This window comes from Streptomyces sp. NPDC030893 (assembly GCF_055571535.1).
This window is the reverse complement of record NZ_JBVIFC010000008.1, coordinates 171,145-228,364: the sequence shown is the minus strand read 5'-3', so window position 1 is coordinate 228,364 and position 57,220 is coordinate 171,145. Positions and strand designations below refer to the sequence as shown.

Below are 57,220 nucleotides of genomic sequence, written 5' to 3'. Positions count from 1 at the left end.
GCCGTGACGGCCTCCCGCACCGTCCTCAGATGCGGGTAGCCGTGCTCCACCGGTCCGCCGTTCGCCACGTCGCACCCCCGCGCGCCCTGAACCCGGTTCCACTCTACGGTCCCGTCCCGGACACCGCCCCGGACACCGCCGGCCCGGCCCCCGCCCGCGACGTAGGCTGACGCCCCATGACCACCAGCAACACCGCCACGGGTGACGTCGACCCCGCCGTCCGCGAGGAACTCACCCGGCTGCGCGACAGCATCGACAACATCGACGCCGCCGTCGTCCACATGCTCGCCGAACGCTTCAAGTGCACCCAGCAGGTGGGCCGCCTCAAGGCCGAGCACCGGCTGCCGCCCGCCGACCCCGGCCGCGAGGCCCGGCAGATCGCCCGGCTGCGCGCCCTCGCCGAGAACGCCAAACTCGACCCGGCCTTCGCGGAGAAGTTCCTGAACTTCATCATCGCCGAGGTGATCCGGCACCACGAGAGCATCGCCGACGACACCGCGGGCGCCACGCCCCCGGCGAACCCGGCCACAACCTGCCCCGCCGGGGAGTGACAGGGCGCCCCGCGCGGGGCATGCTGCGCTGTGCACCCCTTGTCGGCTGACGAGCACCGCCCGTCAGCGTCCGGACAGCCATCCGGTCCCTTACGAGGAGGGACGTGCGCCATGCCGCCCAACGCCCGGATCCTCATCGTCGACGACCACGAGGACACCCTGTACGCCCTGGAGAGCGCCCTGGCCCCGCTGGGTCACCTGCTGGGCCGGGCCACCAGCGGCGACGAGGCCCTCAAACAGCTCCTGCGCGGAAACGTCGGTCTGCTGCTCCTCGACGTCCAGATGCCGGGCACCGGCGGCCTGGACGTCGTGCGCTACATGCGGCGCCTGGAGCAGACCCAGCACATCCCCGTCGTCCTGCTCACCGGCTTCGCCCGCGACCGGCAGCTCGGGGCCGCCGCGTACGGCCTCGGCGTCGCCGACCTCGTCACCAAACCCGTCGACCCCTGGGCCCTGCGCACCAAGATCCGCCATCTCTACGACGCCCACCAGCGCCGGCTCGCCCTGGAGGCCGAGGTGCGCGCCCTGCGCGCCCGGCTGGAGGAACGCACCCCCACCCCCGCACAGCCCGCCCTGCCCCACCCGCACGCGCACATGGCGCCCGGCCGGTCCACGGGGGCGCAGACCGGGGAGCTCGAACGAGACCGGACATAGGCCGCGTACCCGATCCGCCTCTGTGCCCGGGCCACGGCATCGGGCAGCATGGCCTGCATGTCCGTACTGACGCGCGACGAAGCGCAGAACCGAGCACAACTCCTCGACGTCCACCGCTACACGATCGAACTCGATCTGACCGGCGGCGACGAGACGTTCGCATCCCGCACCCTGATCAGGTTCGGCGCCCGCGCGGACGCGGACACCTTCGTCGAGATCAAGCCCGCCGAGCTGCGCTCCGTCACCCTCGACGGACAGCCCCTCGACCCCGCCGCCCTCGACGGCAACCGGCTGCCGCTGAAGAACCTCACCGCCGGCGAGCACGAACTGCGCGTCGAGGCGAGCATGCGCTACTCCCGCACCGGTGAGGGCATGCACCGCTTCACCGACCCCACCGACGGGGAGAGCTACGTCTACACCCAGCTGTTCCTCGACGACGTCCAGCGGGTCTTCGCCGCCTTCGACCAGCCCGACCTCAAGGCCGTCTTCGACCTCACCGTCACCGCGCCCGAGGGCTGGAGCGTCCTCGCCAACGGCGTCACCGAGCACACCGGCGGCGGCGTCTGGCGGGCCGCCCCCACCCCGCCGGTCTCCACCTACCTCGTCGCCGTCGCCGCCGGGCCCTGGCACTCCGTGCGCACCGAGCACCGCGGACTGCCCTTCGGCATCCACTGCCGCCGCTCGCTCGCCCCGTACCTCGACACCGACGCGGACGAACTCCTCGACATCACCCGCGCCTGCTTCGACCGCTACCACGAGAAGTTCGAGGAGCCCTACCCCTTCGACTCCTACGACCAGGCGTTCGTCCCCGAGTTCAACGCGGGCGCCATGGAGAACCCCGGACTGGTCACCTTCCGCGACGAGTTCGTCTTCCGCTCCGCCGTCACCGACACCGAACGCCAGACCCGCGCCATGGTCATCGCCCACGAGATGGCCCACATGTGGTTCGGCGACCTCGTCACCCTGCGCTGGTGGGACGACATCTGGCTGAACGAGTCCTTCGCCGAGTACATGGGCTACCAGACCCTCACCGAAGCGACCCGCTTCCGTGACACCTGGACCGACTTCGGCGTCTCCCGCAAGGCCTGGGGCTACGACGCCGACCAGCGCCCCTCCACCCACCCCGTGGCCCCCGAGAACGTCGGGGACACCGCCTCCGCCCTGCTCAACTTCGACGGCATCTCCTACGCCAAGGGCGCCTCCGCCCTGCGCCAACTGGTCGCCTGGCTCGGCGAGAAGGACTTCCTCGCCGGCATCAACATCCACTTCCAGCGGCACCGGTTCGCCAACGCCACCCTCGCCGACTTCATCGACTCCCTCGCCGCCGCCACCGAACGCGACGTCCACGCCTGGGCCGACGCCTGGCTGCGCACCACCGGCGTCGACACCCTCACCGCCTCGGTCGACTCCCGCCCCGGCCAGTGGACCCTCGCCCTCGCCCGCGACGGCGACCGCCCCCACCGCGTCACCGTCGGCGTGTACGACCGCGACCTCCACGACGGCCGCAGCCTCCTCCTGCGGGAGCGCTACGAGACGGACGTGCCCGACACGGAGCCCGGGCCGCGCCCCGGCACCCGCCCCGCCCTCGTCGTCCCCAACGACCTGGACCTCACCTACGCCAAGATCCGCCTCGACGCCACCTCCCTGGAGACCGTCCTGCGCGGCCTGTCCGGCATCCCCGACGCACTCACCCGTGCCGTCGTCTGGAACACGCTGCGCGACATGGTCCGCGACGGCGAACTCGCCCCCGCCGACTACCTGGCGGCCGCCGCCGCCCATCTGCCCGAGGAGACCGACCTCGCCCTCGTGCAGGGCGTCCTCGCCTTCGCCTGTGCCCACGTCGCCGACCGCTACGTCACCCCCGACGAGCGGCCCGCCGCCCTCTCCACCCTCACCGCCCTGTGCCGCGACCTGATCCGCCGCACCGAGGACGGCGACAACCCCGGACTGCGCCTGATCGCCGTACGCCACCGCATCGACACCGCCGCCCACCCCGACACCATCGCCGCCTGGCTCGCCGACGGCACCGTCCCCGGCGGCCCCGAACTCGACCCCGAGCTGCGCTGGCGGGTCCTGGCCCGGCTCGCCGTGCTCGGCGCCGTCGACGAGGCCGCCATCGCCGCCGAACTCGACCGCGACCCCAGCGCCACCGGCCAGGAGGGCGCCGCCCGCTGCCGGGCCGCCCTGCCCGACGCGGACGCCAAGGCCCGCGCCTGGGACGCCCTGTTCGGCTCCGACGACCTGTCCAACTACCTGTTCACCGCCACCGCCCGGGGCTTCTGGCAGCCCGAACAGGCCGACCTGGTCCGCCCCTACGTGGCCCGCTACTACAAGGAGGCCGTCGCCCTCGCCGCCCGCCGCGGACCCGCCATCGCCGAGGCCGCCGGACGCTGGGCCTTCCCCGCCCACGCCGTCGACGCCGAGAACATCGAGCTCGGCGGGAAGTGCCTGCGCGAGGCCGACCCGACGCCCGCCCTGCGCCGCAGGCTCGCCGACCAGCTCGACGACCTGGCCCGCGCCCTGCGCGTACGGCAGGCGTAACGCCACGCCCGTTGGGGGTGCCCCCGGACCGCCCGGGGACACCCCCACCCGTACCTCACCAACCGGGACGTACGCCCTTTCGGGTCTGATCCCCGGGCTTTCCGGACGCGGCACCCCCTCCCCGTACAAGCTGGAGCCCTCCCGCGCACCGCCCCGGAGGACAGCCATGAGCACGCCGCCGCCCCTCGCCTCGGGCCCCCGGGGACCCGGTCACCTACGGCCCTTGCTCGACACCGTCCTCGACGCCCTGCACAGCGGCGGACAGGCACGCGGAGGGCCGCTGCCCGCCGGGGGGCCGGACGCCGTCGCCGCCCTGGTCCGCGACGCCGTGGGGGAGGTCCTGCCCGACCGGGGCGACCCCGGCGCCCTGCACACCGTCGTCCACGCGCTCGCCGAGGGCGCCGCCGACCCCGCGCACCCCTGGTGCGCCGCCCATCTGCACTGCCCGCCGCTCGCCGTCGCGGCCGCCGCCGACCTCGCCGCGAGCGTCCTCAACCCCTCCCTGGACTCCTGGGACCAGGCCCCGGCCGCCTCCGCCCTGGAAACCCTCGTCACCCGCGCCCTCGCCCGTGAGGCCGGCCACGCCGACGGTCTCGTCACCACCGGCGGCACCGAGGCCAACCAGCTCGCCCTCCTCCTCGCCCGCGAGACGCACGGCGCCGGCGTACGGCTGGTGCACGCCGCCGGCGCCCACCACTCCCTGCCCCGCGCCGCCTGGCTGCTCGGCCTGCCCGACCCCGTCGAGATCCCCGCCCCCGCCGGCACCCTCGACCCCGCCGCCCTCGACGACGCCCTCACCCACCTGCCGGGCCCCCACCTCGTCGCCGCCACCGCCGGCACCACCGACGCCGGCCTCATCGACCCCCTGCCCGAGATCGCCGCCCGCTGCGCCGCCCACGGCGCCCGCCTCCACATCGACGCCGCCTACGGCGGGCCCCTCCTCTTCAGCGACCTCCACCGGCCCCGGCTCGCCGGCCTCGACGCCGCCCACACCATCGCCCTCGACCTGCACAAACTCGGCTGGCAGCCGGTCCCCGCCGGACTCCTCACCGTCCGCGACCCGCAGGACCTCACGGCCCTGCACCACCACACCGACTACCTCAACGCCGACGACGACACCGACGCCGGACTCCCCGACCTCCTCGGCCGCTCCCTGCGCACCACCAGGCGCCCCGACGTCCTCAAGATCGCCGTCACCCTCAAGACCCTCGGCCGCACCGGCCTCGGCGCCCTCGTCGACCAGGTCTGCGCCCTGGCCGGGGAGTTCGCCCGGCTCCTCGACGACGACCCCCGCTTCGACCTCCACGACCGGCCCGTCATCAGCACCGTCCTCTTCCGGCCCGCCCACGCCGACGACACCGGCGTCGCGGCACTGCGCCGGCACCTCCTCACCACCGGCCGCGCCGTCCTCGGACGCGCCCGCGCCGACGGCCGGCTCTGGCTCAAGGCCACCCTCCTCAACCCCGCCACCCGCCCCGACGACCTGGCGGGCCTCCTCACCCTCGTCCACCAGGCACACGCGGAAGGACCCCGATGACGCCCCCCACCCCGCTCGACCTCCTCGGCATCGGCATCGGCCCGTTCAACCTCTCCCTCGCCGCCCTCGCCGACCCCCTCCCCACCCTGCGCACCGCCTTCTACGACCGCAGCCCCCGGTTCAGCTGGCACCCGGGGCTGCTCCTCGACGACGTCACCGTCCAGGTCCCCTTCCTCGCCGACCTGGTCACCCTCGCCGACCCCACCAGCCGCTGGACCTTCCTCAACCACCTCAGAGCCCGCGAACGCCTCTACCCCTTCTACTTCGCCGAGCACTTCCACATCCGCCGCACCGAGTACGACGCCTACTGCCGCTGGGTCGCGGACCACCTCCCCGCACTCCGCTTCGGCCACCACGTCGACACCGTCCGCTGGAACGCCCGACGCGCCCTGTTCGAGGCCGAGTTCACCCGGCTCGACCCCGACGGACGCACCGCCGCCACCGGCCGCGTCCAGGCCCGCAACATCGTCCTCGGCATCGGCACCGAACCCTGGACGCCCGAACCCCTGCGCCCCCTCGCCGGCACCCCCGGCCTTCCCGTCGTGCACGCCGACGACTACCTCACCCACCGCGACACGCTCCTCGCCGCGGACCACATCACCGTCATCGGCACCGGACAGTCCGGCGCCGAGATCTACCTCGACCTGCTGCGCCGCCGGCCCGCCGGCCGCGAGCGGCTGCACTGGATCGGCCGAACCGAGGCGTTCGCCCCCATGGAGTACTCCAAACTCGGCCTCGAACACTTCACCCCCGACCACACCCGCTACTTCCACGCCCTCCCCGAACCCGTCCGCGACCGGCTCGTCCCCGCACAGTGGCAACTCCACAAGGGCGTCGACGCCGCCACCCTCGCCGCCATCCACGACGAGCTCTACCGGCGCACCCTGCACGGCGGCTGGCCCGACACCGTCCTCACCCCCGCCGTCCACGTCCGCGCCGCCCGCCGCACCGCCCGCGCGAGGATCGAACTCCACCTCGAACACACCCACCAGCAGACCCGCGCCCGCCTCACCACCGACGCCGTCGTCCTCGCCACCGGCCACCGCGCCCGCCCCCTGGAGCGGCTCCTCGGCCCCCTGGAACCCCACCTGCGCCGCGACCGCTCCGGCCGGCCCCGCGTCGACGCGCACTTCCGCCTCGGTCTCGACCGCTGCGTCACCGGCAGCGTCTACGTCCAGAACGCCGAACTCCACACCCACGGCGTCGGCACCCCCGACCTCGGGCTCGCCGCCTGGCGCGGCGCCACGATCCTCAACCACCTCACCGGCCGGCCCGTCTACCCCCTCCCCGCCCGCACCGCCTTCACCACCTTCGGCCTCCACCCCCGGACACGGCAGATCCCGCCCGCCCGGCAAGCCGCACGGCTCACCCCACTGGCGGACGGGACCTGAGTCACCCGCGACGACGCGACGGCGGTCAGAACACCGGCGTACCGTCCCGGGTCAGCCGCCAGCCCACCGAGGCGAAGTCCGCCGGGTCCAGCACCCCCTTCTCCGTCACCCACTCCGCGATCCGGGTCCGGATCTCCGTCGACTCCGCCCACAGCTCCTTCGCCGACGCCACGTGCGGGAACGCGCCGCCGCCGTTCGCCCGGTAGTTGTTCACGGCGAGCACGAACTGCCCGTCGTCGTCGAGCGGGGCACCCTGGTACGTGACGTTCCGGATCCGCGAACCGGCCGGCCGCGCGATGTCGATCTCGTACCGGATCCCCGAGACGTAGTCGTAGTTGTAGTCCGGACGGCCGCCCGCGTTCGTCAGCCGGCCGACGTCCACCGGCGCACCGGCGGCCGTCTGCGCGAAGTACTCCGCCGAGTACTCCAGGTACGCCCGGACCTGCGCCCCCGTCATCAGCTTCGCCACCAGCGTGTTGTCGTACACGTACAGGCTCGACAGGTCCCGGATCGTCACCTCGCCCGCCGGGATCTCGGAGGTCCGGGAGAACGGCGACGCCTGCGACAGCACGGGCAGCGAGGCGTACTCGGTGCCCGCGAGGGCCGCCCGGACCACGTCCTCCTGCACCTTGCCGATCAGGTCGATGATCGGGGCGTCCTTGTACCGCGCCTCCACCGTCGTCAGTGTCTCGGTCGCCGACCCCACCACCTGGTTGACGTACTTCACCACCTGCGCGTGCTCGTCGCCCAGCAGCCGGGTGATCTCCGGGTCGTCCTCCACCGTCGCCGCGTCCCGCAGCGACGCCCTCACCGACTCCACCCGCCAGCGGCCCCGCTCGAAAACCAGCTCGAAGTCGAACAGCGACAGCCGCTCCGCGTAGCACAGCGGCTCCGACAGCACGACGTCCCTGCCGGTCTCCTCGTTGGTGACCCGCAGCTCCGGGATCTCCACATGGGCGTGCCCGACCAGGATCGCGTCGATCCCCGGCACCTGCCGCGCCACGTTCGCCGCCGCGTTCTCCACGTACGGCACCTGGTCACCGTACGACGACGTGCCCGAGGAGCCCGAGTGCGCCGACACCACGACCACGTCCGCGCCCATCGACCGCAGCTTCGGCACCCACCGCGCCGCCTGCTCCTCCAGGCCCGGGAACGTCAGCTTCCCCTGCACGTACGCCTTGTCCCAGATCGCGATACCGGGGTTCGTCAGCCCGAGAACCGCCACCTTCACCGGGGGAGCGCCCTTCACCCGGAACGTCTTGATGAAGTACGGGGGAAAGGCCGGCTTCAGCGTCTTCGCGTCCAGCGCGTTCGCACCCAGCAGCGGGAAATCGCACTGCTCCTCGAATTTTCGCAGCGTCTCGATGCCGTAGTTGAACTCGTGGTTGCCGAGCGCCACCGCGTCGTACCCGATCGCGTTCATCGCCTGCGCCATCGGATGCACCGGACCGCCCTCGGCGGTGATCGGGTCCACCTTCGCGTAGTAGTACGTCAGCGGGGTGCCCTGGATCGTGTCGCCCGCGTCCAGCAGCAGGGTGTTGCTCCGGCCCTTCTCCGCACGGACCTGGTTCACCAGCGTCGACACCCGGGCCAGCCCCTGCGCGTTGCCGGCCGCGTCCGTGTACGCGGCGTCCTTGAAGTAGTCCCAGTTGAAGACGTGCCCGTGCAGATCGGTCGTCCCCAGCACGGTCAGCGCGTACCGCTTCACCCGCTTCCTCCCCCGTCCCGTCCCGGCCGCTCCGGCGGCGGGAGCGGCCGCCGCACCCGCCAGTGTCACCCCCGCTCCCGTCACGGCGGACCTCTTGAGGAACTTCCGGCGGTTCAGCGGCATGTCAGGTTCTCCTCGCACCAGGACGAACAACGCGCGTAGATGAGCCCGATGATTCTGACCTGAACACGTCGACCGGAACAGACCCCGCGGGTTGCGATCCGGTGACCGCCCGTCCGTCGAGCCCCCATTCCACGGCCGGCGCGCGCCGCGCACGCTCATCGGAGCGGCCCGGCGCACAATTCAACACCTGTCAAGAGCCTTTCATCGACCGGCCGTTGAGTCGTCACATGCAACCAATTCGCTACCCATCGGTAAGCCCTAGGGTCGAAACATGCGCCGAGCGAAAATCGTCTGCACACTGGGCCCCGCCACCGACTCGTACGACCAGATCAAAGCACTGGTCGACGCCGGAATGGACGTGGCCCGCCTCAACCTCAGCCACGGCGGGCACGCCGAGCACGAGGAGCGCTACCGCCGGGTGCGGAAGGCCGCCGACGAAACGGGCCGCAGTGTCGGCCTCCTCGCCGATCTTCAAGGCCCGAAGATCCGGCTCGGCCGCTTCACCGAAGGTCCCGTACTCCTCGAACGCGGCGACACCTTCACCATCACCGTCGAGGAGGGCGCCGAAGGCGACCGCCACGGCTGCGGCACCACCTACGCGGGGCTCGCCGCCGACGTCACCCCCGGCGAGCGCGTCCTCGTCGACGACGGCAAGGTCACCCTCGAGGTCACCGCCGTCGACGGCCCCCGCGTCCGCACCACCGTCGTCGAGGGAGGCGTGGTCTCCGACCACAAGGGCCTCAACCTCCCCGGTGTCGCCGTCTCCGTCCCCGCCCTCTCCAAGAAGGACGAGGACGACCTGCGCTGGGCCGTGCGCACCGGCTTCGACGTCGTCGCCCTCTCCTTCGTCCGCAGCGGACGCGACATCAGGGACGTGCACCGCATCATGGACGAGGAGGGCCGCCGCCTCCCCGTCATCGCCAAGGTCGAGAAGCCCCAGGCCGTCGAGAACATCGACGACATCGTGGCGGCCTTCGACGGCATCATGGTCGCCCGCGGGGACCTGGGCGTGGAGATGCCCCTGGAGCAGGTGCCCATCGTGCAGAAGCGCGCCATCAAGCTCGCCAAGCGCAACGCCAAGCCGGTCATCGTCGCCACCCAGATGCTCGACTCGATGATCGACAACGCCCGCCCCACCCGCGCCGAGGCCTCCGACGTGGCCAACGCCGTCATCGACGGCACCGACGCCGTCATGCTCTCCGGCGAGACCAGCGTCGGCAAGCACGCCGTCGACACCGTCCGCACCATGGCGCGCATCGTGGAAGCCGCCGAGGAGGACATCCTCGCCAAGGGACTGCCGCCGCTCACCGAACGCAACAAGCCCCGCACCCAGGGCGGAGCGGTCGCCCGCGCGGCGGCCGAGATGGGCGACTTCCTCGGCGCCAGGTTCCTGGTCGCCTTCACCCAGTCCGGCGACACCGCCCGCCGCCTGTCCCGCTACCGCTCCCCGATCCCGGTCCTCGCCTTCACCCCGGATCCGGCCACCCGCTCGCAACTCAGCCTCACCTGGGGCGTGGAGACCTTCCTCGGCCCCCATGTGAACACCACGGACGCGATGGTCGACCAGGTCGACGACCTGCTCATCGGCTACGCCCGCTGCGCGAAGGGCGACACCGTCGTCATCACGGCCGGCTCCCCGCCGGGGGTCCCGGGCTCCACGAACCTGGTCCGCGTCCACCACATCGGCGAGGACGACAGCCCCCCACAGGGGGCGCCGAACAGCTCTCACGTGTGACACACGACAAAAGCGGATGTTCACCCGAAAGGTGAACATCCGCTCTCAAATGGTGACCTTGAATTCAGAGGAAAAGTACCCCGGGTCGGATTCGAACCGACGCTGGATGGTGTTTGAGACCATTGCCTCTACCGCTGGGCTACCGGGGCGCCCTACAAAACGAAGGTCGACGGTTACCCGCCGTGTCCCCACCTTATCGCAGCTGGGTACGCTCTTGTCAGCAGTACCGGCCTGCCCCGCACCAAGGAGCCCACGTGAGCGCCCCCGAGTCGCCCCAGCCCGTAGACGTGCCCGACGACGACAAGTCGCACGTACCTCCGATGACGACGCGCGTCGTCATCGCCGAGGACGAGGCCCTGATCCGGCTCGATCTCAAAGAGATGCTGGAGGAGGAGGGGTACACCGTCGTCGGGGAGGCCGGTGACGGTGAGCAGGCCGTGGAGCTGGCGCGCGAGCACCGGCCCGACCTGGTGATCCTCGATGTGAAGATGCCGAAGCTGGACGGCATCTCGGCGGCCGAGAAGATCGCCGAGGAGAGCATCGCCCCGGTGCTGATGCTGACCGCGTTCTCGCAGCGCGACCTCGTGGAGCGGGCACGGGACGCCGGCGCGATGGCGTACCTGGTGAAGCCGTTCAGCAAGAGCGACGTGGTGCCGGCCATCGAGATGGCGGTGTCCCGGTTCACGGAGCTGAAGGAGCTGGAGCGCGAGGTCGCGGACCTGAGTCTGCGGCTGGAGACGCGCAAGCTGGTGGACCGCGCGAAGTCGGTGCTGCAGACGCAGTACGGGCTGTCGGAGCCGGCCGCGTTCCGGTGGATCCAGAAGACCTCCATGGACCGGCGGATGTCGATGCAGCAGGTGGCGCAGGCGGTCATCGACGACGCCGAGGAGAAGAAGGCGTCGAAGGGCTAGGACCCGTACGGCAGAGGCCCGCGCTCCCCGTCGACAAGGGGGCGCGGGCCTCTGCCGTGGAGTGCCTCAGTCCTCGCCGAGGTACGCCTTGCGGACCGACTCGTCGTGCAGGAGGTCCCGTCCGGTGCCGGAGAGGACGATGTTGCCGACCTCCATGACGTGACCGTGGTCGGCCAGGGACAGGGCCGCCTGGGCGTTCTGCTCGACGAGCAGGATGGTGGTGCCCTGGGACTTCAGTTCGGCGATGGTCGCCATGATCTTCTGCATCATGATCGGCGAGAGCCCCATGGAGGGTTCGTCGAGCATGAGCAGCTTCGGCTGGGACATCAGCGCCCTGCCCATGGCGAGCATCTGCTGCTCACCGCCGGAGAGGGTGCCGGCGGCCTGCTTGCGGCGTTCCCCGAGGATGGGGAAGAGGTCGTAGGCGCGCCGGATGTCCTTCTCGATGCCCGCCCTGTCGGTGCGGAGGAAGGCGCCGAGCCGGAGGTTGTCCTCGATCGTCATGCGGGGGAAGATGTGCCGCCCCTCGGGGGAGTGGGCGAGCCCGAGCGAGACGATCTTGTGGGCGGGGATCTTCTTGAGCGACCTGCCCTCGAACTTGATCTGGCCGCCGACGGGCTTGAGCAGCCCCGAGAGCGTGCGCAGGGTGGTGGTCTTGCCGGCGCCGTTGGTGCCGATGAGGGTGACCACCTCGCCGGCGTCCACGCTGAACGAGATGCCCTTGACGGCCTGGATCTTGCCGTAGGCGACTTTGAGGTCCTCGACTTCGAGGAGTGCGGTCATCGGTCGTTCTCCTTGCCGGGCGCGGCGTCCGTGGTGGCCTCCGCCTCTGCTTCCGCCTCTGCGTCTGCCTCTGCTTCCGCTTCCGTCTCGGCAGCGGCCGCGGCCTCGGCGGCTTCGACCTCGGCGGCCTCCGCGGCGCCCGGGTCGTTCTCCATGGGCTCACCGATGTAGGCGGCGATGACGCGCTCGTCGCCCTGGACGGTGGCCGGGTCGCCCTCGACGAGCTTCTGGCCCTGGACGAGGACGGCGACGCGGTCGCAGAGGTTGAAGATGAACCGCATGTCGTGCTCGATCACGAGGACGGCGATGCCCTGGTCGCGGATGGCGAAGATGAGTTCCTCCGCCGCCCGGGTCTCCTGGGGGTTCATGCCGGCGGTGGGCTCGTCGAGGAGCAGCAGGCCGGGCTCGCTCGCGAGGGCGCGGGCGATCTCGAGCTTGCGCTGCTCACCGTAGGGGAGGTTGCGCGCCAGATGGTCGGCCTTGGCGTCGAGGCCGACGAACTCCAGGAGTTCCATGGCGCGTTCCCGGGAGGCGGCCTCGGCCCGGTGGAAGCCGGGCCCGCGCAGGACGGCCGACCAGAAGCCCTCCTTGGTGCGGGTGTGGCGGCCGACGAGGACGTTCTCCAGGACGGTCATGTTGGCGAAGAGCCGGATGTTCTGGAACGTCCGGGCGATGCCGGCGGCGGTGACCTTGAAGGACTTGGGCGGCAGGACCTTGTCCTTGTAGCGGACCTCGCCCTCGGTGGGGGTGTAGAGGCCCGTGAGGCAGTTGAAGAACGTGGTCTTGCCGGCGCCGTTGGGGCCGATGAGACCGACGATCTCGCCGCTGTGGACGGTGAGGTCGACGTCGCGGACGGCGGTGAGGCCGCCGAAGCGCATGGTGACGCCGCGCGCGTCGAGGACGGTGGCGCCGGGGGCGGGTGCGCCCGGGGTGGTGTCCTTGGTGGTGGTGTCGGTGGTCATGGTGGTCAGGCCCCTGTCTTGCTCAGGACGGTGGGCGCTTCGGCCTCTTCGTGGAACTCCAGCTGGCGGCGCCGGTTGGGGATCAGGCCCTCGGGACGGAAACGCATCAGCAGGACGAGTGCGAGACCGAAGGCGAGGAGCTGGAAGTCGCCCAGGAACTGGAGCTTGTTGGGGATCAGGAAGAGCAGCGCGGCTCCGATGAGGGGACCGGCGATGGTGCCCATGCCGCCGAGGACGACCGCGGCGAGCAGGAAGGCCGAGTTGGGCGGGGTGGTGCCGGCGAACAGGTACTGCTCGGGGGTCACGGTGTAGGTGACGTGTGCCTGGACGGTTCCGGCGAGGCCGGCGAGGGTGGCGCCGACCGCGAAGGCGATGAGCTTGACCCGGAAGCCGTGGATGCCCATGGCCTCGGCCGCCGTCTCGTCCTCGCGGATGGCGACCCAGGCACGGCCGATACGGGAGTCGCCGCTGCGCCGGAAGACGAGCACGACGACGGCCGTGATGAGCAGCATCAGGAAGAAGTAGTTGGCGAACCGGCCGATGGTGAAGCCGGCGATGTCGTGCGAGACGCCGAGGTCGAAGCCGAGGATCTTCAGGTCCGGGATGGACGCGATGCCGTTGGAGCCGTTGGTCAGGTCGGGACCGGAGGTGCCGTCGGTGTTGTTGGCCGCGATCCGGAAGATCTCACCGAAGCCGAGGGTGACGATGGCGAGGTAGTCGCCGCGCAGCCGCAGCGTCGGGGCGCCGATGAGGACGCCGAAGACGAGGGAGGCCACGGCCCCGACGAGCACGGCGGCCCAGAAGGGGAAGTGGACGCCGAAGGGCGAGCTGGGCGAGCCGGAGACGAGCGCGGCCGCGTAGGCGCCGACACCGAGGAAGGCGACGTATCCGAGGTCGAGCAGGCCGGCCAGGCCGACGACGATGTTCAGACCCAGAGCGACGGTGGCGAAGATGAGGATGTAGACGCCGAGGGTGGCGTACTGGTCGTCGGTCTGGGTGAAGGGGAAGCAGGCCGCCGCGATGAAGGCGCCGCAGACGGTGATGTTCGTGTGCCGTGCGGTGATCTGCGAGGCGTGGTTGATCAGGCCGGAGCGGTTGAGCGCGCTGAAGCCGAAGCCGGCGGTGATCAGGAAGCCGACGAAGAGTTCGTCGTACTCGGTGCCGATGCCGTAGGTGAAGACGACCAGGGCAAGGGCCAGGACGCCGACGATGATCAGGATCTCGACGTAGGACGGCAGGGCGCGCACGGGGCGCGGGCTGCCGGAGGCGAACGCCGCCCGCAGGGTGGCCCAGGCGTGGCCGGCACCGTGCTTGAACCGCTCCCAGCCGGTGTCGTCCGGGTCGAAGGGGTCGGGTTCGGGCCGCTCGAAGGGGAGCGCGAGGGCGCCGAGGACGGCTATGAGCGTGGCCGCCGCTGCGACGTAGCCGCCGGGTTCCAGGTTGACCAGGCCGCCGAGCTGGAAGCTGATCGCGAGGATGGTGTACCAGGCGGTGGCGAAGGTGCCGAGTGCGGCGTACTTCACGGCCGCGTCGGCGCCGGCCGGAGTGAGCCAGCGCAGTCCCTTGACGCCGTAGGAGGCGAGGGCGAACAGCGTGGCGAGCAGGCCGCCCACGAGGACGAGCACCTGGAGTCCGCCGGGGTAGCCGTAGACGGTGAGGTCGCCCGGGAACTCGGCGGTCCAGGTCCATGCCAGGAAGGTGGAGACGACGGCGAGGGCGCTGCCGCCGGTGGCGAGGGCGCGGCCGATGTGCGGGGGGATGCCGATGAGGCCGGTGGAGGTGCTCGCGGCGGGGGTGGCCGCGGTGGACGAAGCGGTGGTCTGTGTGGTCATCGGTGTCACGCCCTGTCCGCAACGCGCTCGCCGAGCAGGCCCTGCGGCCGGAACAGGAGCACGAGGATGAGGAGGATGAAGGCCCAGACGTCGGCCCAGGACTGGCTGCCGAACTTGTCCAGGCCGGGAATGTCGGCGATGTAGGCGGTGGCCAGGGTCTCGGCGACGCCGAGGACCACACCGCCGATCATGGCGCCGTAGATGTTGCCGATGCCGCCGAGGACCGCCGCGGTGAAGGCCTTGAGGCCGAGGATGAAGCCCATCTTGAAGTCGATCTGGCCGTACTTCAGGCCGTTGGCGACGCCTCCGATGGCGGCGAAGACGGCGCCGAGGGCGAAGGCGACCACGATGATGCGGTCGGTGTTGACGCCCATGAGCTTGGCGGTGTCCGGGTCCTGGGCGGTGGCCTGCATGCCGCGTCCGGTGCGGGTGCGCATCACGAAGTAGGCGAGGAAGGCCATGCTGATGGGGGCCGCGACGAGCAGGAAGATGTCACCGGTCTGCAGGGTGGCGCCGCCGATGGTGAACGGGCCGCCCTCGATCTGGGGGAAGGGCAGCTTGGACTTCGCGCTGGGGTAGAAGGCCCAGATCGCCTGCTGGAGCGCGAGGGAGAGTCCGATGGCGGTGATGAGCGGGGCGAGGCGGGGGGCGCCGCGCAGCGGGCGGTAGGCGAACCGTTCCGCCCCGATGGCGACCGCGACGGAGACGATCATGGCGCCGAGCAGCATCAGTGGCAGGGCCACCCAGATGGAGGTGCCGTCGGGCAGGAGGTACATGTGTACCGTGAGCGCGCCGAAGGCACCGACCATGAAGATCTCGCCGTGCGCGAAGTTGATGAGCTGGACAATGCCGTAGACCATCGTGTAGCCGATGGCGATCAGCCCGTACATGGATCCCAGTAGCAGGCCGTTGACCAGCTGCTGCGGCAGTTCGTTCACCGCATGTCCTCCGAGACTTTCGGAATATTCGACGGATGGGGCCGGATGCGAGTCCGCGCGGGACGCCAGTGGAACAGCGCCCCGCGCGGCTCGTGAAAGTGGTGCCGGCGGAGGTCAGCCGGTGAAGGTGCCGGACTTCACGGTGGTCCAGTCGCCGTCCTTGACGGAGTACACGGTGAGCTGCTTGTTGGTGGCGTCACCGAACTCGTCGAAGGAGACCTTGCCGGTCACTCCGTCGAAGGAGACGTTCTGCATGGCGTCGACGACCTTGGAGCGGGCGTCGTCGGGCAGCTTTCCGTCGTTGTCCTCGACGACCTTCTTGACGGCCTCGATGATCGCCCAGGCCGAGTCGTAGGAGTAGCCGCCGTACGCCTCGTAGTCCTCGTTGTATCCGGCGGCCTCGTAGTTGGCGACGAATTCCTTGGCGGAGGGGAGCTCCTCGACGGGCGCGCCGACGGAGGTGGCCAGGTCACCGGTGCCGGCGGCGCCGGACAGCTTGATGAAGTCGGCGCTGTAGATGCCGTCACCGCCGACCAGCGGGATCTTGGCCCCGGCTTCCTTGATCTGCTTGCTCAGCGGGCCGGCCTGCGGGTATTCACCGCCGTAGTAGACGACGTCGGCGCCGGAGTTCTTGACCTTGGTGGCGACGGCGTTGAAGTCCTTGCTGTCGGGGTTGATGTGCTCGGTCCCGACCACCTCGCCGCCGAGCTTCTTGAACTCCTCGGTGAAGGTGGCGGCCAGACCGGCGCCGTAGGTCTTCTTGTCGTCGATGACGAAGACCTTCTTCTTCTTGGCGTCGTTGAAGACGTACTGCGCGGCGAACGGGCCCTGGATGGCGTCCGTGGTCGCGGTACGGAAGTACGACTTGTACGGCCGGACCTTGTTGGTCTGCCAGTCCACGCCCTGGGTGAGGGCGGGGTTGGTGTTGGCCGGGGAGACCTCGACCAGCTTGGCCTGGTCGAAGACCTTCTGCATCGACTCGCCGACGGAGGAGTTCAGCGGGCCGACGACGCCGAGGACGTCGTCGTTGGCGACGAGCTTGGTGGCGTTCTGCTGGCCGACGGAGGCCTGGCCCTGGTCGTCGAGGGCTTCGATCTTGAAGGTGATCCCCTCGACGTACTTCTCCTTGTTGGCGGTCTTGGCCGCGAGGTCCACGGAGTTCTTGATACCGAGGCCGAGCGCGGACAGGTCGCCGGTCAGCGGCGCGTCGACGCCGATGACCACGGTGGTGCCACCGTTGCCGGAGTCCGAGCTGCCGCCGCCGTCGTCGTCGCGTGAGCCGCAGGCGGTGAGGGTGAGTGCACCCGCCGCCAGGGCGGCGGTGATGGCGATGAGCGAACGTTGACGCACGATCCAGTCCTTTCCCCTGACAGCCGCTTCCCGGTGGAAACGGCCGAGTCGAGCGCTGGGCCGAAGTGAGAATCGGGCGGCGCGGTGACTGGCGGTGACTCTAAGCGCGGGTGGGGAATGCGGAGGAGACTCTGGCCAAGGCTGTGACGCTCTTGTTATGACACGACGTATTGCAGAGCGGTACTGAGTGGGGGGAAGAGCAGAATTCTCGCCGTTTTGCCCTGTCCGGATGGTGAGAAACCGCAGGACTCGGAGGGGGTGGTTCAGGTGTATCAGCGGTTTTGGTGATTACCGAAAACCGTTGCTGCAGGCTACTTGCAGGGCCTGGGAGAGGTCCTGTGCGTACTGGTGCCCGAGGATGAAGCTGTGCACCTGCATTGCGCGCGTATTACGCAGCGTTACATCCAGGAAAGGGAGTCCGGCGTTCCGTGGCACTTTTCCGCATTCCGTCACCCGCATGGTGATGGTGATCTTGCGGGGGGAGCCTGCATTTGTCCGGAAAGGGGTGCGCGGGGTGGAGGTCACGGACAGTCCCGCGTACGGCTGGGAAATCCGGGTGACAGTGACCGGAGGGCCGGATTCCGTCTTCACCTCCACATCGAAAGTGAAACTCCGCGGGGCGGTGTTCGCCTCGGTGGCCTGCGAGTTCAGGTACTCGATGGACGTCACCTGGTTCGGGAACAGCGGCTCCGGCGGTGGCTGCGGGCGGGGCCGGGTGGCGTGGAGGGAGAAGCCGCCGGCGAGTACGGCGACGGCGAGGAGGCCGCCGAGGACGGCCCCGCGGTGGCGCTCGAACTGCTGGACCAGTGCACTGCGTTGGGCGCGGGGCGCGAGGGAGGCGCCCCGCGCGCGGGTCCCCTCTCCCGGCTCGACGGGGCCGATCCCGCTCACCGCCAGGGCCCCTCTCCGGGCCCGCCGGCCCGATACCACGCGACGCACCTCTCGCGCGCCTCACGGTCGATCAACTGGCCAATGTCCGACGCGCCTTGACGCTCCGCGGCCCGGGCGGAGTCGACCACGTCGCGCAGGATGTCGTACTGGCCGCCGGACAGCCCCATGGACTGGTAGTCGCCGTAGGTGCCGCCGTCGAGCACCTCGCGCGACCAGTGGCCGACGATCGCCGTGCACAGGTCCGCGTCGGACGTCACCCGGGGTGACGGTGAGGAGGGCCGGCCGGCCGGCGGGGCCGCGTCCCGCGCGTGGCCGGATTCCGCCGCACCACAACCGGCCACGGCCAGCGCGGTCGCGAGGACCGCGGCGAACGCCCCGGCCCGTGGTCGAGAACTGCCTCCCCGCCCCATGCTCCGAACGCTAGGACGCCGCCCGGGCGGAGGCAATGGCGGTGCGGGGGCCGGGGCATGGCGTGGGGGCGGGGCGCACAGGGTCGGGACGCGCAGGGGTGGGGCCCAGCCGCCCGCGTGGGCGGCCTGTGGCGCGGGGACGGACCGGGATGCGGGGGCCGGGGACGTACGGCCTGGGCGCACAGGGCCCGTCCGGGCGCTCTGGGGTGGCGGGGGGCTGGTGTCCTGGGCGGGGGTGGGGTTCGCTCGGTGGTGTGGGGACGCGTGGGCGCCTGTGGCCGGGGGCGAGTGCGCGGCGTGGGTGGGCAGCGGTTGTGTCGCGCCCGCGCGGGCGCCTCTGGCGCGGGGGCCGGCTGGTGGCCAGGGCGGGCTGAGGCGGTCCCGATCGCGTGGCCCCACCGCTCCCGCCCGCGCGGGCGGGATGGTGGTGCGGGGTCGTGGTCGCCCCGCACCACCGCGGGGGTCAGCCCGCCGCCCGCTCCGCGTCGCCGGGGCCGGCGTCCCGCAGCAGGCAGGTCAGCCGCGCGGTGCACACCCGCTTGTCCGCCTCGTCGGTGATGACGATCTCGTACGTCGCCGTCGACCGCCCCCGGTGCACCGGCGTGGCCACCCCGGTGACCATGCCGGAGCGGACGCCGCGGTGATGCGTGCAGTTGAGGTCGACCCCCACAGCGATCTTGGAGCTCCCTCCGTGCAGCATCGAACCCACCGACCCCAGCGTCTCCGCCAGCACCGCCGACGCGCCGCCGTGCAGCAGCCCGTACGGCTGGGTGTTGCCCTCCACCGGCATCGTCCCGACGACCCGCTCCGCCGAGGCCTCCAGGATCTGCACGCCCATCCGCGTGCCCAGATGGCCCGCCGAGAAGAGCGCCGGCAGGTCCACACCGAGCGCGGCGTACTCGTCGATGACCCCCTGCGGGAACTTCACCTGCTGCTGCTCTCCCATGGGCCCGGCTCCATTCGTCTCGTCGTGCGTCGTACGGCTGTCTGCTGAGCGAACGCTCAGTCGGTCGCCGATTGTTCCAGACGCACCACGACCGACTTGCTGGCCGGGGTGTTGCTGGTGTCCGCGGTGGCGTCCAGCGGCACCAGGACGTTCGTCTCCGGGTAGTACGCCGCCGCACAGCCCCGCGCGGTCGGGTAGTGCACGACACGGAAACCGGGCGCCCTGCGCTCCACGCCGTCCTTCCACTCGCCGACCAGGTCGACGTAACTGCCGTCCACGAGCCGCAGCTCCCGCGCGTCCTCCGGATTCACCAGCACCACCCGGCGGCCGTTCCTGATCCCCCGGTAGCGGTCGTCCAGGCCGTAGATCGTGGTGTTGTACTGGTCGTGCGAGCGCAGGGTCTGCAACAGCAGCCGGCCCTCGGGCAGTTCGGGGTACTCCACCGGCGCGGCGGTGAAGTTGGCCTTGCCGGTCGCGGTGGGGAAGCGGCGTTCGTCGCGCGGGGCGTGCGGCAGCGCGAAGCCCCCCGGGCGTGCCACACGCGTGTTGAAGTCCTCGAAGCCGGGGATCACCCGCGCGATGCGGTCCCGGATCGCCGCGTAGTCCTTCTCGAACTCCTCCCACGGCACCGTGCTGCGCTCGCCGAGGACGCGGCGGGCCAGCCGGCACACGATGGCCGGCTCGGACAGCAGCTGCCCGCTTGCCGGTTCCAGCCGGCCGCGCGAGGCGTGCACCATGCCCATCGAGTCCTCGACGGTGACGAACTGCTCGCCGCCGTCCTGCACATCCCGCTCGGTGCGGCCCAGCGTCGGCAGGATCAGCGCCCGCGCGCCCGTGACGGTGTGCGAGCGGTTCAGCTTGGTCGACACGTGCACCGTCAGCCGGGCCCGGCGCATCGCCGCCTCGGTGACCTCCGTGTCGGGGGAGGCGGAGACGAAGTTGCCGCCCATGGCGAAGAACACCTTCGCCTTTCCGTCGCGCAGCGCGCGGATGGCCCGTACGACGTCGTAACCGTGCTCGCGCGGCGGCGCGAAGCCGAACTCCTTCTCCAGGGCGTCCAGGAACGCCGGCGCCGGCCGCTCGAAGATGCCCATCGTGCGGTCGCCCTGCACGTTGGAGTGGCCGCGCACCGGGCACACCCCCGCGCCGGGGCGGCCGATGTTGCCGCGCAGCAGCAGGAAGTTGACGATCTCGCGGATCATGGGCACCGAGTGCTTGTGCTGGGTGAGACCCATCGCCCAGCACACGATGACGCGCTCCGACTCCAGGACCATCCGCAGGCACCGCTCGATGTCCCCGCGCGTGAGCCCCGTCGCGGTGAGCGTGCCGTCCCAGTCGGCGGCGCGCGCGGCCTCGGCGAACTCCTCGTAGCCGTGTGTGTGTTCGCGCACGAACTCCTCGTCCACCGCGCCCGGCGTGTCGAGGATCAGCTTGTTGAGGAGGCGGAAGAGGGCCTGGTCGCCGCCGAGACGGATCTGCAGGAACAGGTCGGTCAGGGCGGCGCCCGTGGCGAGCCCCTTGGCGGTCTGCGGGTTCTTGAACCGCTCCAGGCCCGCCTCGGGCAGCGGGTTCACACTGACGATCCGCGCGCCGTTCGCCTTGGCCTTCTCCAGGGCCGACAGCATGCGCGGGTGGTTGGTGCCGGGGTTCTGCCCGGCGACGATGATCAGATCCGCCCGGTGGAGGTCCTCCAGCAGCACGCTGCCCTTGCCGACGCCGATCGTCTCCGACAGGGCCGAGCCGGACGACTCGTGGCACATGTTGGAGCAGTCCGGCAGATTGTTGGTGCCGAGCTCCCGCGCGAACAGCTGGTAGAGGAACGCCGCCTCGTTGCTGGTGCGCCCCGAGGTGTAGAAGACGGCCTCGTCGGGGGAGGAGAGGGCGCCGATCTCCTCGCCGACGATGTCGAACGCCCGCTCCCAGGTCACCGGCTCGTAGCGGTCACCGCCCTCGGGGAGGTACATGGGGTGCGTCAGCCGGCCCTGCTGCCCCAGCCAGTAGCCGCTGCGTCCGGCCAGCTCCGTCACCGGGTGCGCGGCGAAGAACTCCGGGGTGACCCGGCGCAGGGTGGCCTCCTCGGCCACGGCCTTCGCGCCGTTCTCGCAGAACTCCGCCTTGTGCCGGTGCTCCGGCTCCGGCCAGGCGCAGCCCGGGCAGTCGAAGCCGTCCTTCTGGTTCACGTTGAGCAGCGTCAGCGCCGTACGCTTCACGCCCATCTGCTGCTGGGCCATGCGCAGGGTGTGACCGATCGCGGGGAGCCCGGCAGCGGCCCGCTTCGGCCCGGCGACCTGCGGCGCGTCCTGAACCGGATCACCCTGGGGCGGCTTCGTTGCCATCGCGCACTCCTGTTCACGCACACGTGTGAGGTGGATCTCCGATCCTCCCATCCCGTACAGCCCGCCCGGCGTTCGGGGACAAGGCCCGTTCGGGCCCGGGAAGGGAAGAGGCGGAGGGGACGGATCCGTACCGCCGCACACGGGCGGAACCGACTGTCAGTGCCACGTGGCAGGATCGGGTACGTGGCAGAGACAGCATCGAAGAAGACCGACCAGACCCCCGGCGGCCCCCGCCTGATGCTCATGGACGGGCACTCACTCGCGTACCGCGCGTTCTTCGCGCTGCCCGCTGAGAACTTCACCACCGCGACGGGCCAGCCGACCAACGCCATCTACGGCTTCGCGTCGATGCTGGCCAACACGCTCCGTGACGAGGCGCCCACGCACTTCGCCGTCGCCTTCGACGTCTCCCGCAAGACGTGGCGCTCGGAGGAGTTCACCGAGTACAAGGCGAACCGCTCCAAGACCCCCGACGAGTTCAAGGGCCAGGTCGAGCTGATCGGCGAACTGCTCGACGCGATGAACGCGCAGCGCTTCGCCGTCGAGGGCTACGAGGCCGACGACATCATCGCCACCCTCGCCACCCAGGCGGAGGCCGAGGGCTTCGAGGTGCTGATCGTCACCGGCGACCGTGACTCCTTCCAGCTGGTCTCCGAGCACACCACCGTGCTGTATCCGACGAAGGGCGTCTCCGAGCTGACCCGGTTCACCCCGGAGAAGGTCTTCGAGAAGTACGGCCTGACGCCCGCCCAGTACCCGGACTTCGCCGCACTGCGCGGCGACCCGTCCGACAACCTGCCCGGCATCCCCGGCGTCGGCGAGAAGACCGCCGCGAAGTGGATCAACCAGTTCGGTTCCTTCGCCGACCTGGTCGAGCGCGTCGACGAGGTCAAGGGCAAGGCCGGGCAGAACCTGCGCGACCACCTGGAGTCCGTCAAGCTCAACCGCAGGCTCACCGAGCTGGAGCGCCGGGTCGAGCTGCCCAGGGCCGTCCCCGACCTGGAGCGCGCCGCCTACGACCGCAAGGCCGTGGCGGTCGTCCTGGACACCCTGGAGATCAGGAACCCCTCGCTGCGCGAGCGCCTGTTCGCCGTCGACCCGGGCGCGGAGGAGGCGGAGACCACCCCGGTCGTCACGGAGGGCGTGGAGCTGGACGGCACGGTGCTGGGCCCCGGCGAGCTGACCGGCTGGCTCACCGAGCACGGCACCGGCCCCCTCGGAGTCGCGACGGTCGGCACCTGGGCGCTCGGCACCGGCTCGGTCGCCGAGATCGCGCTGGCCACGGCCGGCGGACCAGCCGCCTGGTTCGACCCGTCCGAGCTGGACGAGACCGACGAGCGGGCGTTCACCGCCTGGCTCGCCGACGCGGAGCGTCCCAAGGTGTTCCACAACGCCAAGGGCGCGATGCGCGTCTTCGCCGAGCACGGCTGGAGCATCGAGGGCGTCACCATGGACACCGCGCTCGCCGCGTACCTGGTGAAGCCGGGCCGCCGCTCCTTCGACCTGGACGCGCTGTCCCTGGAGTATCTGCACCGCGAGCTGGCCCCCGCCGCCGCGCCCGACGGCCAGCTGGCCTTCGGTGCGGACGACGGCGCCCAGGCCGAGGCACTGATGGTGCAGGCCCGCGCCGTCCTCGACCTGGGCGAGGCCTTCGAGGGCCGCCTGGCGGAGGTGGGCGCCGCGGATCTGCTCCGCGACATGGAACTGCCCACGTCGGCCCTGCTGGCCCGCATGGAGCGGCATGGCATCGCGGCCGACCGGGAGCACCTGCAGGCCATGGAGCAGATGTTCGCCGGCGCCGTGCAGCAGGCGGTGAAGGAGGCCCACGCGGCGGCGGGGCACGAGTTCAATCTGGGCTCGCCCAAGCAGCTCCAGGAGGTTCTCTTCGGCGAGCTGGCGCTGCCGAAGACGAAGAAGACGAAGACCGGCTACACGACCGACGCCGACGCGCTGGCCTGGCTGGCGGGCCAGACGGACAACGAACTGCCGGTGATCATGCTCCGCCACCGTGAGCAGGCGAAGCTGCGCGTCACCGTCGAGGGCCTGATCAAGACGATCGCCGCGGACGGCCGTATCCACACCACGTTCAACCAGACCGTCGCCGCGACGGGCCGCCTGTCCTCGACGGACCCCAACCTCCAGAACATCCCGGTCCGCACGGACGAGGGCCGCGCGATCCGCCGCGGCTTCGTCGTCGGCGAGGGCTTCGAGTCGCTCCTCACCGCCGACTACAGCCAGATCGAACTGCGCGTGATGGCCCACCTCTCCGAGGACGCCGGCCTGATCGAGGCGTTCACCTCGGGCGAGGACCTGCACACCACGGCGGCCGCGCAGGTGTTCTCGGTCGAGCAGTCCGCGGTGGACGCGGAGATGCGCCGCAAGATCAAGGCGATGTCGTACGGCCTGGCGTACGGACTGTCGGCGTTCGGCCTCTCCCAGCAGCTGAACATCGAGGCGGCGGAGGCCCGCGCCCTGATGGACGCGTACTTCGAGCGGTTCGGCGGCGTACGGGACTATCTGCGCCGGGTCGTCGACGAGGCGCGGGCGACGGGCTACACGGCGACGCTGTTCGGCCGCCGCCGCTACCTGCCCGACCTCAACAGCGACAACCGCCAGCGCCGCGAGGCGGCCGAGCGCATGGCGCTGAACGCGCCGATCCAGGGCACGGCGGCGGACATCGTCAAGATCGCCATGCTGAACGTGGACCGCGCGCTGCGCGAGGCGGACCTGCGCTCCCGCATGCTCCTCCAGGTCCACGACGAAATCGTCCTGGAGCTCGCCCCCGGCGAGCGCGCGACGGTGGAGGACCTGGTCCGCCGCGAGATGGCATCCGCCGTCCAGCTCCGGGTCCCCCTGGGCGTCTCGCTGGGCGCGGGCCCCGACTGGGAGTCGGCAGCCCACTGACCCCGCCGCGACGGCGGGCCCGCAGGGCGGTGCCCCGGCCGGGGCACCGCCCTGCGGGCCCTGACGCCGGCCCGAGGCGCGCCGTGCCCGCCGCATCGGCGGGCAACCGCCACCGTGCGGCCTGCGCCGGCGGACCGGGGCGGCGCCGCTGCCACGGCATCACCGGGCCCGGCCCTGCCCATCGCGACGACGCCGCCCCGGTCCGCCGGCGCGGCCCAGCGGTGCACCACCGTTCCGGCGGCCCGTCGGGGGCCTCCACCTGCCGGTGGCCCGCCGGGTCAGTTGCCCGGGCCCTGCCGCGGCGCCGCGCTCGGCCGCGCTTCGCCCGCCGCGCCCACGAGCGCGTGCGGAGGAGCCGTACGAGGTCCCCGCTCGGCGCTCCACCTGCCGGCGGCACGCCGGGGCGGCTGCCCGGGCCCGCACCGTGCGGCCTGCGCCGGTGCGGACCGGGCGGCGCCGCTGCCACGGCATCACCGGGCCCGGCCCTGGCCACCGCGACGACGCCGCTCCGGTCCGCCGGCGCGGCCCAGCGGTGTACCACCGTTCCGGCGGCCCGTCGGGGGCCTGCACCTGCCGGTGGCACGCCGGGGCGGCTGCCCGGGCCCTGCCGCGGCGCCGCGCTCGGCCGCGCTTCGCCCGCCGCGCCGACGAGCGCGTGCGAAGGAGCCGTACGAGGTCCCCGCTCGGCGCTCCACCTGCCGGCGGCACGCCGGGGCGGCTGCCCGGGCCCGCACCGTGCGGCCTGCGCCGGTGCGGACCGGGCGGCGCCGCTGCCACGGCATCACCGGGCCCGGACCTGGCCACCGCGACGACGCCGCTCCGGTCCGCCGGCGCGGCCCAGCGGTGTACCACCGTTCCGGCGGCCCGTCGGGGGCCTGCACCTGCCGGTGGCACGCCGGGGCGGCTGCCCGGGCCCTGCCGCGGCGCCGCGCTCGGCCGCGCTTCGCCCGCCGCGCCCACGAGCGCGCGCGAAGGAGCCGTACGAGGTCCCCGCTCGGCTCAGCCCGGGAGGTGCTGATGCCGGCACCGACGGAGCGGCCCTTTCCTCGGTGCTTCGGGAGGGACCTGCGCTCCCGTCGACGCAGTGGCCGCTCCCCGCATCTCCGCAGAGACGCGCGCCGCCGTCCCCGCAGCGACCTCCCTCAGCGTCCTGGCGTGCAGCCGCCGTGCCGCCGGCCCCCGGAGGGGCCCGGCGGGCACGCCATGTGGTGAAAGGGAGAGTGCCGTCGCTGTTGCGGGGGTCCCTCAGCGCGCCCGGAGGGACGCGTGGCGCGCGGGCGCCGTTCGCCGCCGGCGCCCGGAAGGGGGTTCACTCGCGTGGACCCCGCGGGCACGCCGTGGGGCGGGTTGGCGGACAGGATGCGTCGCATGGGTATACGCATGCTTCACCGCAGAGCGGCACCCCCGCGGGCCGACGCCGACGGACCCACTCTCAAGGCGTTTCCGCCGGTTCCGGTCTTCGCGGCCGCCGCAAGTACCGCCCGCATCCCCACCACCCTCGCGACCGCGCTGCGCCACGCCACCGCGGAGCTCGGCCGCCGCATCACCGACGGCCGCCGAAGAGGCGACCGCACCCCCACCGGCGGGCAGCCGCCCTGGCGGCTGTGGGCCGAGCTGGCCCGTGCCTATCTCACCCTCGTGGTGAGCCTGCTGCCCCGGCCCCGCCCCGTCCGCACCGTCACCGTGTTCGTCGCGGCGAGCGAGACCCTCAGCGTGCGGCCGTACGGTCGCTCCGCCGCGTGCCGGAGCCTTCCGAGTCCGCCGTGGCCGGGGTGGCCGGACGCCACGCCCTGACGGCCAGCGCGTACAACGGCAGCGCGAGGACCAGCCCCGCGCCCGCGCCGAAGCACACCGTCGGGATCAGTTCCCAGGGCTTCGCGGTCGAACCCCAGTAGGCCCACCACCGCGAAGCCCGCTGCACCGCCCCCACCACCGCACACCCGCCGAGCAGCGCGACGGCCGCCCACCGGTCGGCGGCGGAGAGGACCGCCACCCCCACCGGCCCGTCCGCCACCGCCCCCGCCGTTCCAGCCGCCCCCGCGGCCCCCGGCGCCATCCGGCGCAGCGCCCGGGCCACGAACAGCGCGATCACCACCGCGGCCACCGCCGAACCGCCGTACTGCAGATACCAGTACAACGGCGACCCCGCGATCTCCTCGCCCAGCACGGGAAACACCCGCATCCCCCACCGGTCGAGGTGCGTGAACGCGTCCCACACCACGTGCGTCGACGCCCCCAGCACCGCCGAGACGTACCAGCGCGCCACCAGCGACGGCCGGATCCGCGCCCGCGGCGCCCCGCAGCGCACCAGCGCCGCCACCCGCCCCTGCCGCGATCGCGGCAACAGCGCCACCAGCGGCTCGCGCAGCAGCAGCCACAACCCCACCAGCGCCCAGGCGATGAGCACATCGACGGTGAACACACCCCCGAAGGCGTGGGTCACATCGCCGAACTCCATCGCGCCCGACAGGACACTCGCCGCGTAGTAGGTCATGTCGGGAGCGAACGTGCCCGCGATCAGCACCGAGGGGACCAGGGCGGCCCGGCCGCTCCCATCGGTGCGTACGGCCGGCAGAACCGCCACCGCGTGGCTCAACGTGAACGGCAACTCGACTCCTCGCGGCAGGCATTGACCGGGCCGCCGGGGCCCGTGCATCGAAAGGCATCAGTATGCGCGACGTCCCGTCCCGGCCCCGCCGCACCCGCAATGTGGCCAATCGGTGAATACCGGTCATGAACGGGTGTGCGCGCAAAGGAAGTTGTCGTAGGGTCGCGAGGGTCGTCGTGCCGGAGGACCGCGCAGGGCAACCGGCGGGCGGGGACGGACGTCACAACAGGGCGGACACAGCACACGTCGACGGGCGCCACAGCGCCCACGGGAGGGGTTCACTCTATGGCGGCGCATTTCGGCAGGAGGCTGCGCAAGGGAGCCGCGACCACCGCCGTGGCCGCGGCAGCGGTGGCAGCCCTGTCCGCGTCCCAGGCCCCGGGCGTCACGGTCGACGGCCAGGGCAGACAGACCGCCTCCGACGCCACGCCCTCGCCCGAGGCGACCGCCGACGGCGGCAGCGCGACCGGCAACTCCCCGTACTACACGGACCTGCCGCCCCTCAACAGCCCCAACCCCTCCCCGGGCACCGGCACCGGCGCCGTCGACCCGTCGGAGGCCGAGGCAGGCATACCCGCGACCGTCCTCGACGCCTACAAGAAGGCCGAGGCGGCGCTGCGCGAGAAGAAGCCCGGCTGCAACCTGCCCTGGCAACTCCTCGCCGCCATCGGCAAGGTGGAGTCCGGCCAGGCACGCGGCGGACGCGTCGACGCCGACGGCACCACCCTCTCGCCCATCCTCGGCCCCCAGCTCGACGGCAACGGCTTCGCCCTCATCAAGGACACCGACGACGGCGCCTACGACGGCAACAGCACCTACGACCAGGCCGTCGGCCCCATGCAGTTCATCCCCTCCACCTGGGAGTGGGCGGGCCGAGACGGCAACGGCGACGGCCGCGAGGACCCCAACAACATCTACGACGCCGCCCTCTCCGCCGGCCACTACCTGTGCCGCTTCGGCTGGGACCTCTCCGACCGGGGAGACCTCAGGAAGGCGATCCTCAGCTACAACAACTCGACGGACTATCTGAACACCGTCCTGTCGTGGCTGGAGTACTACCGGAAGGGCACCCACGAGATCCCGGACGGCTCCGGCGCGCTGCCCGGCGACCGCAGCGACGCCGGCACGACGGTACGGCCCTCCCCGTCGACGTCCCCGTCGACCCCGGCCACCCCGCCGGCGCCCAAGCCCACCCCCAGGCCGACTCCCGCGCCGGACAAGCCGGGCGGTTCCGCTCCGAGCCCCAAACCGACCGACCCCGGCAGCGGCAGCCCCACCACTCCGCCGCCCACCCCCACTCCTCCGACCCCCACCGACACGGTGGACCACCTGGAGGACGCGAGCCCCGCGACGCTCACCGCGATGGCGGGCGACACCTTCGGCAAGCGGATCAGCGCCCGCGCGGAGACCGACGCCGGCAAGGCGGTGGCCAAGGTGCGGATCCGCTTCACCATCCACGGCGACACCGACACCACGTTCGCCGGCGGCGAGAGCGTGGCCACCGTGGTCACCAACGCGTCGGGCGTCGCCGTGGCACCCGCGCTCCGGGCCGGCGAGAAGACCGGCGCGTTCGCCGTCCGCGCGGTCGTCGTGGGCCGCGACATCCCGGGCGTCGCCTACAAGGCGACGGTCACCGAACGCGCGGCCGACACCCTCGTCCGCACCCGTGAGACGGCACTGACGTGCACCCCGGGCGGCGAGTTCGCCGAGCAGATCGAGCTGAAGGCCACCCACGACGGTGCCGCCGCCGACAGGGTCGCCGCCACCGCCACGCTCGTCACCTCCGCCGACGACCCGGCCGAGAACGACGAGGGCCCCTACTTCAAGGACGCCGACGGCAGGGCGGTCCGCACGCTGAAGCGTCTCGAGACCGACGCGGACGGCCTGCTGAAACTGCCGCGGCTGTACGCGGACGACACCACCGGCACGTTCCTGCTCCGCGTCACCACCGTGGGCGGAGCGACCCTCACGGTCGAACTGACCGTGGCGGCGGCAGAGACGGAGAGCCCGTCCCCGGAGCCGTCGGCGAGCCCCACCGCCTGACGGCCCGCCAAGCGACGGCTCACCGCCGCGGCCGCGCGTTGGTGTGCCGGGTCGGCTCGGCGGCGGCCGGGTCCTCGGGCCACGGGTGTCTGGGATAGCGCCCGCGCAGTTCGGCCCGTACGGCCCGGTAGCCGTCCCGCCAGAAGGAGGCGAGGTCGGCCGTCACGGCGGCAGGACGCCCGGCCGGGGACAGCAGGTGCACCAGCAGCGGCACCCCGGCCACCCGGGGCGACTCCTGGAGTCCGAACATCTCCTGGAGCTTCACGGCCAGCACCGGGCGGTCCGGGTCGGAGTAGTCGACCCGGACCGCGGACCCACTCGGCACGGTGATCCGCTCGGGCGCGAGCTCGTCGAGCCGCGCGGCCTGGCCGGAAGCCCAGGGCAGCAGCCGCCCGAGCGCCTGCCCGGCGTCGATCCGCGCGAGGTCGGCCCGCCGCCGGGCCCGGCTCAGCTCCGGCTCCAGCCACTCCTCCACACGCGCGTGGAGCGCCGCGTCGGACACATCGGGCCAGGGCTCGCCCAGCCGGCCGTGCAGAAAGGCCAGCCGCTGCCGCAGTACGGCCGTCCCGGCAGACCACCGCAACAGCCCGAACCCCTCCCGCCGCAGCCCGTCCAGCAGCGCGGCCCGTACGAGCGAGGCGCCGGCGCCGGTGTGCGGCCGTACGGCCAGTTCCACCGCCCCGAGCCGCTCGACCTCCCGCGCGACGACGTCCCCGTCGGCCCAGTGCACCTCCTCGCGGCGCTCCAGCAGCGCGCCGGCCGCGTACCGCGCGATCGCCTCGTCGACGACCGCCCCGAGCCCCACACGCGCGTGCCCCCTCCCCACGGGCCGGTCGGCCACGGCCACGGCGACCCACTCGGCCCCCCGCACCCCGGACCCGGCCCCCACCTCGGCCCGGGTCCCGCCCACCATCAGATACGACCCGCCCTCCGCGCGCCCCACCCGCTCGGGAAACGCGAGCGCCACGACCATCCCGACCCGCCGTTCCTCCCCACCACCGAAACCGGCAGCACCAGCGGCACGGACGCTCCCGGCGGCGCTGGATTCACGGGCTGCACGGGCTCCCCGAGCCGCACCGGCCGCACGGACGGCACCAGCGCCATGAGCGGAACCGGCGCCGACCGCCCCCACCGCACGGACGCTCTCGACCTCCCCGGCTGCACCGGCCCCACCGGAGCCACGGCCGGCACCGGAGTCGCGGGCCGCAGCGGCGGCATTGGCGCTCATCAGTCCAGTGGCCTGACCGGCGGCTGCATCGGCCCCATCGGGCCCGCCGGAGTCACGGCCGGCACCGGAGCCACGGGCCGCACTGGCGCTCACCAGCCCACTGGCCCCACCGGCGGCTGCACCGGGCCCACCGGAGTCACGGCCAGCACCGGAGCCGTCGGCCGCACGGGCGTGGCCGGCGGCATCAGCGCCACCGGCGACACCGGCGTCGACCCCACTGACCCCACCGGCGGCTGCACCGGGCCCACCAGAGCCACGCCCGGCACCGGAGCCGCCGACTGCACCGGCTTGATCGGCGGCATCAGCGCCACCGGCGCCACCGGCGACACCGGCGTCGACCCCACCGGCCCCACCGGCCCCACCGGCGGAGCCACCGGTGTTCTCGGTCATGAGACTCCGCAGGCGGCGCGCCTCCGTGCGCCACCGCGCGGCGTACGCGTCGCCGCCGCGCCGCGCGGTGCGCAGGGCGGCGGACAGATCGTCCCCGTAGTCGCGCGGCGGCTCCTCACCGATCAGCGCGACCACCTCGGCGGCGAGGCCCGGACCCACCACCGGCGCTGCGTCCAGCAGGGCCCGCCCCAGCCGGGGATGCAGCCCCAGGCGCGACAGCCGCGCACCCCGCGCCGTGGCACGGCCATCAGGGCCCACCGCGCCGATCGCCGCCAGCGTGGACCGGGCCGCCGCCATCGCCCCCGCCGGCGGGGAGTCCAGCAGCGCCAGCCCCGAGGCGTCCGGATCGCCCCAGCAGGCCGCCTGGAGCGCGAACGCCGTCAGGTCGGCCACCTTGATCTCGGGGGAGGGGAACCGCGGCAGCCGCGCGTCCTCCGCCTCCGCCCAGCAGCGGTACACCGCACCCGGCGCCTCACGCCCGGCCCGCCCCGCCCGCTGCAAGCCCGCCGCGCGGGAGGCCCGTACCGTCGTCAGCGCGCTCAGCCCCCGCGCGTGATCGACCCGCGGCTCGCGGGCGAGACCCGAGTCCACCACCACCCGCACCCCGGGAACCGTCAGCGAGGACTCCGCCACCGCCGTCGCCAGCACCACCCGCCGCCGCTCCCCGGGCGACAGCACCGCGTCCTGAACGGCGGCCGGTGCCCGCCCGTGCACCTGGAGGACCTCGACACCGCCGAGGTCGCCCAGCAGCCCCGCCACCCGCGCGATCTCGCCCACCCCGGGCAGGAACGCCAGCACGTCACCCTCCCGCTCGGCCAGCGCCCGCCGCACCACCGACGCCACATGCGCCAGCAGCGCCGGATCGACCCGCATCCCGTGCGGCGGCCGCACCGCACGCGCGGGAGGCGCCCAGACGACCTCCACCGGGTACGCGGCACCGCGCGCCTCGACCACCGGCGCACCGCCCAGCAGCCGCGCCCAGCCCTCCGCGTCCGTCGTCGCCGACGCGGCCACCAGCCGCAGCTCCGGGCGGAGCGTCTCGCGCACGTCCCACAGGAACGCCGCCGCCGTGTCCGCGTCCAGATGCCGCTCGTGACACTCGTCCAGCACCACCACGTCCACCCCGGACAGCTCCTGGTCGCGCTGCAGGCGCTGCAGGAGCACACCGGTCGTGACGACCTCCACGCGCGTGCGCCGCCCCACCGCCCGCTCCCCGCGCACGGTGAACCCGACCGACTCGCCGACGCGCTCACCCAGCAGCCACGCCATCCGCCGTGCCGCCGCGCGGGCGGCGATCCGCCGCGGCTCGGCGACCAGCACCCGCCGCGCGGGCCCCGCCCCGAGCAGCCCCGCCAGCGCCGGCGGCACCAGCGTCGTCTTCCCGGTACCGGGCGGCGCCACCAGCACCGCCGTGCCGTGCGCGTCCAGCGCGCCGGTCAGCCCGGGCAGGGCGGCACGTACCGGAAGGGCGTCCAGGGCGTCGTAACGGATCACGCACTCAGTCCCGTACACACACGAAGATCGCCGTCCCCGGGATCAGATTCCCGCGCAGCGGGGACCAGCCGCCCCACTCGGAGGTGTTCCAGGCTGGCCACGGCGGCTCCACCAGGTCCACCAGCCGGAACCCCGAGGCGACCACATCACGCACCCGGTCCCCGATCGTCCTGTGGTGCTCGACGTACACCGCGCGGCCGTCCTCGCCCTGCTCCACGTACGGTGTGCGGTCGAAGTACGACGCCGACACGCTCAGCCCCTCCGGGCCAGGCTCGTCCGGGAACGCCCAGCGGATCGGATGCGTCACGGAGAACACCAGCCGGCCGCCCGGCCGCAGCACCCGCCGCACCTCGCGCAGCACCAGCCGCGGATCGGCGACGAAGGGCAGCGCCCCGTACGCCGAGCAGGCCAGGTCGAAGGAGCCGTCGGCGAACGGCAGCGCCCCCGCGTCGGCGCACACCAGCGGGAACGGCCCGCCGATGCGCAGCGCGTGCTGCAACTGCCGGTGCGAGATGTCCAGGGCCACCGGACGCGCCCCCTGCGCGGCCAGCCAGCGCGAGCACTGCGCCGCGCCGGCACCCAGCTCCAGGACGCCGAGCCCCTTCAGCTCCTCCGGCGGGCCGAGCAGCTCCGCCTCCACCTCGTCCAGTCCCTCGGGACCCCACACGAAGCGGTCGTCGCCGAGGAACGTGCCGTGCTCGGTCTGGTACTCGTCCGCGTTCCGGTCCCACCAGCCCCGATTGGCGCGTGAGCTCTCCGTGACACCGGCCTCCCGCCGGGTCGCCTCCGGTTCGGGCGCTACGGGCTCTTGGATGATCGGCTCCCTCGTCGTACTCTTCCGTCCAGCCGGACCCCGGCGTGTCGCCGAAGGGTGTTCCTGGCCCCTGCGTGGCCTCGGATGACGGGAATTGTGCCGGTTATGCGGCGATCCGCCCCGGGTGGGCGGCTTCGCGCATTGACCCTGCCCGGCTGCCCCCGTATGCTACAAGTTGCGCTGCGAGCCTGCGCACCTCAGACGTAGCAGGCTGCGCTCGCATCTGTTGTATGTCCCCTCGGTTCTCGAGGCGTCGTCGCCAGTATCTGGCGGGGCGCTTCCTTGGCTGTCCGGCTTCTGCAGAGCGAAACGGGCTCCGGCGTAGCAGTACCTACGACTTCAATGTCCGTACCGGAGCCCTTTCCCACATGACGAGCAGCACCGAGACCACCGCCACCACCCCGCAGGTTGCGGTCAACGACATCGGTAACGAGGAAGCCTTCCTCGCAGCGATCGACGAGACGATCAAGTACTTCAACGACGGCGACATCGTCGACGGCGTCATCGTGAAGGTCGACCGGGACGAGGTCCTGCTCGACATCGGTTACAAGACCGAAGGTGTCATTCCGAGCCGCGAGCTCTCGATCAAGCACGACGTCGACCCCAACGAGGTCGTCGCCGTCGGTGACGAGATCGAGGCCCTGGTCCTCCAGAAGGAGGACAAGGAAGGCCGCCTGATCCTCTCGAAGAAGCGCGCCCAGTACGAGCGTGCCTGGGGCACCATCGAGAAGATCAAGGAAGAGGACGGCATCGTCACCGGTACCGTCATCGAGGTCGTCAAGGGTGGTCTCATCCTCGACATCGGCCTCCGCGGCTTCCTCCCGGCCTCCCTGGTCGAGATGCGCCGTGTCCGCGACCTCCAGCCCTACGTGGGCAAGGAGCTCGAGGCGAAGATCATCGAGCTGGACAAGAACCGCAACAACGTGGTCCTGTCCCGCCGTGCCTGGCTGGAGCAGACCCAGTCCGAGGTCCGCCAGACGTTCCTCACCACCCTCCAGAAGGGTCAGGTCCGTTCCGGCGTCGTCTCCTCGATCGTCAACTTCGGTGCCTTCGTGGACCTGGGTGGCGTCGACGGTCTGGTTCACGTCTCCGAGCTGTCCTGGAAGCACATCGACCACCCGTCCGAGGTCGTCGAGGTCGGCCAGGAAGTCACCGTCGAGGTCCTCGACGTCGACATGGACCGCGAGCGTGTCTCCCTGTCGCTGAAGGCGACCCAGGAAGACCCGTGGCAGCAGTTCGCCCGCACCCACCAGATCGGCCAGGTCGTGCCCGGCAAGGTCACGAAGCTGGTTCCGTTCGGTGCGTTCGTCCGCGTGGACGAGGGCATCGAGGGTCTGGTCCACATCTCCGAGCTGGCCGAGCGCCACGTGGAGATCCCGGAGCAGGTCGTCCAGGTCAACGACGAGATCTTCGTCAAGGTCATCGACATCGACCTCGAGCGCCGCCGCATCAGCCTCTCGCTGAAGCAGGCCAACGAGTCCTTCGGTGCCGACCCGTCGGCGGTCGAGTTCGACCCGACCCTGTACGGCATGGCCGCGTCCTACGACGACCAGGGCAACTACATCTACCCCGAGGGCTTCGACCCCGAGACCAACGACTGGCTCGAGGGCTACGAGAAGCAGCGCGAGGAGTGGGAGCGCCAGTACGCCGAGGCGCAGAGCCGCTTCGAGCAGCACCAGGCGCAGGTCATCAAGTCCCGCGAGGCGGACGAGAAGGCCGCTGCCGAGGGTGGCGAGGCCGCCGCTCCGGCCGCGTCCGGTGGCGGTTCGTACTCCTCCGAGGGTGGCGACCAGTCCGGCGCGCTCGCCTCGGACGAGGCGCTCGCCGCTCTGCGCGAGAAGCTGGCGGGCGGCCAGAGCTGAACGCTCGCCGCTGACGCCTAGCCGTTGACTGAGGGGCCGTACCTTTCGAGGTGCGGCCCCTCAGTGCTGCCCCCGAAGTGCTGCCCCTGAAGTGCTGCCCCTCGACGGGGGCAGCGGCCGACCGCAGCCCCGCCGCGGGCCTGTGGGGGCTTGTGGGGGCTTGTCGCGCACTTCCCCGCGCCCCCGGGAATGCCGGTGACGGGGGCCACGTTGTTGTGTACGGACACGAGGAGGAGCGGTCACTGTGCTTGATCCGCAGGGTTTGTACGCATGGGAGCCGAAGGGGCTCGGCGTCGTCGACATGGCGCTGGCCCAGGAGTCGGCCGGGCTTGTCATGCTCTACCACTTCGACGGATACATCGACGCGGGGGAGACCGGCGACCAGATCGTCGACCGGCTGCTCGACTCCCTGCCCCACCAGGTCGTCGCCCGGTTCGACCACGACCGGCTCGTCGACTACCGCGCCCGGCGCCCGCTGCTGACGTTCACCCGCGACCGCTGGAGCGACTACGAGGTGCCCGCCATCGAGGTGCGCCTCGTCCAGGACGCCACCGGAGCGCCCTTCCTGCTGCTGTCCGGTCCCGAACCGGACGTCGAGTGGGAACGCTTCGCCGGGGCCGTCCGGGAGATCGTGGAGCGGCTCGGCGTCCGCCTGTCCGTGAACTTCCACGGCATCCCCATGGGCGTCCCCCACACCCGCCCCGTCGGCATCACCCCGCACGGCAACCGGACCGACCTCGTCCCGGTGACCAGCACCGTCTTCGACGAGGCGCAGGTGCCCGGCAGTGCCGAGGCCCTCGTCGAGTACCGGCTCATGCAGGCCGGCCACGACGTCCTGGGCGTCGCCGCGCACGTACCGCACTACATCGCCCGTTCCCCGTACCCGGACGCGGCACTGACCGCCCTGGAGACCATCACGGCCGCCACCGGACTGGTCCTGCCCGGCGTCGCGCACTCGCTGCGCACCGACGCCCACCGCACCCAGACCGAGATCGACCGCCAGATCCGGGAGGGCGACGAGGAACTGACCGCCCTCGTCCAGGGCCTCGAGCACCAGTACGACGCCGCCGCCGGCGCGGAGACCCGGGGCAACATGCTCGCCGAGCCGGTGGAGATCCCGTCGGCGGACGAGATCGGCCGGGAGTTCGAGCGCTTCCTGGCGGAACGCGAAGGCGACATCTGAGGTCCCCCGGCCCGGGCGCGCCCCGGCCCGCGTCCTAGGCTGCTGCCATGCTGACAGTGGGCCTGACCGGCGGTATCGGCGCCGGCAAGAGCGAGGTGTCCCGGCTGCTCGTCGAGAGCGGGGCCGTGCTGATCGACGCGGACCGCATCGCGCGGGAGGTCGTCGAGCCGGGGACGCCCGGTCTCGCCGCGGTCGTGGACGCCTTCGGCGAGGAGATCCTGGCCGCGGACGGCAGTCTGGACCGGGCCCGGCTCGGCTCGATCGTCTTCGCCGACGCCGGGAAACTGGCCGTCCTCAACTCCATCGTCCACCCCCTGGTGGGCGCCCGCTCCCGCGCACTGGAGGAGGCCGCCGCGGAGGACGCCGTCGTCGTCCATGACGTCCCCCTGCTCACGGAGAACGGGCTCGCGCCTCTGTACGACCTGGTGATCGTGGTCGACGCCAGCCCCGAGACCCAGCTCGACCGGCTCGTGAGCCGGCGCGGCATGAGCGAGGCGGACGCCCGCGCGCGGATGGCCGCCCAGGCGACCCGCGAGCAGCGCCGGGCGATCGCCGACATCGTCATCGACAACGACGTCCCGCTCGACGAACTGGCACAGCGCGTCAAGGACGTGTGGTCCGAACTCGTCCGCCGGGCGCACGCAGCCGGATCGGAGCACCCGGAGCAGCAGCACCCGGAGCAGCCGGAATAGACGGCCCCGGCCGGGGCGTTGCACCTGATCAGCAAGGGAAGGATTCCGCCGTGCCCGAGACCAGTGGTCCGACCGGACGTACGCCGGAGACGCATGTCATCGACTTCCGTGCCGCCGAGCAGCTGCTCGCCTCACGGGACCCGCGGGGCGCGGTGAAACTGCTGGACGGCGTGATCGACGTCCACCCGGAGAACACCGCCGCGCGCCTGCTGAGGGCCCGTGCCTTCTTCGCGGCGGCGCAACTGCGCCCCGCCGAGCTGGAATTCTCCCTGGTCCTGGAGCGCGAGCCGGACAACGCCTTCGCCCACTTCGCGCTCGCCCGCACCTATCAGCGGCAGAACCGCCCGCACCCGGCCAAGCGCCACTTCCGGCTGGCGGCCGCCCTGGACCCGAACCCGGAGTATCTGAAGGCGGCCCGCTTCGAGGAGTGACGACCGCGCGCCACGGCCGCACGTCGCGCCCGCGCTACGGCCGGTTCCCCGGAGGGTCGTACGGGGGGACATCGCGCCCCGGCTGGTAGTGCGGTCCCTGGCGGAGGTGCCGGACCACGACGATCAGGTCGGCCGTGACCAGCAGCCACAGCGCCCCGCAGGCGAGCGCCCAGCCGGGATGTCCCGCGAGCGCGAACGCCATCGTCCCGGCGACCGTCCAGAGCACGCCCCACACGCTGAGCCAGAACCGCATCCGCAAGGGACTGCGCGCGGTCACCGGTTCACTGCCCGTACGCATCGTCCTCACCGCCCTTCCCGCCCCCACGACCTGCGCTTTTCGTCCTTCCAGGTACCCGATGCGGGGCGGTTCACCGGCCGGATGAAGACCGTCCCTCACTCGGACGGGTGAACCTGCCGCGGGTGGGAACGGGCGTGCGGAGGCGGTCCGTTGGACGGACATGGAGCTGAAAATGCGTGAGGGGTACGAGGGGACGGGACCGGGGGCGATCACCCCGGACGGCTGCGCGGTGGAGCTCTACTCGCGGCTGCCCGTCGGGGACGAGCCGGACGTCATCGCCGCCGCGGTGCCGGCCGGGGCGCGGGTGCTGGAGCTGGGCAGCGGCGTGGGCCGGGTGACCCACGCGCTGCTGGAGCGGGGCTTCGACGTCACCGCGGTGGACGAGTCGGCGCAGATGCTGGAGCGCGTGCGCGGGGCGCGGACGATATGCGCCTCCATAGAAGGACTGGACGTCGGAGAGACCTTCGACGTGGTGCTGCTCGCGTCCTTCCTGGTGCACGCGGGGGATGTCGAGGTGCGGCGGGGCATGCTGCGCACCTGCGTGCGGCATCTGGCGAAGGGCGGGTGCGTGCTGATCCAGCGGGAGGGCGAGGAGTACCACACCGATGTGCCGCGCGAGCGGGTCGACCCGGCGGGGTTCACCGTCCGGATCGTGTCGGCGGAGCCGGTCGGGGACGGGGTCGACTCGGTCCACGCGGAGTATGTGTTCCCGGACGCGGTCTGGACCCAGACGTTCCGCGCCCGGCCACTGACGAGGCAGCAGTTCGAGGAGGCACTGGGGGAGGAGGGTCTGACGGTGGACCGGTATCTGACGGCGGACAGGATGTGGGTGAGGGCGGTGCCGACGACCGCGGACTGATTGCACAACGCGCCCCGCCGAGCGATGAGTTCACGGTCGAGGGACGGTCTACCCCTGTGACAGCAGCACGGACCGCACCCCAGGAGAGACCCCCATGTCCGAGACCACCGCTCCCACCACGCCCACCGCTCCCACCACGCCCGCCGCCACCTCCGGATCCGCGCGCGGACGGCGTGCCCGTATCGCCCTGCGCGGAGTGCAGGTGCTGCTCGCGCTGTTCTACGCGCTCGCGAGCGCGCTGCCCAAGCTGATCGCCCACTCCTCGGCGGTCGCGCCCTTCGAGGAGATGGGCTGGGGTGATCCGGGCATGTACGCCATCGGCGTGCTCGAACTGGCGGGAGCGATCGGTCTGTTGGTGCCGGTCCTCCAGTCGGCGGCGGCGACGGGACTGGCCGCGCTGATGGTGGGCGCGTTCGTCACGCAGCTCACGGTGTTCGACGGTGAGAACGCGGCGACACCGATCGTCCTCCTGGTGCCGCTCGTCCTGATCGCCTGGGCCCGCCGGAGCCACACCACGGACCTGCTGCGACTCCTGCGCCACCGGGGGTGAGGCCAAGCCGGGAAGCACCGGCCCTTCCCCACGCCCGCCCGTCCGCCTGCCCGTCTGCCCGCCGGGCCGGCGCGGCATCCGGAACCACCGGCCCCGGCCGCGCCCGCCTCACGCGCGTGTCGATCCGCCCGATCCTCCGCCACGGGACCTACGCGCACCCTTGGCGTCCCGGCGCCCGGCGGCCGTACGCCGGTCGCCGGCTCTCCCACGGTCGCCGGAGCCCAGGTCGTCGGGGATGCCGGGCCCGCCGATCGGATCCGGCTCGCCGAGACCGAGCGGTGCGCCCAGTCCCCGCAGGCGTTCCATCTCGCGGCGGTCGCGCTTGGTCGGGCGGCCGGTGCCCCGGTCGCGGATCCCGGCCGGAGCCACGGCATCGCGGGGCGGGGGCGGCGGGGAGTTGTCGATGTAGCACTGGACCGCCACGGGCGCGCCCACCCGCTTGCGGATCAGCCGCTTGACGACGACGATCCGCTCCCGGGTCTCGGCCCGCAGCCGCACCTCGTCGCCGATGCGGACGGAGTGCGAGGGCTTCACCCGCTCGCCGTTCACCCGGACATGTCCGCCCCGGCAGGCCGCGGCACCGAGGGACCGCGTCTTGACCAGCCGCACCGACCAGATCCAGCTGTCGATCCGCACCGATTCGCCGTTCGGCGGACCGGCCGCCTCGGCGGCCGCCACCGCAGCGGCGATCTTGGGATCGGCCTCGTCCGCGCCACCCGCGCGATGCGTGGCCGCCCCGGCCGCCCTGTCGTTCTCCGCACCCTCGGACACCATGCCCCCGACCTTAGCCCGATCGTCCGATGGACCGTGCGGAGATTTCCGCGGGCGGCGCCACCTGCGGAACGGCCCTCGGCGCCGTTCCCCAGCCGGCCTCTACCGTGGAGCCATGGATCCCAGCGGCCTCTCCCGACTCGACCGGCGCATCGCCGGCTGCCGTGCCTGCCCCCGGCTGGTCGACTGGCGCGAGGAGGTGGCCCGTACCAAGCGGGCGGCGTTCGCGGACTGGACGTACTGGGGCAGGCCGGTGCCCGGGTTCGGGCCCCCGGACGCCAGGCTGCTGATCGTCGGCCTGGCACCCGCGGCGCACGGCGGGAACCGCACGGGCCGGATGTTCACCGGGGACCGCTCCGGCGACGTGCTGTACCAGGCGCTGTACGACGTGGGGCTCGCCTCACAGCCGACGTCCACGCACGCCGACGACGGACTGGAACTGTACGGGGTGCGCATCACCTCGCCCGTGCACTGCGCCCCGCCCGCCAACAAGCCCACCCCCGACGAGCGGGACGCGTGCCGCCCCTGGCTGGTGCAGGAGCTGCACCTGATGCGGCCGACGGTCCGGGCGGCGCTCGTGCTCGGTGCGTACGGCTGGCAGGCGGCACTCCCCGCGTTCGCCGAAGCGGGCTGGACCGTACCGAGGCCCCGGCCCGCCTTCGCGCACGGCGCCCGCACCACGCTCGCCGCCCCCGACGGCCCCGGCCTCCACCTCCTCGGCTGCTTCCACGTCAGCCAGCGCAACACCTTCACCGGCCGCCTCACCCCCGAGATGCTCAGGGACGTCCTGCGCACGGCGGCCGAGGCGGCGGGACTGGGCACCGCGGAAAGGGGATGAGCGGCCCCGGCCGGCGGCGATACCGTGCGCCGATGAGCAGATACCCCGAGATCGAACCGTACGACCACGGCATGCTCGACGTCGGTGACGGCAACCGTGTCCACTGGGAGACCAGCGGGAACCCGGACGGCAAACCCGCGCTGGTGCTGCACGGCGGCCCCGGCTCCGGCACCAGCCCGAACCTGCGGCGCTACTTCGACCCGGCCGCCTACCGGATCGTCCTGCTCGACCAGCGCGGCGCCGGCCGGTCCGAGCCCCCGGCGAGCGATCCCGCGACCGACATGAGCGTCAACACCACCGCCCACCTCATGGCGGACCTGGAGCGGCTGCGCGCCCACCTGGGCATCGAGCGGTGGCTGGTGTGGGGCGTGTCGTGGGGGTCGGTCCTGGGGCTGCGGTACGCGCAGACCCACCCCGGGGTCGTCTCCGAACTCGTCCTGACCGGAGTGGCCACCGGCTCGAACGCCGAAGTGGCCCTGCTGACCCGTGGACTGGGCACGGTCTTCCCCGACGCTCATGAGCGTTTCCTCGCCGGGCTGCCCGCGGGCGAACGCGACGGCAACCCGGCCGCCGCGTACAACAGGCTGCTGGAGTCGCCCGACCCGGAGGTCAGGGAGCGTGCCGCGCTGGCCTGGACCGACTGGGAGACGGCGATGATCCCCGCCCCGCCGGGCTCGGTCGAACGCTTCCGGGACCCGGTGTTCCGCCTGGGCTTCGCCCGTACCGTCACCCACTACTGGGGCAACGACCACTTCCTGGGCGCAGACGGAGGCCGGGGGCGGGACGACGACGAGGGTGTCGTCCTGCGCGACGCCCACCTGCTGAAGGGCATCCCCGGCACCCTGGTCCAGGGCAGCCTCGACTTCGGCAACCTCCTCGGCATCGTCTGGCGGCTCCACCACGCCTGGCCGGACAGCGAGCTGGTGATCGTCGACGAGGGCGGCCACGACGCGGGCGCGGCCGGTGACGCCGCCCTGGTGGCCGCGACGGACCGCTACGCCCGCCGCGCCTGACGCCTCACGGCCGCCACTCGTACCGCACGTCCGGCTCGCGCTCCTCGTTCCCCGAGCCGTCCGTCCACTCCACGGCCGTGAAACCGTGCCGTTCGTAGAAGCGGTGCGCGGGCGCGTTGACCTGGAAGGTCCACAGGGACAGTCCCGTGGGGCTGCGTTCCTTGGCCAGTGCCACGAACCGGTCGCCGACGCCGCGCCCGCGCCACCCGGGGTCGAGGTACAGCTGCTCCAGCTCCTCACCCTCCAGTACCAGCACACCGACGACACCCCCGCCCGCCGCCTCCGCTACCCACGTCTCACGCAGCGGCACCAGGACATGCCGGAAGTAGTCCCGGACCTCGTCGTCGGACCGGGGCCGGACCACGTCCGGCAGCGCGGCGGCGAAGGACCGCAGCCAGACTCCGGCCGCGGCACCGGCATCGGAGGCGACGGCCCGGCGCAGGACCACCGCCCGCTCACCGGCCGTCACGCGGCGGCCGGCCCGGGGTCCGGTACCACCGCCGTCGCCGTGATCTCGACGAGCTGCCCGGTGTAGCCGAGGCAGGCCACGCCGATCAGGGTCGACGAGTGGGGCCCGGTGCTCAGCCCGGACGCCTCGACGACGTCCCACACGGCGGAGAGCACGGCGGGCTCGGCGCTCACGACGTACACATCGGTCGCGACGACGTGCTCCGGCCCGCTGCCCACCGCCCCCAGCTGTTCCCCGAGGTTGGCGACGACCTGCCGGGCCTGCCGCACCGGATCCCCCTCGCCGACCAGCTTCCCGTCCGCGTCCAGCGGAACGGATCCGGCGAGGAAGGCCAGCCGGGTGCCCGCCTCGACGACGGAGACGTGGGAATAGGCGGGCGGCGGGAAGAGGGAGGGCACGGTGACGCGGTGGATCATGAAGGCTCCTGAACGGGAACGGTGGGCGGCCGACGCCGCCCACCGTTCCACCGCTCGGACCGTCCCCGCATCCGAATAACGCCGGGGCCTCACCGGCCGCCGCCGCGCGTTACGGGTGCAGGATCACCTTGGTGTAGCCCTCGATGCGCTTGTCGAACTTGTCGTAGGCCGACGGCGCCTGGTCCAGGGGCAGTTCGTGGGAGACCACGAAGCTGGGCGCCGCCCGGCCCTCGATGATCATGTCGCGCAGCTGCCGGTTGTAGCGCTTCACGTTGCACTGCCCCGTGCCCATCCGCAGGCCCTTCTCGAAGAGCTTGCCGACGGCGACGAGGAGCATGCCCTGCTTGGACTGCTCGTCGGGGGCGCCGGGGTCGGAGGGGACGTAGAGCCCGGGAATGCCGAGCATTCCGGTGGCCCGGACCGTACGGACCAGCGAGTTCAGCACGGTCGCCGGTTCCTCGCGGTCGGTGTCCCCGCCACCCGCCGACGCCTGGTAGCCGACGGCGTCGATGCCCTTGTCGGTGCCCATGCCCTCGGTCTGCGCGTGGATCTGCTCGACCGGGTCGCCCTCGGCGAAGTCGACGGGAACCGCGCCGATCTCCTCGGCCTTCTGCAGCCGCTCGGCGATCCGGTCCACGACGAACACCTTCCTCGCACCGCGCAGCAGCGCCGAGTAGGCGGCCATGAGACCGACCGGACCCGCGCCGTACACCGTGACGCTCTCGCCGGGGCGGACCTGCGCCAGTTCACAGCCGTGGTAGCCGGTCGGGAAGATGTCGGCGAGCAGGATGAAGTCGTTCTCGTGTTCCTTCCCCTCCGGCAGTTTCAGGCAGTTGAAGTCGGCGTAGGGGACCCGCAGGTACTCCGCCTGGCCGCCCTTCCACGGCCCCATGGCGACATAGCCGTAGGCGCCGCCGGGGAAGCCGGGGTTGACGGTCAGACAGTAACCGGTGAAGCCCTCCACGCAGTTGGTGCAGAACCCGCAGGCCACGTTGAAGGGCATGACCACACGGTCGCCCTTCTTGAGCGAGGTGACGCCCGAGCCGACCTCCGCGATCGTGCCCATGTTCTCGTGGCCGAAGGTGATGCCGGGCTCGGCGTTGGTACGGCCCTCGTACATGTGCAGATCGGAACCGCAGATCGCGGTCGAGGTGACCCGGACGATCACGTCGTTCGGATGCTCGATCGTGGGATCGTCGACTTCTTCGACGGCGACCTCGAACGGTCCCTTGTACACGACTGCCTTCATGGCTACGACCTCCACTCAATGGCGTACGTGTCCGGTGCCGCGCCTCTTCCGATGTCGTTCCGCGTGACCGATATCTCATGATTCTCCGGTCTGCCCTGGGGAGCAAGCCGGTAATGTCCCCATACGTATCGTCCGACGAGAACGGAGAGGGGCCGACATGGCGCAGCGGCTGGGAACCCTGCTCGTCCCCGTGCCCGGGCTGTCCGGCACCACCTACCCGCCGGGCACCACCGTGACCGTGCGCGGTCGCGGCGCGACGGTCGACGGGTTCGTGAACGGCGACTGGCTGCCGCTGTCGTGGTGGGAGTTCTCCGACGGCCTCCGCGAGGACATCGCCGACCGCTGACCGCGGCGCCCGTCCTGTCCCGTCCCCCGTCCGGCCCGTGCCCGGACCCGTCAGTCGTCGCTGACCCTGACCCAGTCGAGCGTGCGCTCCACCGCCCGCTTCCAGTCCTGGTAGCCCTCCTGGCGCCGCTCCTCGCTCCACTGCGGACTCCAGCGCTTCGACTCCTGCCAGTGGGTGCGCAGCTCGTCGGTGTCGGACCAGAAGCCCACCGCGAGTCCGGCGGCGTACGCGGCACCCAGCGCGGTGGTCTCGGCCACCACGGGACGGCTGACCGGCACGCCCAGCACATCGGCCTGGATCTGCATGCACAGGTCGTTGGCGGTGACGCCCCCGTCGACCTTGAGCACGTCCAGGTGCACACCGGAGTCCCGTTCCATGGCCTCGACGACATCACGGCTCTGGTAGCAGATCGCCTCCAGCGTGGCCCGCGCGATGTGACCGCCGGTGTTGTACCGGGCCAGGCCGACCATGGCGCCGCGGGCGTCGGAGCGCCAGTAGGGGGCGAACAGGCCGGAGAACGCGGGTACGAAGTACATCCCGCCGTTGTCCTCCACCGTCCGCGCGAGCTGCTCGCTGTCCGGGGCGCTTCCGATGATCTTCAGCTGGTCGCGCAGCCACTGCACGGCCGCGCCGGTGACGGCGATGGAGCCCTCCAGCGCGTAGACCGCGGGGCTGCCCGCGAACTGGTACGCCACCGTCGTCAGCAGCCCGCTGCGGGACCGCACCAGCTCCTCGCCCGTGTTGAGCACCAGGAAGTTGCCGGTGCCGTAGGTGTTCTTGGCCTCGCCGGGGGAGAAGCAGACCTGGCCGACGGTCGCCGCGTGCTGGTCGCCGAGTACGCCGGTGATCGGGACGGCGGCGCTCAGCGGCCGGGAGGTGCGGGCCGTGCCGTACGCCTCGGCGTCGGAGGAGGCGTGGATGGCCGGCAGCATCGCGCGGGGGATGCCGAAGATGCCCAGCAGGTCGTCGTCCCAGTCCAGGGTCTCGAGGTTCATCAGCATGGTGCGGCTGGCGTTGGTCACGTCCGTGGCGTGCACACCGCCGTTGGGCCCGCCGGTGAGGTTCCACAGCACCCAGGCGTCGGTGTTGCCGAACAGGGCGTGGCCCGCCTCGGCGGCCTCGCGCAGCCCGTCCACGTTCTCCAGCAGCCACTTGATCTTGCCGCCGGAGAAATAGGTGGCCGGCGGCAGACCGGCCTTGTGGCGGATGGTGTCGCCGTGCCCGTCGCGTTCGAGGGCGGCGGCGATACGGTCGGTGCGGGTGTCCTGCCAGACGATCGCGTTGTAGTACGGGCGGCCGCTGCGCGGGTCCCAGACCACGGTCGTCTCGCGCTGGTTGGTGATGCCGATGGCCCGCAGGTCGTCGGCGGTCAGGCCGCCGTCCCGCAGGGCGTTCTGGATCACCGTGTTGGTGCGTTCCCAGATCTCCACCGGGTCGTGCTCGACCCAGCCGGAGCGGGGCAGGATCTGCTGGTGCTCGAGCTGGTGCTTGGCCACCTCGTTCCCGGCGTGATCGAAGATCATGAAGCGTGTGCTGGTGGTCCCCTGGTCCACCGCGCCGACGAATTCGGGCATCGCTGCCACCTCTCCTGGTGTGACGACAGAGCCTGGGGATCTACGGTTCCTCGGTGGCGGGGCCTTCCTCCTGCGCCCCCGCCCTGGCGCTGATCACCGGCTTGATGATCAGGTCGTAGACGAGGACACCGGCGATTCCGCCGATGAGCGGGCCGACGATGGGGATCCACCAGTAGCCGCTGAACCACCCGAAGGTTCCTGGCAGGGCGATGTCGCCCCAGCCCTCGAAGTAGGTGAACAACCGGGGCCCGAAATCGCGCGCGGGATTGATGGCGTATCCGGCATTGGTGCCGAATGTGAGCCCGATCGCGACGACGACCAGGCCGATGAGGAACGGGTGGAGATTCGACAGGGGACCCACATTGCGCATGTCGATGAGGGCGCAGACGAGCAGGAGAAGAATTCCCGTTCCCACGATCTGGTCGAGCAGCGGGCCCCACCAGGAATCACCGAAGTATTCGGCGGGGAATGTGGCGAAGATGGAGTAGGTCGCCAGTGATTCGTCCCGCGCGAGTCCCGCCTGCGCGTCGGCCGCGTCGATGGCCCACCGGTAGCAGGCGTAGACGAGCGCGGCGCCGGCGAACGCGCCCACGAGCTGCGCCAGCCAGTACGGCAGCACCTTCCGCCAGGGGAAGTCCCTGCGGACGGCGAAGGCGAGCGTCACCGCCGGGTTGATGTGGGCGCCGCTGATGCCGCCGGCCACATAGACGCCGAAGACCACGGCGAGGCCCCAGCCCCAGGCGATGATCAGCCAGTTGGCCGGACCGAATTCCACGAACTGCCGTCCTGATCCGGGCAGGCCGACGACGGCGACCGCCACCGATCCGGCACCCAGTAGAAGCAGGACGAATGTCCCCAGGAATTCGGCGAGCATCTCGCCGCCGACACCTTCTTTGTAACCGCGACGACGTGGAGCTGCAACGCGTTCAGCCATCGGCTCTCCTCGGCAGGAATGGCACGGGCCTTTCCTCCCCCTGCCGGAAGCCTAGGTCGAACTCGATGCCCGGGCGCGCGGGGCGTCATATTTACTTCCAACAGCCCAGTCGCTCCACGTCCCCGCACACGCGTCGTACGTTGACGGGATGACACCCTCCGCCGGGCAGGACCCCGCCGACCTCGTCATCACCGGATGCGCCGTCCTCACCCACGACGATCAGGAACGGATCGGGTTCGCCCAGGACGCGGCCGTCGTCGTACGCGACGGAACCGTCGCGGAGGTGACCCGCACCGAGGATGTCGCGGCGTACGCCGCCGACGAGTGGATCGACGGCCGGGGACAGGTCGCGCTGCCCGGCCTGATCAACTGCCACACGCACGCCCCCATGGTCGCCCTGCGCGGCCTCGCCGAGGACCTGCCGACCGAGGAGTGGTTCAACGACGTCGTCTGGCCGGTGGAGGCCGACCTCACCGAACGGGACGTCGAACTGGGCGCGCGGCTCGCCTGCGCCGAGATGATCCGCGCCGGCGTCACCTGCTTCGCCGACCACTACTTCCACATGGACACGGTCGCCGCCGTGGTCGCCGAGACCGGCATGCGGGCGCTCCTCGGAGAGACGTACTTCTCCTCCCAGGGCGCCGGGGGCCGCGAGCGGTCGCTGGAGTTCGCGCTGCGCCACCGGGGCGCGGCCGGCGGCCGGATCACCACCGCCCTCGCCCCGCACGCCCCCTATACGGTCGACGACGCCGACCTCACCGCCACCGCCGCGCTCGCCCACGAGCACGGGCTGCCCGTGCATCTGCACGCCGCCGAGAACCGCGACCAGACGGACGCCTCCCTCGCCCGGCGCGGCCTCACCCCCGTCCAGGTCCTCTCCCGGACCGGCATCCTCGACACGGACGTGCTCATCGCCCACGGCACCGGCATCACCGAGGCGGACCTGCCGCTGCTGGAGCGTGCCGGGGGGCGGACCGCCGTGGCGACCGCGCCGCGCGGCTACCTGAAGTTCGCCTGGCCCGGCACCACACCCGTGCGGGCGCTGCGCGACATCGGCATCCCCGTCGGGCTGGCCACGGACGGGGCCGCCTCCAACAACTCCCTCGACGTGTGGGAATCCATGGCGCTCACCTCGCTGATCCAGAAGTCCACGGAAGGCGACCCCCGCTGGCTCACCTCCCGCCAGGCCCTGCACCACGCCACACTGCAGAGCGCCCGCGCGGTCGGCCTCGGCGACAGCGTCGGCGTCCTCGCGCCCGGCCGCCGTGCCGACCTCGTCCTCGTCGACCTCACCGGCCCGCACACCCAGCCCGTCCACGACCTCGCCGCGACCCTCGTGCACAGCGCCCGCGCCGCCGACGTCCGCACCACCGTCGTCGACGGCCGGATCCTCATGCGGGACCGCCGTCTGCTCACCATCGACGTGCCCGGGACGGTGCGGGAACTGGGGGAGCGGCTCCCCCGGCTGGCCGACCGCAGCCACGGCCGGCGGATCCAGGAGTACGGGAACTGAAGCCTCACCGCACGTGCGGTGAACGGTACCCGGTGTCACCGATTGCTCCGGAAGGACGAGAGCCCGCTCACACTTGACGGTGAACGGGTGTCAACTACGTCTCAGTACCGTCACCGGGCGAGGCGTTCGCCCCATGGTTGGCGTTTAACTCTACGAGTACAGCGCTACATGGAGGTGGCAGGGTGAACGGGCGAACGGTGCTCGAACGCTTTCCCGCAGGTGGACCGCGCGGCTCGTGGCCGGCGGAGGAGTTCGCGCACGCGCGGCGCCTGGAGGGCCTGCCCGCCGAGGTTGTCATGGACCTCGCGACCGACATGTTCCTGGTGATCGTCCGGGGGGACGGCGGCGGCGGTGATGTGGCGGCGTGACCGCCTGAGCGGACACCGGGGGCCGTGACGCGCGGTTACGCGGTGACCGGGCGGGACCAGGTGGGTGTGGTTCCCGTCAGGCGGCAGACGGCCAGATAGAGCGGTATCGGCGGGGTGTAGGGGAGCGTCCCGTCCGGGCGGTGGATCAGACCGGGCAGACCGGCGGCCCGGGCGTCGGGCAGGACCGCGCCGGTCGCGTAGTGCGCGGGGGCGGGCCACTCCAGGGCGTAGTCCGAGTCGGAGGGGACCAGCCACCACCAGTGCGCCTCATCGGCGTAGACGCACCCGACCCGGGGCAGCCGGGGCAGCACCTGCGGGCCGAGACGGGCGGGTACCGCCACGGCGTCGCAGCCCATCGGTGCCGTCATGCCGTCGGGGACCGGCAGGCGACGGGAGACGGCCCGGGGCCGCCGTCCGCGCTGGAGCCGGACCAGCGAGTCCAGGCTCAGTACGCCGGTGCCGGTGGCGCCCGTCACGCCGCTCCTCCGTTCCGGGGAGCCGTCGCCGGCCGGTGGAGGAGAGCGGTCCCCCCGGTGTCGCGGTCGCCGTGGTCGTCGGAGTCGTCGTGGCCGTCGTTGCCGTCGTCCGAGCCGCCGGCCGGGCCGGGCTTCGGGCGGGCGCCCCAGCCCAGGTCGTTGCGGGGCCCGGCGGGATCGCGCGGGGCGTCCGCCTTGTGCGGCAGGTCGGCCCAGACCAGCAGGCCGGGACCGTGCTCGTGGGCGCCCCAGGAATGACACAGCGCGTCGACGAGGAGCAGGCCCCTGCCGTGCTCGTCCTCCGGCTCCCGGCGGGTGTCGGCCCGCGGCCTGTCCGGTGCGCAGCCCTCGTCCCGCACGGCTATGCGGACCAGATCGCCGCCGTCGTGCAGCTCGCAGACTATGTGGCTGCTCGCCGTGTGCACGATGGCGTTGGTGACGAGTTCGGAGACGACCAGTTCCGCCGTGTCGCAGGTGTCCTCGCACACCGACCAGCCGGCCAGCCGTGCCCTCGTCAGGCGTCTGGCCTGAGCCGGGGACCCCGGATGAGCGGCCAGTTCGAAACGGAACCGGCGCTCGGCGGCGTCCCCCGAAGGGGTGGGTGCCGAGGTGGCGCCGAGGCCGATGGAACCTGCGGCGGCGTCTGTTCCTAAGGGCGCGGACGGAATCACGCTTGCCACTATCGCCCCGCCGTGAACACTTGGCAAGTGTCACTCTGAAAAATGCAGAGTGCTGTGTGACGGTCTGGACGGCCGTGGCACACTGCTCGCAACAGCACCTCGCGCGGCGCCAGTTGGGATCGCCGAAGATTTGTTCGAACGAACGTTCGGATCGAATGAGCCTTCGAATCGGTCTTCGAATGGCGCCGCCGGGCTGTGAGCATTTGTTCGAGGAAGTTCGAGGGAGGTGGAGTGTGAGTGAACCCCGGTCCGCGCCGACGGTGGGGCAGGTCGTCCTCGGCCGGCGCCTGCTGGACCTGCGGGAACGCGCGGGACTGAAGCGCGAGGAGGCCGCCCGCATTCTCCGGGTCGCCCCCGCCACCGTGCGCCGCATGGAGATGGCCGAGGTCGCGCTCAAGATCCCGTACCTCCAGCTGCTGCTCAAGGCGTACGGCGTGGCCGACGACGAGGCCGACGCCTTCGTGCAGCTCGCGGAGGACGCCAACCGCCCCGGCTGGTGGCAGCGCTTCCACGACATCCTTCCCGGCTGGTTCTCGATGTACGTCAGCCTGGAGGGCGCCGCCACCCTCATCCGCAGTTACGAACCCCATTTCGTCCCCGGAGTGCTCCAGACCGAGGACTACGCGCGCGGCGTGCTGCGCTCCGGCGCCATAGGGCAGACCCGGCCCGAGGACATCGAGCGCCACGTCGATCTGCGCATGCAACGGCAGGAACTGCTCACCCGTAAGGACGCGCCCCGGCTGTGGGTGGTGATGGACGAGACCGTGCTCCGCCGCCGGGTCGGCGGCCCGGAGGTGATGCGTGCACAGATCGACAAGCTGCTCGAGGCCACGAAGCTGCCCAATGTGACGCTGCAGGTCGCGACCTTCGCCGGCGGGCCGCACCCCGGTACGTACGGGCCGTTCGTGCTGTTCCGATTTGCCATGCCCGAACTGCCGGACATGGTCTACAGCGAGTACCTGACCGGCGCGGTCTACCTGGACGCGCGCACCGAGGTGGCGACCCACCTCGAGGTCATGGACCGCATGGCGGCGCAGGCCGCTACGGCACATCGCACGAAGGAGATCCTCCGGGATCTCCGCAAGGAGCTGTGAATGGAACTCATGGAGTCCCGGAAGTCCCTGTCCCCGTCGCGGGTCCGCACCGAGCGGATCTACAACGGCATGCCCGCGCGGGAACTGGGCAGCGAGGGCTGGCACAAGCCGTGGAGCGGTGGCAACGGAGGAAACTGCCTGGAGGCGATGAAGCTCGACGACGGCCGCATCGCCGTACGCCAGTCCACCGACCCGGACGGACCCGCGCTGATCTACACCTCCGCCGAGATGACGGCCTTCATCGAGGGAGCGAAGGCGGGAGAGGCGGACTTCCTGCTGACCTGAGCCCTGTTGTTTCCTCTTCTGACCTTCTGACCTTCTGACCTTCTGACTTGGCACTGACTTGACCGCTAACAGTTGCAGAGACTTACGGAGTCCCTCATGACCGGGCAGCACCCCGTGGAGATCGACACGAGCAGGCCGCACCCCGCGCGCATGTACGACTGGTACCTCGGAGGCAAGGACAACTACCCGGTCGACGAGGCCATGGGCCGGCAGATGCTGGCCCTCGACCCCCGGGTGCCGGTGATGGCCCGGGTGAACCGCGCGTTCATGCAGCGGGCCACGCGCCTGCTCGCCGGGCAGGGCGTACGGCAGTTCCTCGACATCGGCACCGGCATCCCCACCGAGCCCAATCTGCACCAGGTGGCCCAGGAGACCGTCCCCGACGCCCGCGTCGTGTACTGCGACAACGACCCCATCGTCCTGGCCCACGCGGCGGCGCTGCTGCGGGGCACGGAGGAGGGGGCGACCGAGTACCTCCAGGCGGACGTGCGGGACCCGGAGACCATCCTGGAGGGTGCGCGGAAGGTCCTCGACTTCAACGAGCCGATCGCGCTGTCCCTCATCGCGCTGCTCCATTTCGTCCCCGACGAGGACGGCGCCCACCGGCTGGTGGGACGCCTGATGTCCGCGCTCCCCTCCGGGAGCCACTTGGTCCTCACCCACGCCACGGCCGACTTCACTCCCGAGGAGTCGGCGGCGGCCACGGCGAAGCTGAAGGCCGCGGGCGTGACCCTGGCCCTCCGCTCACGGGAGGAGTTCACCCGCTTCTTCGACGGCCTCGACCTGGTCCCGCCGGGAGTCAGGGTCCCCCACGAGTGGCACCCGGACCTGGGCGACCCCGTACCGGGCCAGTCCGACGGGGTCATCCCGGGCTACGGAGCGGTGGCCCGGAAACCGTAGCCGCGCGGGGAGCCGTGGTCCGGCACGGTTCCCGCGGCCCGTCGCTCCCCCGTCCCGGGCCCCGGCCGGCGGTCGTCCGGGGCCCGGGACGGGGGAGCGACGGGCCGGTCACGCCGTCATCGGACGGTCGTACGGCCCGACCGGCGCCGGCAGCCGCGACCGGCCGCCGGTCAGATACCCGTCCACCGCCGCCGCCACGGCCCGCCCCTCCGCGATCGCCCACACGATCAGCGACTGCCCCCGGGCCGCGTCCCCCGCCGCGAAGACCCCCGGCACGTTCGTGCCGAAGTCGGCGCCCCGCGCGAGGGTGCCCCGGGGCTCCAGCGACAGCCCCAGCCCGGCGATGAGCCCGTCCCCCTGCCCGGGTCCGGAGAACCCCAACGCCAGCAGCACCAGATCCGCCCGCACCGACCGCTCCGTCCCCGGCACGGGCCGCCGGCGCGAGTCGACCCCGACCACCTCCAGCGAACACACCCGCCCCCGCGCTCCCTCACCGTCCCCGACGAACCGCAACGTCGACGCCGCGAACATCCGGGCGTCCGCGTCCGCCGCCGGAGCCAGCCGCAACCCGTCCACTTCCTCATGCGCCGCGGACACCCGGTACACCTTCGGATACGTGGGCCACGGCTCCGCGTCCTCGTCACGTGACGCACCCGGCCGCGCGTAGATGTCGAGCTGGGTCACCGACGCCGCCCCCTCCCGCACGGCCGTCCCCACACAGTCCGCCCCCGTGTCACCCCCGCCGACCACGACCACGTGCCGGCCCGCCGCGGACAGCGGAGACGACCGCAGATCCCCCTCGCACACCCGGTTGGCCAGCGGCAGGTACTCCATCGCCTGGTGGATCCCCGCCAGCTCCCGCCCCGGCACGGGCAGTTCACGCCACGCGGTCGCCCCGGTGGCGACGACCACCGCGTCGTACCGTGCCCGCAACTCCGCCGCGTCCACGTCCCGCCCCACCGTCGTGGACGTACGGAACCTCGTCCCCTCCGCCCGCATCTGCGCCAGGCGCCGCTCCAGATGCCGCTTCTCCATCTTGAAGGCGGGGATGCCGTACCGCATCAGCCCGCCCGGCCGGTCGTCCCGCTCGTACACGGCGACCGTGTGCCCCGCCCGCGTCAGCTGCTGTGCCGCCGCCAGCCCGGTGGGGCCCGAACCGATGACCGCGACCGTGCGTCCCGACAGCCGCTCCGGCGGAGCCGGCGGCACGAAACCCTCCTCCCACGCCCGGTCGGCGACGGCGCACTCGACGTTCTTGATGGTGACCGCCGGCTGATCGATGGCGAGCACACAGCCCGCCTCGCACGGTGCCGGACACAACCGCCCCGTGAACTCGGGGAAGTTGTTGGTGGCGTGCAGCCGCTCCGCCGCCGCCCGCCAGTCCTCCCGCGACACCAGTTCGTTCCACTCGGGAATGAGATTGCCCAGCGGACAGGCGTCGTGGCAGAACGGGACACCGCAGTCCATGCAACGGCCCGCCTGCGCCCCGACGATCGGCAGCAGCGCACCGGGGACGTACACCTCGTCCCAGTCGCGGACCCGCTCCGCCACCGGCCTGCGCGGCCATTCCTCACGGGGCGTGGTCAGGAATCCCTTGGGATCGGCCATGGCCGTCTTCCTCTGCGTGCGCGGGTGACAGGCCGTGCGCCGCCGGGCGGCGCTCTCCCGGCCACGATACGTCCGCTCGACGCCGCACGCAGCGGCCCCGTCACCCGGTGAGGGCCAGCACGTACGCCAGCGCCGCACCCGCCGAGGCGACCGTGCGCACGTGGTTCCACATCGTCCACTCGCGCACATAGACCGGCCAGTACGCGGCGGCCTCGGGACTGCCCGGTTCCAGCCGGGCCAGCGCGTCGTTGCGCGGTACGTTCGCGACCACCGTCAGCCCGAACGACCCCACCAGATACAGCGCGCCGCCCACCAGCAGCTCGACCGCCCCCTCCCGCGGCCACAGCACGAACGTCACCACCGTGAGCGCCGCGCACAACAGCGCCGATCCCAGGAACACCAGCATGAAGGCCGGCCGCACCGCCGCCACGTTCACCGCCCGCATCGCCGCCACGCCCTGCGCGGGCGGCAGCGCCGCCAGCCCTCTCATCACGAACGTCGAGAAGGCGCAGAAAACCCCCGCCGTCAGCCCGGTCCCGAGCACCCCCAGCACCGTCAGCACGTAGTACGGACCGTCGATCATGTCCTCACCCCCGCTCCCCGGACGGGACCCTTCCCGTCCGGCCCGTCACCACCAGTGAAGGTGACCCGCGGCACACCCGGCCATGGCCGAGCCGCGCCGGCACATGCGCGAGCGTCCAGCCACGTGCCCCGGACAGCCCCGCTCCGTCACCCCCGTCACCCCGTGGACCCCAGTCCGCCCTCCGACCACCCCCTCAGCACCGTCTCCACCGCGGCCGCGATCCGCCGTCGCGCCTCGTGCCGCGGCACCCCGCTCATCAGCAGCCGGTCGTACGGTGTGTCCGCGTGCCGCACCGACGCCACGACCGCCGCCGTCACCGCCCCCTCGGACAGCGCCCGCCCCGCCGCACTCCGGCCCACCCGCCCGCTGCCCCGCACCGAGGCGTGCGCGGCGACCGCCCGGGCACGCTCGGCCGGGCAGCCGGGGAACAGCCGGCCTATCTCCGCCGCGAACGCCTCCACGAACCGCACGTCCTCGGCCGCCCGCCGCCGGGCGTCCCGCACCCGGCGCCGCCGGCGTGCCTCCGCGTCCGCCAGACAACGCAGCTCGGCCCGGGCCAGCGCCTCCTCCTCGACCAGCACCCCTTGCCGCTCGTACCGCCCCCTGCGCCGGTCGAACCGCACGACCACCGCCGACAGCGTGCTCTCCTCCCGCGACCGGCGCGTGAGCGCCGTGTCACCACGCGGCAGGAAGACCAGGTGACCCAGATCGGCACAGTCGAGACAACGCGGCACACCGTTCTCCACGACCAGCAGCGGCAGCGGGCCACGGCGGCAGCCGGCACAGTGCCGTCCGCGCAGCGGCTGGTGGACGACAAGCCCGGTGAACCGGGGTGGAGTCGCACGGGATGCCATGAGCGATTCCTTCCCCCCGAGGGGCCGCCGGCCACGTCGCGGACCCCGGACTGACGCATCATGGCGGTGTGCGACTCGAACCGATCACCTGGGAGCGGCTCGGCGACCTCCTCGCCGACCGGCTGCTGGAGCTGAAGACGGCCGACGGCGGGCCATGGCCCCGGGTCGCCCTCGACGGCGCCCCGGCCGCCCGCCCGGGGGATCTCGCCGAGCGGGTCGCCGAGGCGCTGCGGATACGCGGCCGCCCCTCCCTGGTCGTGGGCACCGACGGCTTTCTGCGCCCCGCTTCGGTCCGGCTCGAGTACGGCCGTCGGGACGTGGAGTCGTACTACGGCGGCTGGTACGACACCGGGGCCCTGTGGCGCGAGGTGTTCGGCCCGCTCGAACCGGGCGGGACCGGACGGGTCCTGCCCGACCTGTGGGACCCCCGCACCGACCGGGCCACCCGCAGCCCCTATGCCGAGCTCCCGCCCGGTGGTGTGCTTCTGCTGCACGGTCCCCTCCTCCTGCGTCACTGGTTCCCCTTCGACCTGAGCGTGCATGTCCTCCTCTCCCCAGGCGCCCTGCACCGCCGCACCCCCGAGACCGACCACTGGACCCTCCCGGCCTTCGCCCGCTACGAGCAGGAGACCGACCCGGCCGGCACGGCCGACGTGCTGGTGCGGGCCGACGACCCCCGCCATCCGGCCTGGCGCGGCTGACACGCCGGGCCACGGCGGACCACGAGCGGGACGGACCCCGCCAGGGCTGACGGGCGGAAGAGGGAGAGCCGGGCGGGCCAGGGCGGTGGGCCCAGCCCCTGCGCGAGCCGCCCCTCCGGGTGCCGTCCACGGGCGGCGCGACGAGAATGAAGAGTGCCGGGACTCGCGGTGCGACCCGCGCCGCGCCGGCCGTCCGGCACAGGGAGGTACTCCATGACCACCGCCGGAGACATCATGCACCGCGGCGCCCAGTGGATCCCCGCTCACGAACCCCTCGACCGGGCCGCCCAGTTGATGCGCGAACTCAACGTCGGCGCCCTGCCCATCAGCGACGAGAACGAGCGGCTCTGCGGCATCCTCACCGACCGCGACATCGTCGTCGGCTGCGTCGCCATGGGCCACGACCCCTCCCGCGTCACCGCCGGCGAGATGGCCAAGGGCACCCCTCGCTGGATCGCCGCCGACGCCGACGTCGACGACGTGCTGCACGAGATGCGGACCCACCAGATCCGCAGGCTCCCCGTCATCGACGACAAGCGCCTCGTCGGCATGATCAGCGAAGCCGATCTCGCCCAGCACCTGACGGAGGACCAGATCGCCGCCTGGGCCGGCAGCGTCTACGCCCGGTCCGCCACGGGCTGACCCGCCCCGCCCATCGCCGCACCACGGCGGTCAGGCCATCGATATCAGTCCCTTCGGCATGGGCCCCCCTTCCGTGATTCCCCGTGCCGTTCCCCGGTTCCCGTGCCCGGATCGCCAGTCTGCCAGTGCCCGAGCAACCGCGTGCGGGCCTGTGGACAACCGCCCTTCCGCTCGGTGCCGGCCTGTGGACAACGGGAGTTCGCCCTGGTCGCGCCCGCCGTCAGGCGAGCGCGGGCGGACGCCCCCCGGTCCGACGGACCGCCCGTGCGCCCGCCCCGCAGCCCTCCGCCGCCGCCCGCTCGGGCTCGGCGCCCGAGACGAGGGCCGCGAGGAACGCCCCGGTGAAGGCGTCACCCGCGCCCGTCGTGTCACGGGGCCGCACCGGCACGGCGGGAACCCGGGCGTACACCTCGCCGGACCGTGCCAGCAGCGCGCCCCGCGCACCCTGCTTGACCACCACCAGCGGGACATGACGGCTCAGCCGCGCCGCGGCGTCCACCGCATCGGACGCCCCCGTCAGCAGACACGCCTCGTCACGGCTGGGCAACAGCACGTCCACCCCCTCGACGAGCTCCAGGAAACGGTCGGCGCCCAGCGTGGCGAGGAACCCCGCCGACGCCGGATCCACACTCACCGGCACCCCCCGCGCACGCGCCGCCTTCAACGCGACCGCGGCGAAGGCCCGGCTCGTCTCGGCGAACAGCAGATAGCCCGACAGATGCAGCCGTGCCACCCCCTCCAGCAGCGTGTCCGACCAGTCGCCGGGATCCAGCCGCAGCGACGCCCCGCCATCGGCGAGGAACGTCCGCTCGGCCGCCGCGCCCTCGTCGACCAGGCAGATCACCGTCCCCGTGGGGGCCTGCCCGTCCACGACCAGCAGCGGACGGACCCCGCAGGCGGCCAGCTCCCGCTCGTGCCAGGCAGCCGCGTCCGCGCCCACCCGCCCCAGGA

General features: G+C 72.3%; 53 protein-coding genes and 1 tRNA gene (2 of these 54 running past the window's edge). 26 read left to right on the top strand and 28 right to left on the bottom strand.

The window, feature by feature from the left end; translation table 11 throughout:
• Positions 1-68: the 5' portion of a hypothetical protein gene (locus ACZ434_RS17990; protein WP_468456804.1), read on the bottom strand. The gene continues 823 nt to the left of window position 1, outside the view; the window shows 68 of its 891 coding nt (coding positions 1-68); the start codon lies at positions 66-68; the stop codon falls past the left edge of the window.
• A 108-nt stretch (positions 69-176) separates the two neighbouring features.
• On the opposite strand from ACZ434_RS17990, the gene ACZ434_RS17985 reads away from it, so the two are divergent.
• From ACZ434_RS17985 to ACZ434_RS17965, 5 genes are all read left to right on the top strand, one after another.
• Positions 177-551, top strand: coding sequence for a chorismate mutase (locus tag ACZ434_RS17985; protein ID WP_468456802.1), 375 nt, complete (start codon positions 177-179; stop codon positions 549-551).
• Between the two features lie 111 nt (positions 552-662).
• Positions 663-1,205 carry a response regulator gene (locus tag ACZ434_RS17980; RefSeq protein WP_468456800.1) on the top strand — a complete coding sequence of 181 codons (543 nt, stop codon included), beginning with the start codon at positions 663-665 and terminating at the stop codon, positions 1,203-1,205.
• 48 nt (positions 1,206-1,253) lie between these two features.
• A complete protein-coding gene (pepN, locus tag ACZ434_RS17975; protein WP_468456798.1) occupies positions 1,254-3,746 on the top strand; it encodes an aminopeptidase N in 2,493 nt (830 codons plus the stop codon).
• Between the two features lie 166 nt (positions 3,747-3,912).
• Positions 3,913-5,283: a pyridoxal phosphate-dependent decarboxylase family protein gene (locus tag ACZ434_RS17970; protein ID WP_468456796.1), complete on the top strand. Its 1,371-nt coding sequence runs from the start codon at positions 3,913-3,915 to the stop codon at positions 5,281-5,283.
• Positions 5,280-6,674, top strand: a complete 1,395-nt coding sequence (locus tag ACZ434_RS17965) for a lysine N(6)-hydroxylase/L-ornithine N(5)-oxygenase family protein (RefSeq protein WP_468456794.1) — start codon at positions 5,280-5,282, stop codon at positions 6,672-6,674. Before ACZ434_RS17970 ends, ACZ434_RS17965 begins: the two co-directional genes overlap by 4 nt.
• Before the next feature lie 25 nt (positions 6,675-6,699).
• On the opposite strand, the gene ACZ434_RS17960 is transcribed toward ACZ434_RS17965, so the two are convergent.
• A complete protein-coding gene (locus ACZ434_RS17960) occupies positions 6,700-8,505 on the bottom strand; it encodes a bifunctional metallophosphatase/5'-nucleotidase (RefSeq protein WP_468456792.1) in 1,806 nt (601 codons plus the stop codon).
• Positions 8,506-8,776: 271 nt separating this feature from the next.
• On the opposite strand from ACZ434_RS17960, the gene pyk reads away from it, so the two are divergent.
• Positions 8,777-10,240, top strand: coding sequence for a pyruvate kinase (pyk, locus tag ACZ434_RS17955; RefSeq protein ID WP_468456790.1), 1,464 nt, complete (start codon positions 8,777-8,779; stop codon positions 10,238-10,240).
• 76 nt (positions 10,241-10,316) lie between these two features.
• Here the strand turns inward: pyk and ACZ434_RS17950 are convergent.
• Positions 10,317-10,389: transfer RNA gene (locus tag ACZ434_RS17950), tRNA-Leu, on the bottom strand.
• Positions 10,390-10,494: 105 nt separating this feature from the next.
• Between ACZ434_RS17950 and ACZ434_RS17945 the strand changes: the two genes are divergently transcribed.
• Complete coding sequence (locus ACZ434_RS17945) at positions 10,495-11,151, top strand: ANTAR domain-containing response regulator (protein WP_392038189.1); 657 nt, start codon at positions 10,495-10,497, stop codon at positions 11,149-11,151.
• Positions 11,152-11,217: 66 nt separating this feature from the next.
• Here ACZ434_RS17945 and ACZ434_RS17940 read toward each other — a convergent pair whose 3' ends face one another.
• The 9 genes from ACZ434_RS17940 to ACZ434_RS17900 form a co-directional block, all read right to left on the bottom strand.
• Positions 11,218-11,934: an ABC transporter ATP-binding protein gene (locus ACZ434_RS17940; RefSeq protein ID WP_468456788.1), complete on the bottom strand. Its 717-nt coding sequence runs from the start codon at positions 11,932-11,934 to the stop codon at positions 11,218-11,220.
• Complete coding sequence (locus tag ACZ434_RS17935; RefSeq protein ID WP_468456786.1) at positions 11,931-12,896, bottom strand: ABC transporter ATP-binding protein; 966 nt, start codon at positions 12,894-12,896, stop codon at positions 11,931-11,933. The genes ACZ434_RS17940 and ACZ434_RS17935 overlap by 4 nt, the downstream gene beginning before the upstream one ends.
• A 5-nt stretch (positions 12,897-12,901) precedes the next feature.
• On the bottom strand, positions 12,902-14,728 hold the full coding sequence (locus ACZ434_RS17930; protein WP_468456784.1) for a branched-chain amino acid ABC transporter permease: 1,827 nt from the start codon (positions 14,726-14,728) through the stop codon (positions 12,902-12,904).
• 5 nt (positions 14,729-14,733) lie between these two features.
• Positions 14,734-15,666, bottom strand: a complete 933-nt coding sequence (locus ACZ434_RS17925) for a branched-chain amino acid ABC transporter permease (RefSeq protein ID WP_468456782.1) — start codon at positions 15,664-15,666, stop codon at positions 14,734-14,736.
• 114 nt (positions 15,667-15,780) lie between these two features.
• A complete protein-coding gene (locus ACZ434_RS17920; RefSeq protein ID WP_468456780.1) occupies positions 15,781-17,016 on the bottom strand; it encodes a branched-chain amino acid ABC transporter substrate-binding protein in 1,236 nt (411 codons plus the stop codon).
• Between the two features lie 288 nt (positions 17,017-17,304).
• Positions 17,305-17,907: a Tat pathway signal sequence domain protein gene (locus tag ACZ434_RS17915; RefSeq protein WP_468456778.1), complete on the bottom strand. Its 603-nt coding sequence runs from the start codon at positions 17,905-17,907 to the stop codon at positions 17,305-17,307.
• A complete protein-coding gene (locus ACZ434_RS17910; RefSeq protein ID WP_468456776.1) occupies positions 17,904-18,164 on the bottom strand; it encodes a hypothetical protein in 261 nt (86 codons plus the stop codon). The genes ACZ434_RS17915 and ACZ434_RS17910 overlap by 4 nt, the downstream gene beginning before the upstream one ends.
• A gap of 616 nt (positions 18,165-18,780) precedes the next feature.
• Positions 18,781-19,263 carry a PaaI family thioesterase gene (locus ACZ434_RS17905; protein WP_468456774.1) on the bottom strand — a complete coding sequence of 161 codons (483 nt, stop codon included), beginning with the start codon at positions 19,261-19,263 and terminating at the stop codon, positions 18,781-18,783.
• A 56-nt stretch (positions 19,264-19,319) separates the two neighbouring features.
• Positions 19,320-21,599: an FdhF/YdeP family oxidoreductase gene (locus tag ACZ434_RS17900; protein WP_468456772.1), complete on the bottom strand. Its 2,280-nt coding sequence runs from the start codon at positions 21,597-21,599 to the stop codon at positions 19,320-19,322.
• A 183-nt stretch (positions 21,600-21,782) separates the two neighbouring features.
• Here ACZ434_RS17900 and polA point away from each other — a divergent pair, with 183 nt between their 5' ends.
• The gene (gene polA, locus ACZ434_RS17895) at positions 21,783-24,503 is read left to right on the top strand and encodes a DNA polymerase I (RefSeq protein WP_468456770.1); all 2,721 of its coding nucleotides are present in this window, start codon (positions 21,783-21,785) and stop codon (positions 24,501-24,503) included.
• Positions 24,504-25,871: 1,368 nt separating this feature from the next.
• Complete coding sequence (locus tag ACZ434_RS17890; protein ID WP_468456768.1) at positions 25,872-26,297, top strand: hypothetical protein; 426 nt, start codon at positions 25,872-25,874, stop codon at positions 26,295-26,297.
• Here the strand turns inward: ACZ434_RS17890 and ACZ434_RS17885 are convergent.
• Positions 26,212-27,111: a DUF4184 family protein gene (locus ACZ434_RS17885; RefSeq protein WP_468456766.1), complete on the bottom strand. Its 900-nt coding sequence runs from the start codon at positions 27,109-27,111 to the stop codon at positions 26,212-26,214. The two genes, ACZ434_RS17890 and ACZ434_RS17885, sit on opposite strands and share 86 nt — an antisense overlap.
• 285 nt (positions 27,112-27,396) lie before the next feature.
• Between ACZ434_RS17885 and ACZ434_RS17880 the strand changes: the two genes are divergently transcribed.
• Entirely contained in the window at positions 27,397-29,154 is a 1,758-nt protein-coding gene (locus ACZ434_RS17880) for a lytic transglycosylase domain-containing protein (protein WP_468456763.1), read from the top strand.
• Positions 29,155-29,173: 19 nt separating this feature from the next.
• Here ACZ434_RS17880 and ACZ434_RS17875 read toward each other — a convergent pair whose 3' ends face one another.
• Together ACZ434_RS17875 and ACZ434_RS17870 are read right to left on the bottom strand one after the other, a co-directional pair.
• Positions 29,174-32,266: an ATP-dependent helicase C-terminal domain-containing protein gene (locus ACZ434_RS17875; protein WP_468456761.1), complete on the bottom strand. Its 3,093-nt coding sequence runs from the start codon at positions 32,264-32,266 to the stop codon at positions 29,174-29,176.
• Positions 32,267-32,270: 4 nt separating this feature from the next.
• Positions 32,271-33,083: a class I SAM-dependent methyltransferase gene (locus ACZ434_RS17870; RefSeq protein WP_468456919.1), complete on the bottom strand. Its 813-nt coding sequence runs from the start codon at positions 33,081-33,083 to the stop codon at positions 32,271-32,273.
• Positions 33,084-33,448: 365 nt separating this feature from the next.
• Here ACZ434_RS17870 and rpsA point away from each other — a divergent pair, with 365 nt between their 5' ends.
• The 4 genes from rpsA to ACZ434_RS17850 all read left to right on the top strand — a co-directional run bounded on the left by rpsA (position 33,449) and on the right by ACZ434_RS17850 (position 37,248).
• Positions 33,449-34,942 (top strand): 30S ribosomal protein S1, encoded by a 1,494-nt coding sequence (rpsA, locus tag ACZ434_RS17865; RefSeq protein ID WP_468456759.1) that lies wholly within the window; start codon positions 33,449-33,451, stop codon positions 34,940-34,942.
• A 244-nt stretch (positions 34,943-35,186) separates the two neighbouring features.
• A complete protein-coding gene (locus ACZ434_RS17860) occupies positions 35,187-36,125 on the top strand; it encodes a PAC2 family protein (RefSeq protein WP_468456757.1) in 939 nt (312 codons plus the stop codon).
• A gap of 47 nt (positions 36,126-36,172) precedes the next feature.
• Positions 36,173-36,817: a dephospho-CoA kinase gene (coaE, locus tag ACZ434_RS17855; RefSeq protein ID WP_468456754.1), complete on the top strand. Its 645-nt coding sequence runs from the start codon at positions 36,173-36,175 to the stop codon at positions 36,815-36,817.
• A gap of 50 nt (positions 36,818-36,867) precedes the next feature.
• On the top strand, positions 36,868-37,248 hold the full coding sequence (locus ACZ434_RS17850; RefSeq protein ID WP_468456752.1) for a tetratricopeptide repeat protein: 381 nt from the start codon (positions 36,868-36,870) through the stop codon (positions 37,246-37,248).
• Between the two features lie 34 nt (positions 37,249-37,282).
• On the opposite strand, the gene ACZ434_RS17845 is transcribed toward ACZ434_RS17850, so the two are convergent.
• Complete coding sequence (locus ACZ434_RS17845; RefSeq protein ID WP_468456750.1) at positions 37,283-37,546, bottom strand: DUF6343 family protein; 264 nt, start codon at positions 37,544-37,546, stop codon at positions 37,283-37,285.
• 172 nt (positions 37,547-37,718) lie between these two features.
• On the opposite strand from ACZ434_RS17845, the gene ACZ434_RS17840 reads away from it, so the two are divergent.
• Together ACZ434_RS17840 and ACZ434_RS17835 are read left to right on the top strand one after the other, a co-directional pair.
• Positions 37,719-38,405 carry a class I SAM-dependent methyltransferase gene (locus tag ACZ434_RS17840; protein WP_468456748.1) on the top strand — a complete coding sequence of 229 codons (687 nt, stop codon included), beginning with the start codon at positions 37,719-37,721 and terminating at the stop codon, positions 38,403-38,405.
• Positions 38,406-38,499: 94 nt separating this feature from the next.
• Positions 38,500-38,955: a DoxX family protein gene (locus ACZ434_RS17835; protein ID WP_468456746.1), complete on the top strand. Its 456-nt coding sequence runs from the start codon at positions 38,500-38,502 to the stop codon at positions 38,953-38,955.
• Positions 38,956-39,063: 108 nt separating this feature from the next.
• Here ACZ434_RS17835 and ACZ434_RS17830 read toward each other — a convergent pair whose 3' ends face one another.
• Positions 39,064-39,729, bottom strand: a complete 666-nt coding sequence (locus tag ACZ434_RS17830) for an RNA-binding S4 domain-containing protein (RefSeq protein WP_468456744.1) — start codon at positions 39,727-39,729, stop codon at positions 39,064-39,066.
• Between the two features lie 112 nt (positions 39,730-39,841).
• Between ACZ434_RS17830 and ACZ434_RS17825 the strand changes: the two genes are divergently transcribed.
• Positions 39,842-40,564 (top strand): uracil-DNA glycosylase, encoded by a 723-nt coding sequence (locus tag ACZ434_RS17825; RefSeq protein ID WP_468456742.1) that lies wholly within the window; start codon positions 39,842-39,844, stop codon positions 40,562-40,564.
• Positions 40,565-40,596: 32 nt separating this feature from the next.
• Entirely contained in the window at positions 40,597-41,577 is a 981-nt protein-coding gene (gene pip / locus ACZ434_RS17820) for a prolyl aminopeptidase (RefSeq protein WP_468456740.1), read from the top strand.
• A gap of 4 nt (positions 41,578-41,581) precedes the next feature.
• Here the strand turns inward: pip and ACZ434_RS17815 are convergent, their stop codons facing one another.
• From ACZ434_RS17815 to ACZ434_RS17805, 3 genes are all read right to left on the bottom strand, one after another.
• Entirely contained in the window at positions 41,582-42,046 is a 465-nt protein-coding gene (locus ACZ434_RS17815) for a GNAT family N-acetyltransferase (RefSeq protein ID WP_468456738.1), read from the bottom strand.
• Positions 42,043-42,462 (bottom strand): RidA family protein, encoded by a 420-nt coding sequence (locus tag ACZ434_RS17810; RefSeq protein WP_468456736.1) that lies wholly within the window; start codon positions 42,460-42,462, stop codon positions 42,043-42,045. Before ACZ434_RS17810 ends, ACZ434_RS17815 begins: the two co-directional genes overlap by 4 nt.
• Positions 42,463-42,571: 109 nt before the next feature.
• Positions 42,572-43,711, bottom strand: a complete 1,140-nt coding sequence (locus tag ACZ434_RS17805) for a glutathione-independent formaldehyde dehydrogenase (RefSeq protein WP_468456734.1) — start codon at positions 43,709-43,711, stop codon at positions 42,572-42,574.
• Between the two features lie 157 nt (positions 43,712-43,868).
• Here ACZ434_RS17805 and ACZ434_RS17800 point away from each other — a divergent pair, with 157 nt between their 5' ends.
• Positions 43,869-44,057, top strand: coding sequence for a hypothetical protein (locus ACZ434_RS17800; protein WP_468456731.1), 189 nt, complete (start codon positions 43,869-43,871; stop codon positions 44,055-44,057).
• A 50-nt stretch (positions 44,058-44,107) separates the two neighbouring features.
• Here the strand turns inward: ACZ434_RS17800 and glpK are convergent, their stop codons facing one another.
• Together glpK and ACZ434_RS17790 are read right to left on the bottom strand one after the other, a co-directional pair.
• Positions 44,108-45,631: a glycerol kinase GlpK gene (gene glpK, locus ACZ434_RS17795; protein ID WP_468456729.1), complete on the bottom strand. Its 1,524-nt coding sequence runs from the start codon at positions 45,629-45,631 to the stop codon at positions 44,108-44,110.
• 40 nt (positions 45,632-45,671) lie between these two features.
• On the bottom strand, positions 45,672-46,505 hold the full coding sequence (locus tag ACZ434_RS17790; RefSeq protein ID WP_468456727.1) for an MIP/aquaporin family protein: 834 nt from the start codon (positions 46,503-46,505) through the stop codon (positions 45,672-45,674).
• A 208-nt stretch (positions 46,506-46,713) separates the two neighbouring features.
• Between ACZ434_RS17790 and ACZ434_RS17785 the strand changes: the two genes are divergently transcribed.
• Complete coding sequence (locus tag ACZ434_RS17785; RefSeq protein WP_468456725.1) at positions 46,714-48,078, top strand: amidohydrolase; 1,365 nt, start codon at positions 46,714-46,716, stop codon at positions 48,076-48,078.
• Between the two features lie 182 nt (positions 48,079-48,260).
• On the top strand, positions 48,261-48,446 hold the full coding sequence (locus ACZ434_RS17780) for a hypothetical protein (protein WP_385052075.1): 186 nt from the start codon (positions 48,261-48,263) through the stop codon (positions 48,444-48,446).
• A gap of 35 nt (positions 48,447-48,481) precedes the next feature.
• Here the strand turns inward: ACZ434_RS17780 and ACZ434_RS17775 are convergent, their stop codons facing one another.
• On the bottom strand, positions 48,482-48,922 hold the full coding sequence (locus tag ACZ434_RS17775; RefSeq protein ID WP_468456722.1) for a hypothetical protein: 441 nt from the start codon (positions 48,920-48,922) through the stop codon (positions 48,482-48,484).
• Entirely contained in the window at positions 48,919-49,602 is a 684-nt protein-coding gene (locus ACZ434_RS17770; RefSeq protein ID WP_468456720.1) for an ATP-binding protein, read from the bottom strand. Before ACZ434_RS17770 ends, ACZ434_RS17775 begins: the two co-directional genes overlap by 4 nt.
• A gap of 233 nt (positions 49,603-49,835) precedes the next feature.
• Between ACZ434_RS17770 and ACZ434_RS17765 the strand changes: the two genes are divergently transcribed.
• From ACZ434_RS17765 to ACZ434_RS17755, 3 genes are all read left to right on the top strand, one after another.
• On the top strand, positions 49,836-50,696 hold the full coding sequence (locus ACZ434_RS17765; protein WP_468456718.1) for a helix-turn-helix domain-containing protein: 861 nt from the start codon (positions 49,836-49,838) through the stop codon (positions 50,694-50,696).
• Positions 50,697-50,981 (top strand): DUF397 domain-containing protein, encoded by a 285-nt coding sequence (locus ACZ434_RS17760; RefSeq protein WP_468456716.1) that lies wholly within the window; start codon positions 50,697-50,699, stop codon positions 50,979-50,981.
• A gap of 96 nt (positions 50,982-51,077) precedes the next feature.
• Positions 51,078-51,881 carry an SAM-dependent methyltransferase gene (locus tag ACZ434_RS17755; protein WP_468456714.1) on the top strand — a complete coding sequence of 268 codons (804 nt, stop codon included), beginning with the start codon at positions 51,078-51,080 and terminating at the stop codon, positions 51,879-51,881.
• Positions 51,882-51,989: 108 nt separating this feature from the next.
• On the opposite strand, the gene ACZ434_RS17750 is transcribed toward ACZ434_RS17755, so the two are convergent.
• From ACZ434_RS17750 to ACZ434_RS17740, 3 genes are all read right to left on the bottom strand, one after another.
• Entirely contained in the window at positions 51,990-53,489 is a 1,500-nt protein-coding gene (locus ACZ434_RS17750) for a glutamate synthase subunit beta (protein ID WP_468456712.1), read from the bottom strand.
• 100 nt (positions 53,490-53,589) lie between these two features.
• Positions 53,590-54,072 (bottom strand): anthrone oxygenase family protein, encoded by a 483-nt coding sequence (locus tag ACZ434_RS17745; protein WP_468456710.1) that lies wholly within the window; start codon positions 54,070-54,072, stop codon positions 53,590-53,592.
• 155 nt (positions 54,073-54,227) lie between these two features.
• Positions 54,228-54,926 carry a DUF2293 domain-containing protein gene (locus ACZ434_RS17740; protein ID WP_468456708.1) on the bottom strand — a complete coding sequence of 233 codons (699 nt, stop codon included), beginning with the start codon at positions 54,924-54,926 and terminating at the stop codon, positions 54,228-54,230.
• A 68-nt stretch (positions 54,927-54,994) separates the two neighbouring features.
• On the opposite strand from ACZ434_RS17740, the gene ACZ434_RS17735 reads away from it, so the two are divergent.
• Together ACZ434_RS17735 and ACZ434_RS17730 are read left to right on the top strand one after the other, a co-directional pair.
• Positions 54,995-55,627, top strand: a complete 633-nt coding sequence (locus ACZ434_RS17735; RefSeq protein WP_468456706.1) for a nucleoside/nucleotide kinase family protein — start codon at positions 54,995-54,997, stop codon at positions 55,625-55,627.
• Between the two features lie 213 nt (positions 55,628-55,840).
• On the top strand, positions 55,841-56,269 hold the full coding sequence (locus tag ACZ434_RS17730) for a CBS domain-containing protein (protein ID WP_468456704.1): 429 nt from the start codon (positions 55,841-55,843) through the stop codon (positions 56,267-56,269).
• A gap of 220 nt (positions 56,270-56,489) precedes the next feature.
• Here the strand turns inward: ACZ434_RS17730 and ACZ434_RS17725 are convergent, their stop codons facing one another.
• On the bottom strand, positions 56,490-57,220 hold the 3' portion of the coding sequence (locus ACZ434_RS17725) for a carbohydrate kinase family protein (protein ID WP_468456702.1). It continues 202 nt past the right edge of the window; 731 of the gene's 933 nt are visible here — the last part of the coding sequence; the start codon falls outside the window, past its right edge; the stop codon is at positions 56,490-56,492.

Coding starts and splice junctions, on each gene's coding strand:
- ACZ434_RS17930 (WP_468456784.1), bottom strand. CDS start 14,728: ATGACCACACAGACCACCGCTTCGTCCACCGCGGCCACCCCCGCCGCG.
- ACZ434_RS17940 (WP_468456788.1), bottom strand. CDS start 11,934: ATGACCGCACTCCTCGAAGTCGAGGACCTCAAAGTCGCCTACGGCAAG.
- ACZ434_RS17830 (WP_468456744.1), bottom strand. CDS start 39,729: ATGGTGTCCGAGGGTGCGGAGAACGACAGGGCGGCCGGGGCGGCCACG.
- ACZ434_RS17960 (WP_468456792.1), bottom strand. CDS start 8,505: ATGCCGCTGAACCGCCGGAAGTTCCTCAAGAGGTCCGCCGTGACGGGA.
- ACZ434_RS17835 (WP_468456746.1), top strand. CDS start 38,500: ATGTCCGAGACCACCGCTCCCACCACGCCCACCGCTCCCACCACGCCC.
- pip (WP_468456740.1), top strand. CDS start 40,597: ATGAGCAGATACCCCGAGATCGAACCGTACGACCACGGCATGCTCGAC.
- ACZ434_RS17805 (WP_468456734.1), bottom strand. CDS start 43,711: ATGAAGGCAGTCGTGTACAAGGGACCGTTCGAGGTCGCCGTCGAAGAA.
- ACZ434_RS17755 (WP_468456714.1), top strand. CDS start 51,078: ATGACCGGGCAGCACCCCGTGGAGATCGACACGAGCAGGCCGCACCCC.
- rpsA (WP_468456759.1), top strand. CDS start 33,449: ATGACGAGCAGCACCGAGACCACCGCCACCACCCCGCAGGTTGCGGTC.
- ACZ434_RS17745 (WP_468456710.1), bottom strand. CDS start 54,072: ATGATCGACGGTCCGTACTACGTGCTGACGGTGCTGGGGGTGCTCGGG.
- ACZ434_RS17970 (WP_468456796.1), top strand. CDS start 3,913: ATGAGCACGCCGCCGCCCCTCGCCTCGGGCCCCCGGGGACCCGGTCAC.
- ACZ434_RS17825 (WP_468456742.1), top strand. CDS start 39,842: ATGGATCCCAGCGGCCTCTCCCGACTCGACCGGCGCATCGCCGGCTGC.
- ACZ434_RS17890 (WP_468456768.1), top strand. CDS start 25,872: ATGGGTATACGCATGCTTCACCGCAGAGCGGCACCCCCGCGGGCCGAC.
- ACZ434_RS17905 (WP_468456774.1), bottom strand. CDS start 19,263: ATGGGAGAGCAGCAGCAGGTGAAGTTCCCGCAGGGGGTCATCGACGAG.
- ACZ434_RS17985 (WP_468456802.1), top strand. CDS start 177: ATGACCACCAGCAACACCGCCACGGGTGACGTCGACCCCGCCGTCCGC.
- ACZ434_RS17810 (WP_468456736.1), bottom strand. CDS start 42,462: ATGATCCACCGCGTCACCGTGCCCTCCCTCTTCCCGCCGCCCGCCTAT.
- ACZ434_RS17740 (WP_468456708.1), bottom strand. CDS start 54,926: ATGGCATCCCGTGCGACTCCACCCCGGTTCACCGGGCTTGTCGTCCAC.
- coaE (WP_468456754.1), top strand. CDS start 36,173: ATGCTGACAGTGGGCCTGACCGGCGGTATCGGCGCCGGCAAGAGCGAG.
- ACZ434_RS17935 (WP_468456786.1), bottom strand. CDS start 12,896: ATGACCACCGACACCACCACCAAGGACACCACCCCGGGCGCACCCGCC.
- ACZ434_RS17760 (WP_468456716.1), top strand. CDS start 50,697: ATGGAACTCATGGAGTCCCGGAAGTCCCTGTCCCCGTCGCGGGTCCGC.
- ACZ434_RS17730 (WP_468456704.1), top strand. CDS start 55,841: ATGACCACCGCCGGAGACATCATGCACCGCGGCGCCCAGTGGATCCCC.
- ACZ434_RS17980 (WP_468456800.1), top strand. CDS start 663: ATGCCGCCCAACGCCCGGATCCTCATCGTCGACGACCACGAGGACACC.
- ACZ434_RS17785 (WP_468456725.1), top strand. CDS start 46,714: ATGACACCCTCCGCCGGGCAGGACCCCGCCGACCTCGTCATCACCGGA.
- ACZ434_RS17840 (WP_468456748.1), top strand. CDS start 37,719: ATGCGTGAGGGGTACGAGGGGACGGGACCGGGGGCGATCACCCCGGAC.
- ACZ434_RS17800 (WP_468456731.1), top strand. CDS start 43,869: ATGGCGCAGCGGCTGGGAACCCTGCTCGTCCCCGTGCCCGGGCTGTCC.
- ACZ434_RS17845 (WP_468456750.1), bottom strand. CDS start 37,546: ATGCGTACGGGCAGTGAACCGGTGACCGCGCGCAGTCCCTTGCGGATG.
- glpK (WP_468456729.1), bottom strand. CDS start 45,631: ATGCCCGAATTCGTCGGCGCGGTGGACCAGGGGACCACCAGCACACGC.
- pyk (WP_468456790.1), top strand. CDS start 8,777: ATGCGCCGAGCGAAAATCGTCTGCACACTGGGCCCCGCCACCGACTCG.
- ACZ434_RS17900 (WP_468456772.1), bottom strand. CDS start 21,599: ATGGCAACGAAGCCGCCCCAGGGTGATCCGGTTCAGGACGCGCCGCAG.
- ACZ434_RS17790 (WP_468456727.1), bottom strand. CDS start 46,505: ATGCTCGCCGAATTCCTGGGGACATTCGTCCTGCTTCTACTGGGTGCC.
- ACZ434_RS17750 (WP_468456712.1), bottom strand. CDS start 53,489: ATGGCCGATCCCAAGGGATTCCTGACCACGCCCCGTGAGGAATGGCCG.
- pepN (WP_468456798.1), top strand. CDS start 1,254: ATGGCCTGCATGTCCGTACTGACGCGCGACGAAGCGCAGAACCGAGCA.
- ACZ434_RS17880 (WP_468456763.1), top strand. CDS start 27,397: ATGGCGGCGCATTTCGGCAGGAGGCTGCGCAAGGGAGCCGCGACCACC.
- ACZ434_RS17965 (WP_468456794.1), top strand. CDS start 5,280: ATGACGCCCCCCACCCCGCTCGACCTCCTCGGCATCGGCATCGGCCCG.